This window comes from Candidatus Poriferisodalis sp. (assembly GCF_965208925.1).
GTDB lineage: Bacteria > Actinomycetota > Acidimicrobiia > Acidimicrobiales > Poriferisodalaceae > Poriferisodalis.
Genome location: NZ_OZ242364.1, coordinates 1,150,759 through 1,206,660, shown reverse-complemented (window position 1 = coordinate 1,206,660; position 55,902 = coordinate 1,150,759). Strand labels below are relative to the sequence as shown.

56 protein-coding genes and 3 tRNA genes (1 of these 59 only partly in view) are annotated in these 55,902 nt (G+C 67.0%); 23 read left to right on the top strand and 36 right to left on the bottom strand.

The window, feature by feature from the left end:
• Positions 1-47 precede the first annotated feature (47 nt).
• The 3 genes from ACOGI5_RS05275 to ACOGI5_RS05265 all read right to left on the bottom strand — a co-directional run bounded on the left by ACOGI5_RS05275 (position 48) and on the right by ACOGI5_RS05265 (position 2,743).
• Positions 48-1,427: an ATP-binding protein gene (locus ACOGI5_RS05275; protein ID WP_419863404.1), complete on the bottom strand. Its 1,380-nt coding sequence runs from the start codon at positions 1,425-1,427 to the stop codon at positions 48-50.
• Entirely contained in the window at positions 1,424-2,143 is a 720-nt protein-coding gene (locus ACOGI5_RS05270; protein WP_419863403.1) for a response regulator transcription factor, read from the bottom strand. The genes ACOGI5_RS05275 and ACOGI5_RS05270 overlap by 4 nt, the downstream gene beginning before the upstream one ends.
• Before the next feature lie 63 nt (positions 2,144-2,206).
• Positions 2,207-2,743, bottom strand: a complete 537-nt coding sequence (locus ACOGI5_RS05265) for an NUDIX hydrolase (protein WP_419863402.1) — start codon at positions 2,741-2,743, stop codon at positions 2,207-2,209.
• Between the two features lie 75 nt (positions 2,744-2,818).
• Here ACOGI5_RS05265 and ACOGI5_RS05260 point away from each other — a divergent pair, with 75 nt between their 5' ends.
• The 6 genes from ACOGI5_RS05260 to ACOGI5_RS05235 all read left to right on the top strand — a co-directional run bounded on the left by ACOGI5_RS05260 (position 2,819) and on the right by ACOGI5_RS05235 (position 5,911).
• The gene (locus ACOGI5_RS05260; RefSeq protein WP_419863401.1) at positions 2,819-3,901 is read left to right on the top strand and encodes an LLM class flavin-dependent oxidoreductase; all 1,083 of its coding nucleotides are present in this window, start codon (positions 2,819-2,821) and stop codon (positions 3,899-3,901) included.
• 75 nt (positions 3,902-3,976) lie between these two features.
• On the top strand, positions 3,977-4,213 hold the full coding sequence (rpmB, locus tag ACOGI5_RS05255; protein ID WP_323671456.1) for a 50S ribosomal protein L28: 237 nt from the start codon (positions 3,977-3,979) through the stop codon (positions 4,211-4,213).
• Positions 4,213-4,377, top strand: coding sequence for a 50S ribosomal protein L33 (gene rpmG / locus ACOGI5_RS05250; protein WP_419863400.1), 165 nt, complete (start codon positions 4,213-4,215; stop codon positions 4,375-4,377). Before rpmB ends, rpmG begins: the two co-directional genes overlap by 1 nt.
• A gap of 36 nt (positions 4,378-4,413) precedes the next feature.
• Complete coding sequence (locus tag ACOGI5_RS05245) at positions 4,414-5,682, top strand: winged helix-turn-helix domain-containing protein (RefSeq protein ID WP_419863399.1); 1,269 nt, start codon at positions 4,414-4,416, stop codon at positions 5,680-5,682.
• Positions 5,683-5,762: 80 nt separating this feature from the next.
• Positions 5,763-5,837 (top strand) — tRNA-Asp (locus ACOGI5_RS05240).
• A 1-nt stretch (position 5,838) separates the two neighbouring features.
• Positions 5,839-5,911 (top strand) — tRNA-Phe (locus ACOGI5_RS05235).
• A 112-nt stretch (positions 5,912-6,023) separates the two neighbouring features.
• Here the strand turns inward: ACOGI5_RS05235 and ACOGI5_RS05230 are convergent.
• From ACOGI5_RS05230 to purL, 4 genes are all read right to left on the bottom strand, one after another.
• The gene (locus tag ACOGI5_RS05230) at positions 6,024-7,439 is read right to left on the bottom strand and encodes an NAD-dependent malic enzyme (RefSeq protein ID WP_419863398.1); all 1,416 of its coding nucleotides are present in this window, start codon (positions 7,437-7,439) and stop codon (positions 6,024-6,026) included.
• Positions 7,440-7,516: 77 nt separating this feature from the next.
• Positions 7,517-8,614 carry a phosphoribosylformylglycinamidine cyclo-ligase gene (gene purM, locus ACOGI5_RS05225; protein WP_419863397.1) on the bottom strand — a complete coding sequence of 366 codons (1,098 nt, stop codon included), beginning with the start codon at positions 8,612-8,614 and terminating at the stop codon, positions 7,517-7,519.
• The gene (locus tag ACOGI5_RS05220) at positions 8,611-10,248 is read right to left on the bottom strand and encodes an amidophosphoribosyltransferase (protein ID WP_419863396.1); all 1,638 of its coding nucleotides are present in this window, start codon (positions 10,246-10,248) and stop codon (positions 8,611-8,613) included. Before ACOGI5_RS05220 ends, purM begins: the two co-directional genes overlap by 4 nt.
• Entirely contained in the window at positions 10,245-12,581 is a 2,337-nt protein-coding gene (gene purL, locus ACOGI5_RS05215; RefSeq protein ID WP_419863395.1) for a phosphoribosylformylglycinamidine synthase subunit PurL, read from the bottom strand. Before purL ends, ACOGI5_RS05220 begins: the two co-directional genes overlap by 4 nt.
• A gap of 59 nt (positions 12,582-12,640) precedes the next feature.
• Between purL and ACOGI5_RS05210 the strand changes: the two genes are divergently transcribed.
• On the top strand, positions 12,641-13,042 hold the full coding sequence (locus ACOGI5_RS05210; RefSeq protein WP_419863394.1) for a hypothetical protein: 402 nt from the start codon (positions 12,641-12,643) through the stop codon (positions 13,040-13,042).
• A gap of 60 nt (positions 13,043-13,102) precedes the next feature.
• On the opposite strand, the gene purQ is transcribed toward ACOGI5_RS05210, so the two are convergent.
• The 12 genes from purQ to dnaK all read right to left on the bottom strand — a co-directional run bounded on the left by purQ (position 13,103) and on the right by dnaK (position 26,264).
• The gene (gene purQ / locus ACOGI5_RS05205) at positions 13,103-13,825 is read right to left on the bottom strand and encodes a phosphoribosylformylglycinamidine synthase subunit PurQ (RefSeq protein WP_419863393.1); all 723 of its coding nucleotides are present in this window, start codon (positions 13,823-13,825) and stop codon (positions 13,103-13,105) included.
• Between the two features lie 7 nt (positions 13,826-13,832).
• Positions 13,833-14,105, bottom strand: a complete 273-nt coding sequence (purS, locus tag ACOGI5_RS05200; RefSeq protein WP_419863392.1) for a phosphoribosylformylglycinamidine synthase subunit PurS — start codon at positions 14,103-14,105, stop codon at positions 13,833-13,835.
• Positions 14,102-15,007, bottom strand: coding sequence for a phosphoribosylaminoimidazolesuccinocarboxamide synthase (locus ACOGI5_RS05195; protein WP_419863391.1), 906 nt, complete (start codon positions 15,005-15,007; stop codon positions 14,102-14,104). The genes purS and ACOGI5_RS05195 overlap by 4 nt, the downstream gene beginning before the upstream one ends.
• A gap of 57 nt (positions 15,008-15,064) precedes the next feature.
• Complete coding sequence (gene purB, locus ACOGI5_RS05190) at positions 15,065-16,495, bottom strand: adenylosuccinate lyase (RefSeq protein ID WP_419863390.1); 1,431 nt, start codon at positions 16,493-16,495, stop codon at positions 15,065-15,067.
• Between the two features lie 23 nt (positions 16,496-16,518).
• Complete coding sequence (gene purE / locus ACOGI5_RS05185) at positions 16,519-16,965, bottom strand: 5-(carboxyamino)imidazole ribonucleotide mutase (RefSeq protein ID WP_419863389.1); 447 nt, start codon at positions 16,963-16,965, stop codon at positions 16,519-16,521.
• Between the two features lie 103 nt (positions 16,966-17,068).
• Entirely contained in the window at positions 17,069-18,340 is a 1,272-nt protein-coding gene (gene purD, locus ACOGI5_RS05180) for a phosphoribosylamine--glycine ligase (RefSeq protein ID WP_419863388.1), read from the bottom strand.
• A 43-nt stretch (positions 18,341-18,383) separates the two neighbouring features.
• Positions 18,384-19,664 carry an adenylosuccinate synthase gene (locus ACOGI5_RS05175; RefSeq protein ID WP_419863387.1) on the bottom strand — a complete coding sequence of 427 codons (1,281 nt, stop codon included), beginning with the start codon at positions 19,662-19,664 and terminating at the stop codon, positions 18,384-18,386.
• Between the two features lie 113 nt (positions 19,665-19,777).
• Complete coding sequence (locus tag ACOGI5_RS05170) at positions 19,778-22,381, bottom strand: ATP-dependent Clp protease ATP-binding subunit (RefSeq protein ID WP_419865436.1); 2,604 nt, start codon at positions 22,379-22,381, stop codon at positions 19,778-19,780.
• A 107-nt stretch (positions 22,382-22,488) separates the two neighbouring features.
• Positions 22,489-22,890, bottom strand: a complete 402-nt coding sequence (locus tag ACOGI5_RS05165) for a heat shock protein transcriptional repressor HspR (protein WP_419863386.1) — start codon at positions 22,888-22,890, stop codon at positions 22,489-22,491.
• Positions 22,891-22,920: 30 nt separating this feature from the next.
• Positions 22,921-23,904, bottom strand: a complete 984-nt coding sequence (locus ACOGI5_RS05160) for a DnaJ C-terminal domain-containing protein (protein ID WP_419863385.1) — start codon at positions 23,902-23,904, stop codon at positions 22,921-22,923.
• Between the two features lie 9 nt (positions 23,905-23,913).
• Positions 23,914-24,450, bottom strand: a complete 537-nt coding sequence (locus ACOGI5_RS05155; protein ID WP_419863384.1) for a nucleotide exchange factor GrpE — start codon at positions 24,448-24,450, stop codon at positions 23,914-23,916.
• The gene (gene dnaK, locus ACOGI5_RS05150) at positions 24,447-26,264 is read right to left on the bottom strand and encodes a molecular chaperone DnaK (RefSeq protein ID WP_419865435.1); all 1,818 of its coding nucleotides are present in this window, start codon (positions 26,262-26,264) and stop codon (positions 24,447-24,449) included. The genes ACOGI5_RS05155 and dnaK overlap by 4 nt, the downstream gene beginning before the upstream one ends.
• Before the next feature lie 177 nt (positions 26,265-26,441).
• Here dnaK and gpmA point away from each other — a divergent pair, with 177 nt between their 5' ends.
• The gene (gene gpmA / locus ACOGI5_RS05145) at positions 26,442-27,161 is read left to right on the top strand and encodes a 2,3-diphosphoglycerate-dependent phosphoglycerate mutase (protein ID WP_419863383.1); all 720 of its coding nucleotides are present in this window, start codon (positions 26,442-26,444) and stop codon (positions 27,159-27,161) included.
• Positions 27,162-27,349: 188 nt separating this feature from the next.
• Here the strand turns inward: gpmA and ACOGI5_RS05140 are convergent, their stop codons facing one another.
• Positions 27,350-27,703: a P-II family nitrogen regulator gene (locus ACOGI5_RS05140; protein ID WP_419551321.1), complete on the bottom strand. Its 354-nt coding sequence runs from the start codon at positions 27,701-27,703 to the stop codon at positions 27,350-27,352.
• 185 nt (positions 27,704-27,888) lie between these two features.
• On the opposite strand from ACOGI5_RS05140, the gene ACOGI5_RS05135 reads away from it, so the two are divergent.
• On the top strand, positions 27,889-28,320 hold the full coding sequence (locus ACOGI5_RS05135; RefSeq protein WP_419863382.1) for a Crp/Fnr family transcriptional regulator: 432 nt from the start codon (positions 27,889-27,891) through the stop codon (positions 28,318-28,320).
• A 96-nt stretch (positions 28,321-28,416) separates the two neighbouring features.
• Entirely contained in the window at positions 28,417-30,594 is a 2,178-nt protein-coding gene (locus ACOGI5_RS05130) for a heterodisulfide reductase-related iron-sulfur binding cluster (RefSeq protein ID WP_419863381.1), read from the top strand.
• A gap of 36 nt (positions 30,595-30,630) precedes the next feature.
• Here the strand turns inward: ACOGI5_RS05130 and ACOGI5_RS05125 are convergent, their stop codons facing one another.
• Together ACOGI5_RS05125 and dcd are read right to left on the bottom strand one after the other, a co-directional pair.
• Positions 30,631-31,911: a branched-chain amino acid ABC transporter substrate-binding protein gene (locus tag ACOGI5_RS05125; RefSeq protein ID WP_419863380.1), complete on the bottom strand. Its 1,281-nt coding sequence runs from the start codon at positions 31,909-31,911 to the stop codon at positions 30,631-30,633.
• Positions 31,908-32,486: a dCTP deaminase gene (gene dcd / locus ACOGI5_RS05120; RefSeq protein WP_419863379.1), complete on the bottom strand. Its 579-nt coding sequence runs from the start codon at positions 32,484-32,486 to the stop codon at positions 31,908-31,910. Before dcd ends, ACOGI5_RS05125 begins: the two co-directional genes overlap by 4 nt.
• Before the next feature lie 40 nt (positions 32,487-32,526).
• Between dcd and ACOGI5_RS05115 the strand changes: the two genes are divergently transcribed.
• Positions 32,527-32,597: transfer RNA gene (locus tag ACOGI5_RS05115), tRNA-Gly, on the top strand.
• A gap of 4 nt (positions 32,598-32,601) precedes the next feature.
• Here ACOGI5_RS05115 and ACOGI5_RS05110 read toward each other — a convergent pair.
• The 7 genes from ACOGI5_RS05110 to ACOGI5_RS05080 form a co-directional block, all read right to left on the bottom strand.
• Positions 32,602-32,865 (bottom strand): hypothetical protein, encoded by a 264-nt coding sequence (locus ACOGI5_RS05110; RefSeq protein WP_419863378.1) that lies wholly within the window; start codon positions 32,863-32,865, stop codon positions 32,602-32,604.
• 3 nt (positions 32,866-32,868) lie between these two features.
• Positions 32,869-34,230 (bottom strand): replicative DNA helicase, encoded by a 1,362-nt coding sequence (dnaB, locus tag ACOGI5_RS05105; RefSeq protein WP_419863377.1) that lies wholly within the window; start codon positions 34,228-34,230, stop codon positions 32,869-32,871.
• A 204-nt stretch (positions 34,231-34,434) separates the two neighbouring features.
• Complete coding sequence (gene rplI / locus ACOGI5_RS05100) at positions 34,435-34,884, bottom strand: 50S ribosomal protein L9 (RefSeq protein WP_419863376.1); 450 nt, start codon at positions 34,882-34,884, stop codon at positions 34,435-34,437.
• Positions 34,881-35,327, bottom strand: coding sequence for a 30S ribosomal protein S18 (rpsR, locus tag ACOGI5_RS05095; protein ID WP_419863375.1), 447 nt, complete (start codon positions 35,325-35,327; stop codon positions 34,881-34,883). Before rpsR ends, rplI begins: the two co-directional genes overlap by 4 nt.
• Positions 35,327-35,791, bottom strand: a complete 465-nt coding sequence (gene ssb, locus ACOGI5_RS05090) for a single-stranded DNA-binding protein (protein ID WP_419863374.1) — start codon at positions 35,789-35,791, stop codon at positions 35,327-35,329. The genes rpsR and ssb overlap by 1 nt, the downstream gene beginning before the upstream one ends.
• A gap of 11 nt (positions 35,792-35,802) precedes the next feature.
• The gene (gene rpsF / locus ACOGI5_RS05085) at positions 35,803-36,138 is read right to left on the bottom strand and encodes a 30S ribosomal protein S6 (RefSeq protein WP_419863373.1); all 336 of its coding nucleotides are present in this window, start codon (positions 36,136-36,138) and stop codon (positions 35,803-35,805) included.
• A gap of 228 nt (positions 36,139-36,366) precedes the next feature.
• Positions 36,367-38,013, bottom strand: coding sequence for a transglycosylase domain-containing protein (locus tag ACOGI5_RS05080; protein WP_419863372.1), 1,647 nt, complete (start codon positions 38,011-38,013; stop codon positions 36,367-36,369).
• 94 nt (positions 38,014-38,107) lie between these two features.
• On the opposite strand from ACOGI5_RS05080, the gene ACOGI5_RS05075 reads away from it, so the two are divergent.
• From ACOGI5_RS05075 to ACOGI5_RS05030, 10 genes are all read left to right on the top strand, one after another.
• Entirely contained in the window at positions 38,108-39,442 is a 1,335-nt protein-coding gene (locus tag ACOGI5_RS05075; RefSeq protein ID WP_419863371.1) for a CCA tRNA nucleotidyltransferase, read from the top strand.
• A 40-nt stretch (positions 39,443-39,482) separates the two neighbouring features.
• Positions 39,483-39,878 carry a DUF5318 family protein gene (locus ACOGI5_RS05070; protein WP_419863370.1) on the top strand — a complete coding sequence of 132 codons (396 nt, stop codon included), beginning with the start codon at positions 39,483-39,485 and terminating at the stop codon, positions 39,876-39,878.
• Positions 39,879-39,952: 74 nt separating this feature from the next.
• The gene (locus tag ACOGI5_RS05065; protein WP_419865434.1) at positions 39,953-40,435 is read left to right on the top strand and encodes a CarD family transcriptional regulator; all 483 of its coding nucleotides are present in this window, start codon (positions 39,953-39,955) and stop codon (positions 40,433-40,435) included.
• 24 nt (positions 40,436-40,459) lie between these two features.
• Complete coding sequence (murJ, locus tag ACOGI5_RS05060) at positions 40,460-42,229, top strand: murein biosynthesis integral membrane protein MurJ (protein WP_419863369.1); 1,770 nt, start codon at positions 40,460-40,462, stop codon at positions 42,227-42,229.
• Entirely contained in the window at positions 42,226-43,077 is an 852-nt protein-coding gene (locus ACOGI5_RS05055) for a DegV family protein (protein WP_419863368.1), read from the top strand. The genes murJ and ACOGI5_RS05055 overlap by 4 nt, the downstream gene beginning before the upstream one ends.
• The gene (locus ACOGI5_RS05050) at positions 43,074-44,579 is read left to right on the top strand and encodes a hypothetical protein (RefSeq protein WP_419863367.1); all 1,506 of its coding nucleotides are present in this window, start codon (positions 43,074-43,076) and stop codon (positions 44,577-44,579) included. Before ACOGI5_RS05055 ends, ACOGI5_RS05050 begins: the two co-directional genes overlap by 4 nt.
• Positions 44,580-44,713: 134 nt before the next feature.
• Entirely contained in the window at positions 44,714-45,043 is a 330-nt protein-coding gene (locus ACOGI5_RS05045; protein ID WP_419863366.1) for a hypothetical protein, read from the top strand.
• Positions 44,998-46,026, top strand: coding sequence for a thioredoxin-disulfide reductase (trxB, locus tag ACOGI5_RS05040; protein ID WP_419863365.1), 1,029 nt, complete (start codon positions 44,998-45,000; stop codon positions 46,024-46,026). The genes ACOGI5_RS05045 and trxB overlap by 46 nt, the downstream gene beginning before the upstream one ends.
• Before the next feature lie 132 nt (positions 46,027-46,158).
• On the top strand, positions 46,159-46,482 hold the full coding sequence (gene trxA / locus ACOGI5_RS05035) for a thioredoxin (protein WP_323671499.1): 324 nt from the start codon (positions 46,159-46,161) through the stop codon (positions 46,480-46,482).
• Positions 46,479-47,444, top strand: coding sequence for a peptidoglycan-binding protein (locus ACOGI5_RS05030; protein WP_419865433.1), 966 nt, complete (start codon positions 46,479-46,481; stop codon positions 47,442-47,444). Before trxA ends, ACOGI5_RS05030 begins: the two co-directional genes overlap by 4 nt.
• 131 nt (positions 47,445-47,575) lie before the next feature.
• Here ACOGI5_RS05030 and ACOGI5_RS05025 read toward each other — a convergent pair whose 3' ends face one another.
• Both ACOGI5_RS05025 and ACOGI5_RS05020 read right to left on the bottom strand, forming a co-directional pair.
• Positions 47,576-48,478 carry a ParB/RepB/Spo0J family partition protein gene (locus ACOGI5_RS05025; RefSeq protein ID WP_419863364.1) on the bottom strand — a complete coding sequence of 301 codons (903 nt, stop codon included), beginning with the start codon at positions 48,476-48,478 and terminating at the stop codon, positions 47,576-47,578.
• A complete protein-coding gene (locus ACOGI5_RS05020; protein WP_419863363.1) occupies positions 48,475-49,371 on the bottom strand; it encodes a ParA family protein in 897 nt (298 codons plus the stop codon). Before ACOGI5_RS05020 ends, ACOGI5_RS05025 begins: the two co-directional genes overlap by 4 nt.
• A 92-nt stretch (positions 49,372-49,463) precedes the next feature.
• On the opposite strand from ACOGI5_RS05020, the gene ACOGI5_RS05015 reads away from it, so the two are divergent.
• Positions 49,464-50,084: a 16S rRNA (guanine(527)-N(7))-methyltransferase RsmG gene (locus ACOGI5_RS05015; protein ID WP_419863362.1), complete on the top strand. Its 621-nt coding sequence runs from the start codon at positions 49,464-49,466 to the stop codon at positions 50,082-50,084.
• Positions 50,085-50,097: 13 nt separating this feature from the next.
• On the opposite strand, the gene ACOGI5_RS05010 is transcribed toward ACOGI5_RS05015, so the two are convergent.
• A complete protein-coding gene (locus ACOGI5_RS05010; RefSeq protein ID WP_419863361.1) occupies positions 50,098-50,616 on the bottom strand; it encodes a protein jag in 519 nt (172 codons plus the stop codon).
• 174 nt (positions 50,617-50,790) lie between these two features.
• Entirely contained in the window at positions 50,791-51,843 is a 1,053-nt protein-coding gene (locus ACOGI5_RS05005; RefSeq protein WP_419863360.1) for a Rieske 2Fe-2S domain-containing protein, read from the bottom strand.
• Between the two features lie 165 nt (positions 51,844-52,008).
• Between ACOGI5_RS05005 and ACOGI5_RS05000 the strand changes: the two genes are divergently transcribed.
• On the top strand, positions 52,009-54,051 hold the full coding sequence (locus tag ACOGI5_RS05000; protein WP_419863359.1) for a cytochrome P450: 2,043 nt from the start codon (positions 52,009-52,011) through the stop codon (positions 54,049-54,051).
• Positions 54,052-54,062: 11 nt separating this feature from the next.
• Here ACOGI5_RS05000 and ACOGI5_RS04995 read toward each other — a convergent pair whose 3' ends face one another.
• The 3 genes in view from ACOGI5_RS04995 to yidD are tightly spaced (at most 54 nt apart) and all read right to left on the bottom strand, a layout consistent with a single transcriptional unit that may run on beyond the window.
• Positions 54,063-54,383: a Jag N-terminal domain-containing protein gene (locus ACOGI5_RS04995; RefSeq protein WP_419865432.1), complete on the bottom strand. Its 321-nt coding sequence runs from the start codon at positions 54,381-54,383 to the stop codon at positions 54,063-54,065.
• A 54-nt stretch (positions 54,384-54,437) separates the two neighbouring features.
• Complete coding sequence (locus ACOGI5_RS04990) at positions 54,438-55,649, bottom strand: YidC/Oxa1 family membrane protein insertase (protein ID WP_419863358.1); 1,212 nt, start codon at positions 55,647-55,649, stop codon at positions 54,438-54,440.
• A protein-coding gene (gene yidD / locus ACOGI5_RS04985; RefSeq protein ID WP_419863357.1) for a membrane protein insertion efficiency factor YidD crosses the window boundary here: on the bottom strand, positions 55,649-55,902 show its 3' portion. 31 nt of this gene lie beyond the right edge of the window; the window shows 254 of its 285 coding nt (coding positions 32-285); its start codon lies off the right edge, out of view — the gene reads right to left on this strand; the stop codon is at positions 55,649-55,651. Before yidD ends, ACOGI5_RS04990 begins: the two co-directional genes overlap by 1 nt.

The following is a 55,902-nucleotide window of genomic DNA, read 5'->3' as shown; positions in this document are numbered from 1 at the left end:
CAAACGACCCTGTACCGATCGAAGGGTGCCAGCCGGCGGCAGCGGATTCAGTTCGCGGCGACAGGGGGCGAATCGGCCTCGGAGGCCAGCGGAAGGCGGAGTTCGACGGTGGCGCCGGGGCCGTTGGTGTCGATGACAGACACGGAGCCGTCGTGGCTGCGAGCGACATAGTCGACGATGGACAGCCCGAGGCCGGAGCCGGGTTGAGAACGCGCTTCGGGAGCTCGGTAGAACCGCTCGAAGACTGTCTCGCGCAGGTCTGCGGGGATGCCGGGCCCGTTGTCGCGCACTCGGACGCGAGCCTCCCGGTCGGTCGCAGCAACGCTGACCTCGATGGGTTCGCCGGGCGGGGACCATTTCACCGCGTTGTCGACGAGATTGCCGATCGCTCGCTCGACCAGCGCCGTGTTCACGACCACCTCGCATGGCTCGAGAACGGTCACAAAATCCGTTTCGGTGCGGCGGCGGTGCCGATCCACTACCGATGCCGCCAACTCGGCCAGATCGACTGGCTCCGGCTCGCCCAGCGCCCGCCGGTCCGTGGCCAGCTCGACGAGCTCGGCCGCCAGCTCGGTGAGCTGGTCCAGCTCGAACTGCACATCGTCGAGCATCCGGCGCCGTTCGTCGGCATCGAGCACCGCAGGGGCGTCGTCAGTCTCGGCCCGGGCCAGCAGCTCGATGTTGGTGCGGATGCTGGTGAGCGGCGTGCGCAGCTCGTGGCCCGCGTCGGTGACCAATCGATGCTGCTGAGCTCGAGACACGGCAAGTGCTTCGAGCATCGCGTTGAAGCTGCGTGCCAACTCCCCCAGCTCGTCGTCGCGTTCCAGCTCGATCGGCTGGTCCAGATCTTGAGTCTGCGCGACATTCCGGGCCGCATCGGTGAGCCGCCGCACTGGCCGAATGGCCCGGCCTGCCACCAGGAAACCCAAGAGCCCAGCCCCAGCAACGCCGATGGCGGCCACAACGGCCAGCGCGTTGCGCAGCCCGGCCACATTGGCATCCACCTCATCAAGCGGGCTCGCGACCATCAGCGCTCCGCCAGAGGCAACCGGCACCGTCAGCACTCGCAGGCGCACACCCTCCGCCGACACATCGGTTCGATGCCGGTGAGACCGACCGTGAGCCACGGCAAGGTCGGCGGGCGCCACGGGCAGCACCTCGTCAGACGAATACACCACTGCGCCGTTCGGGGCCACGATCTGGGCGAGCACGTCGCGTGGCACGAATCGCCCGAAGAACTGGGCCCCTCGGCGCTCGGGCAAGCGTCCCCCGCTGGCGACCAGCACGGCGACGCGGTCGTCGAGCTTGCGGTCGAGTGCCGACCGGGCCTCTGCTCGGGCAATCCAGAGCGCCACCCCCGAGACTGCCAGCACCGCGACAGCAACCGAGGCCGCCACCAGCAGCCCGAGCCGGGTTCGGAAGCTCATACAGATCGGAGCACGTAGCCCACGCCGCGCACTGTCCGGATGGGACTGTGGCCGCCGGTGCCCGTGGTCGCCGCCGCCAGCTTGCGGCGCAAGTAGCCGACATAGACCTCCAGTGAGTTCGAGGCCAGCGACGCGTCGTAGCCCCACACCGTGTCGTAGATCTCGTCGCGGCCCAGGACGCGACCCGGATTGCGCAGGAACAGCTCCAGCAGCCGGTGCTCGGTGTGGGTCAGCGTGACGGGCTCTCCGGCGCAGGTCACCTCGTAGCTGGCGGTGTCGAGCACGATGCCGGCGCACGCGAGCCGCTCGCCTTCCGCTGGCGAGGAGCGCTCAGCGCCCCGGCGCAGCAACGCCCGTAATCGGGCCAGCAGCTCGTCGAGCGCGAACGGCTTCGGCAGGTAGTCGTCGGCACCGGCGTCGAGGCCTTCCACTCGATCCGCGGTGGTGCCCCGGGCCGTCAAGAGCAGAATCGGCAAGCGGCTCCCGGCGGCACGCAGGCGCCGGCACAGCTCGAATCCGCCCAGGTTGGGCATGGTGGCGTCCAGCACCATCACGTCTGCCTGCCCAGCGAGGGCCTCGCCGTCGAGACCATCGCTGCCCTCGAGCACGTCATAGCCCTCGAGCTGCAGGGCGCGTCGCAACGCCGTTCGAATGCGCGGGTCGTCGTCGACGACGGCTACCGCGGGGCTGCTTGCGCTCGGCCGATCAGCACCCATGGCCTCATTCTGGAATGCAGATCATGAGAAACCCATGAGAGGCCCAGCCGGTCGGCTTGGCTGTCAGCCGGCAGCGGAGCTGCGGCGGCGCAGGTGCGGGATGGTGAGCGCAGCACAGGCTTCACGCTCCGTTTCGTAGCTCAGCGCCCGCACAGCGTCGGCGATGTCCCACCAGGCCACCTCGTCGACCTCGCTCGGGTCGCCCGCGAGGCGCTTGGGCGCCTTCGTCGGAGCCATGGCATAGAAGAGCACCAGCTTGGGCACGCCGCTGGCGATCAGATAGCTGACCGGGTAGGGCGCGGACGTGATCGCGCATCGCACGCCAGTTTCTTCGCGGACCTCACGCAATGCCGCCTCCTCCCAGGACTCGCCCCGGTTGAGGTGGCCCTTCGGCAACGACCAGTCGTCGTACCGCGGCCGGTGCACCACCAGCACGGCGCCCTCGTGGCACACCACGCCGCCGGCGGCTCGATCCACGGGCGCCCTCGAGTAGCGGCCTCGCTCGACATGGCGTCGGCGAGCCTTCGTCGTGACCTGCGCAGCAGCTTCGACCGCCTTCTTGCGGGCCTTCTTCGACGGCTTCGCCCCATCGGATGCCACGGTTCGTGTCTAGCGTGTCCACGCTGGCCGGGGCGTACATGTCAGGGGTCGGCCGGGTCGACAACGGGGAACAGCATGGACTTGGGGATTTGCATCGCATCGCACATCGGCGATCTCGACTATGTCGAGCGTGCCGAGGAGCTCGGCTACACGCATGCCTGGTTTGCCGACAGCCACATGCTGTGGTCGGACTGCTACGCCACGCTGGCACTCGCTGCCGAGCGAACCAGCACCATCCAGCTCGGCACCGGCGTCTCGGTCTCAGGAACGCGGCCGGCACCGGTCACCGCCGCGTCGATCGCCACGATCAACGCGCTCGCGCCCGGGCGGACGTTTCTCGGCATCGGCACCGGCAACACGGCGATGCGGATCATGGGGCACAAGCCCCAGCGCATCGCCGAGTTCGACCAGTACCTCGCGGCGCTGCGCCCGCTGCTGCGCGGCGAAGAGGCCATGCATCACTTCGGCGGCAGCGCGCAGCCGATCCGCCACATCATGCCGGACGCCGGTTTCGTCAACTTCGACGACCCGATCCCGCTGTACGTGTCGGGCTTCGGGCCGCGCTCGCTGGGGCTGGCCGGTCAGTACGGCGACGGCGCTGTGCTCTCGGTGCCTCCGGACGGCTCAGCGACCGCCCGCGTGTGGGAGTACATCGAGGCCGGCGCTGCCGAAGCGGGCCGCACCATCGACCGCGGCGACTACCTGATGTGCTCGCTGACGACGATCGTGATCCTCGATGACGGCGAGACGCTGGCGAGCCAGCGCGAGCGGGTGCATCACGAGGCGGGTGCGTTCGCCATGGCATCGCTGCACTACTCCTACGACCAGTACCGGCAGTTCGGCCGGTCGCCCGGAGCCCGCTTGGAGGCGGTCTGGGACGAGTACTGCGCCATGCTCGACGACACCGACCCCGAGCGCATCCACCAGCGCATCCATGCCGGTCACAACTGCTGGGTGCTGCCCGAAGAGGCTCGGTTTCTCAACGATGAGCTCATCGATGCAACCTGCGTCGTGGGCACTGCCGACCAGGTCGTCGAGCGGTTGGCAGCCCTGGGCGAGCGAGGGCTTGACCAGATCATGATCCTGCCCAACTTCGACCCGCGCTACGAGGTGCTCGAGCGCGTTGGACGCGAGATCATCCCCCGGCTCAACGGCTGAGCCGATTGGGTCAGCACCGGCCAGGTCGCTAGCCTTGTCCGCCGCTGTCGAGCCCACCTATCGGAGCTGTCGGGTATGAGCAACATCTGCCAAGTCACCGGCCGGCGGCCGCACTCGGGCTTCAACGTGTCGCACTCGCACCGGCGCACGAAGCGCTGGTTCAAGCCCAACATCCAGCGGAAGCGGTTCTGGGTGCCCAACGAGGGGCGCTGGGTCACGCTGACCGTCAGCGCCAAGGGCATCAAGACCATCAACAAGCGCGGCATCGAATCGGTGGTGGCCGATCTGCGCCGTCGTGGGGAGAAAGTCTGATGCCCAAGAGCGACAAGCGTCCCGTCATCAAGCTGAAGTCCACCGAGGGCACCGGCTACACGTACACCACGCGCAAGAACAAGACGAACACCCGCGACCGGATCGAGCTGCGCAAGTACGACCCGGTGCTGCGCCGGCACGTCATCTTCAAAGAAGAACGCTGAGCCGCGCCGCCGTCGAGGGCACTGCCTGAGCGCGGCGTGACCACGGCGCAGCCTGCTCGCCTGAGCCTGCGGGCGGCGCGACGGCTCGCCATCGGCGCCCAGGGGATTGCCGCGCCGCTGCCGACCGGCCGGCTGGACATCCGGCATCTGCGTCGGGCCATGGACTGCATGGGCCTGCTGCAGATCGATGCCGTCAACGTGCTGGCGCGCTCGCACCTGCTGGTGCTGCGAGCCCGGATGGGCGGCACGCACGATGCTGTGCTGGGGTTGCTGGAGCGCGCGGCATACGCCCGCCGGTCAGACGAGCGGGAACTGACCGAGTACTGGGGCCATGAGGCGTCGTTCGTGCGTGTGGCCGACTGGCCGCTGTTCGGCTGGCGGATGCGCCGGGGAGCCGCCGGCGACATGTGGAGCGGCTACGCGCGCTTCGGGGAGGCCAACCAGCCCAAGATTGCTGCGGCGCTCGACTGGATGACCGCCAACGGTCCTGCATCCACGGCCGAAGTGGATGCTGCGATGGACTGGGGACCCGGCGTGCGCGGGCCCTGGGGCACACGCAGCAACGGGAAGCTGGCGCTGGCGTGGCTGTTCTGGGCAGGCCGGGTCGGCGTGGCCGACCGTGCCGGCTTCGTGCGTCGCTACGACGTCATCGAACGGGTGCTGCCCCCCGAGGTGGTCGAGGCCGTTGTGGACGAGCCCGACGCGCACCGGGCGCTGCTGGCCGATGCCGCCCGATGCCTCGGCGTGGCCACCGCCGACGATCTCATCGACTACCACCGCCTGCCGAAGCGCATCGCGCCCGCACGCATCGCTGAGCTCGTCGCTGACGGCCAGCTCCGAGAGGTGGCAGTGGAGGGCTGGGACCGGCCGGGGTATGTCCCCGCCGGCCAGCGTGCTGCCCGGCGACAGTCTCGATCGGTGCTGCTCAGCCCGTTCGACCCGCTGGTATGGCACCGCCCACGCGCAGAGCGTCTCTTCGGCTTCCACTACCGCATCGAGATCTACACGCCCAAGGCCAAGCGGCAGTACGGCTACTTCGTGCTGCCGTTCCTGCACGACGATGCGCTGGTGGCGCGCCTCGATGTGCGTGTCGACCGGGAGCGCAACGTGCTGGAAGTGCCGGCTTCGTGGACTGAGCCAGGGTCGTGGCCCAACGACGCCGCGGCAGAAACGAAGGCGCTCGAGGCGTTGGCAACCGAACTGCATGCGCTGTCGGCGTGGTGCGGCGGCGAGGGAGTGTCGGTGCTGTCTCGCGGCGATCTTGCCGGCCGCCTGCGCGCCGCGGTCACCGGCGCTGATTGCTGACCGAGGTGGCTATCGTTGCGGCGCTTGCATCGGCAGAGACCCCGGTCTCGACGTCGGCGCAAGCGCACAGCAATACAGCTGGTCCCGTGGTGAAGTCTGGAGTTCACGCTGGCCTGTCAAGCCAGAGGTCGCGGGTTCAAATCCCGTCGGGACCGCGGTCGGGTAGCTCAGTTGGCAGAGCGCGCGCCTGAAAAGCGTGAGGTCACCGGATCGACGCCGGTCCCGACCACTCTGGTGCGAGCGCAAGGCTTCGCCGCGCTCGCGACAATAGAAACGAGCGGAGGGGCTTCGCCCCCGCTCGCGACAATAGGGGTGCCGTGGTGGCGGGCCCTGTGGGGCGCTTAGCGGCGCGTGACTTGGTCGGCGTGGGCGGCTTGGGCCACTGCTGAGGCGACTGCGGGGACTACTGAGCGGTCGAAGGCTGTGGGGATGACCAGGTCGGGGCTGAGGTCGTCGCTGGAGACGCCTGCGGCGATGGCCTCGGCGGCTGCGATCTTCATGTTCTCGGTGATGTCGGTGGCGCCCGCATCGAACGCACCTCGGAAGATCCCGGGGAATGCCAGCACGTTGTTGATCTGGTTGGGGTAGTCGCTGCGGCCGGTCGCGACCACGGCAGCGATGTCGCCGATGGCGTCGGGCAGGATCTCGGGGTCGGGATTCGCCATGGCGAACACGATCGGTCGCTCTGCCATGGTCTCCACGTCGTCGCGGGTGATGAGGCCGGGCCCGCTGAGGCCGAGAAACACGTCGGCGCCGGCCATGGCGTCCGACACCGAGCCGGCCACGTGCTCGGCGTTGGTGTTGGCCGCCAGCCACTCCTTCGCGTGGTTCAGCTCGGAGCGACCCGGGTGAATGGTGCCCTTGCGGTCGCAGGCGATCACGTCGCCGATGCCGGCACCCAGCAGGATCTTGGCGGTCGCGACTCCGGCGGCGCCCGCCCCCAGGATGACGCAGCGCAGGTTCGCCAGCTCCTTGCCCACGATTCGTGCTGAGTTCTCGAGCGCAGCCAAGGCGACCACTGCGGTGCCGTGCTGGTCGTCATGGAAGACGGGAATGTCGAGCGCAGCGCGCAGCGCCTCCTCGACCTCGAACGCCCCTGGCGCCGCGATGTCCTCCAGGTTGATGCCGCCGAAGGTGGGTGCCAGCCGGATGACCGTCTCCACGATCTCGGCTGGCTCGTTGACATCGAGGCAGATCGGGAACGCGTCCACGCCGGCGAATTCCTTGAACAGCAGCGCCTTGCCCTCCATGACCGGCATGGCAGCCGCCGGGCCGATGTCACCGAGACCCAGCACCGCCGTGCCGTCGCTGACGATCGCGACCGTGTTGCCCTTGATCGTCAGGTCGTGGACACGCTCAGGGTCGTCCACGATCGCCCGGCAGACGCGGGCCACGCCGGGGGTATAGGCCATGGAGAGGTCATCGGCATTGCGCAGCGGGATGCGGGTGACCGTCTCAAGCTTCCCGCCGTCGTGCAATTCGAAGGTGCGATCCATCGAGGCGATGACCGTGATGCCTTCGAGCCCGTTGACTGCATCGCAGATCTGGACGATGTGCTGCTCGCTGGACGCGTCCACCACGATGTGCTGGCGCAGCGTGCCCTGGGTGATCGTGAAGCCGTCGAGGCTCTGGATGTTGCCGCCTACGTCGCCGATTGCGGTGCACAGCCGGCCGAGCGTGCCCGGCTGGTGGGCCAGCTCGACTTCGAGCGTGGCGGAATAGGCAGCGGTGGGTCGTGACCCCGCGGTGGCAGTCATCGGTGCTCCTGGCGCGCCCGGGACGCTGTCCGGACAATGGGCAGGCAGGGTATTGGGCTGGGCCCGTCGAATTGGACCTAGCTGCCCGCTTCGGCCAAGTGGGCGTTGCCCGCGCCCGGGCGGATCTCACCGATCACCCACGCCTGGTGGCCAGCGCCTTGCGCAATCCCCACCGCCGCGTCGACTTCCGACGGGGGCACGGCAACCACCATGCCGATGCCCAGGTTGAAGACGCGTTGCATCTCTTCGGGAGCGACCGGGCCGGTGTCGGCGATGCGATCGAAGATCCTGGGCACCGGCCAGGAACCGCGCCGCAGCAACGCATCGACGTCGGGGCCGAGCATGCGGGCCACATTCGCGACCAGTCCCCCACCGGTGATATGCGCAGCCCCCACAGCACCGCATTCGTCGAAGAGCGCGAGCACCGCAGGGGTGTAGATGACCGACGGTCGCAGCATCTCGTCGCCCAGCGAGTGATCGGCACCGGGCCAGGCCGGCGCGCCGAGGACGGCTGGATCGGGCGTCTCACCGAGCAGGACGCGGCGGGCGAGGCTGTAGCCGTTGCATCGAAGCCCGTCTGACGCCAGCCCGACAAGCGTCGCGGCGCCGCCGGTGATGGGACCTCGCACCCGCGCTCGTTCGGCCACGCCCACGACAAAGCCGGCGATGTCATAGTCGCCGGGTGCGAGCGCATCTGGGTGTTCGGCCAGCTCGCCTCCGACCAGTGCGCAGCCGGCGCTGCGGCAGCCGGCGGCCAGACCCGTCACGATCGCCTCGACGACGTCAGGGTCAAGGCTTCCTGCAGTGATCTGATCGTGGAAGAGCAGCGGCTGTGCGCCGAGCGTGACGATGTCGTCAACACACATGGCCACCACGTCGATCCCGATCGTGTCCCAGCGGCCGAGCGCTGCGGCAATGAGGGGCTTGGTGCCCGCACCGTCATTCGCGCTCACCAGCACAGGGTCGGTGAAGCCCTCCGGCAGGGCGGTCACCGCCCCGAATGCTCCGATGTCGCTCAGCACCTCGGGCCGGTAGGTGCTGCGAGCGTGGGGCGCCAGACGTCGCACCGCCTCGTCCCCCGCGTCGATGCTCACTCCCGCCGCTTCGTAGCTCAAGGGCCCGGAGTGGCCAGCGTCACCGACGCCAGCGGGCGGGTGCACGGATGCGGACGTCATCCAGCGATGGACTCCGCGACGGCAGCCGGCTGCACGCTGCCCGTCGCGATCAGCGAGCGGTTCGGCTCGTCGGCGAGGCTGCCGAATACTTCGGCGCGTGCCCCCGCGCCGATCTCCACCGGGTACTCGCCGGTCAGGCATGCATGACAGAACCCGCCGCCAGGCACGCCGGTGGCTTCGACGAGCTGATCGAGGCTCAGGTAGGCCAGCGAGTCGACTCCCAAGTACGCCTCGATCTCGGCAAGGTCACGATTCGCGGCCAGCAGCTCGTCGGAGGTGCCGGTGTCCATGCCGTAGAAGCACGGCCAGCGGTACGGAGGCGAGGAGATGCGCAGGTGCACCTCAGCAGCGCCGGCGCTGCGCAGCATCTCCACAATCGACCGGGTGGTCGTGCCCCGCACGATCGAATCGTCGACCACCACGAGCCGGCGGCCGTCGATGTTGGGACTGATGGGATTCAGCTTGGTCCGCACACCCAGCGACCGGACGTGCTGGTTCGGAGCGATGAACGTGCGGCCGATATAACGGTTCTTGACCAGTCCGTCGCCGTAGGCGATGCCGCTGGCGCGTGCATAGCCCTGCGCTGCGGGAATGCCCGATTCGGGAACGGGCATCACCAGGTCGGCATCGACTGGTGCGTTGGTCGCCAAGTGCGCGCCCATGCGCTGGCGGGCGGCATGCACGTTCTGGCCGGCCAAGGTGGTATCGGGGCGCGAGAAATACACGAACTCGAAGATGCACAAGTGCGGGGAGGCCTCGTCGGCGGTCGCCGGCCTGCCCGCGAAGGGCCGCAGCGAACGGCACCCGGCTGCGTCGATGACGACCATCTCGCCCGGCTGGATCTCGCGCTCGAAAGTCGCGCCGACGACCTCCAGCGCAGGGTTCTCCGACGCCAGCACCCAGCCGCCGCTGGAATGGCTGACACCGGGCTGATCGACCCCGGGACGACTGCTCCTGCTCTCGTCAGCGGCTTGCTCATCGGCCCCTTGCCCATCGACTTCTAGGCGGCCGAGGCACAGCGGCCAGATGCCATGCGGATCGCGAACCCCGATCAGGCGGTCGCGGTCGGCCACCACGAACGTGAAACCGCCGCGCAGGCTGGGCAGTACTTCTGCCAACGCCTCGGTGACGGCCTCGCGCGGGCGGGTGCGGGTGATCTGCGGTGTGGCGCTGATGCGCTGGGCGATCAGCTCAGCCACCAGGTCGCTGTCGCTGGTGACCACCCCGTCGAGCATCCCCGATGACGCTGCAAGCTCTGCCGTGTTGGTGAGGTTCCCGTTGTGACCGAGCGCGAATTCCGTGCCGTCGAGTCCCCGGTAGAACGGCTGCGCGGCACGCCACGAACTCGACCCTGTGGTGGAGTAACGGGTGTGGCCGATCGCGAGATCGCCTTCGAGTCCTGCAAGCACGCGGTCGTCGAAAGCGCTGGCAACCAAGCCCATGTCCTTCACGACTGTGATGTGAGTGCGGTCGGACACGGCGATGCCGGCCGATTCCTGCCCCCGGTGCTGCAGCGCGTACAGCCCGAGGTAGCTCAGGTGGGCCACGGGACCGCCGGGCAGGTACACGCCGAATACGCCGCAGGCTTCGCGCGGCTTGTTGAGGTCGACGCCCTCCTCCGCGTTGCCGTTCATGCCGCCCGCCCGTCGACAGGCTGCGCGAACGACTGGGGCAGGGCACCGCTCCACCGGGCCAGCGCGTCGTCGAGCGCCAGATCAATGTCGAGACCGGATTCTGCGAGACGCCCGATCTGCACTCTCGATCCGCCGAATGAGCCAAGCCGGCGGCTCGCGAGACCTGCCGCCGAGGCCGCGTGCGCGAGCCGCTCGACATCGTCAGCCTCAACTGCGACCAATACGCGGCCCGGCGGCTCAGCGAACAGCGCACGCTCCGCCGGTGCCGAGCCTCCCAGCGGCGGGACCCTCGCATGCACGCCCGCACTGACGTGACAGCACATCTCGGCGATGGCCACGGCGATGCCGCCGTCGGAGACATCGTGCGCGCTCCGGACGGCGCCCTCGCGCACGGCTGCAGCCACGAACCGGGCGGCTGCAACGCTGCCCGCCAGGTCGAGGTCGGGCAGCGCCCCGTCGCGGCAGCCGCGACGCTCCCACGCCCAGCGACTGCCGCCAAGTGCCACGGCACCCAGCGAGGAGACGTCGCTGTCTGCCTCGTCCCCGACGGCCAAGCCGGGCGGGGCCAGCAATACGAGCTCGGTGCCCGGCGGCAGCTCGTCAGCGGTCGGCCGGCGAGCGAGGTCGGGATGCACGCCGATCAGGCACACCACCGGTGTCGGGCTGATATTGGTGCCGTTCGTCTCGTTGTAGAGGCTCACGTTGCCGCCCACGACGGGCACGTCGAGTGCGTCACAGGCTTCAGCCATGCCGTCGATGGCCTCGGAAAGCTGCCACATGACCTCGGGATGGGTCGGATTGCCGAAGTTGAGGCAGTTGACGAGCGCGAGCGGATCGGCGCCCACACAGGCGAGGTTCAGCGCTGCCTCGATGACCACCATCGCGGTGCCCCGGCGGGGATCGGCATCGCACCAGCGGTGGTTGCCGTCCACCGATACTGCGAGGCCGCGACCGGTGGGAGTGCCGTTGCGGGGGTCTCGCAATCGCAGCAGCGTGGCGTCGCGGCCCGGGCCGACGACCGTATTCAGGAACAACTGGTGGTCGTACTGCCGGTAGACCCAACTCGGGTCGGCGAGCATCGCCAGCAGATCGGCAGCAGAGTCGCCTGGGCTGCTCACCGGCGGGCTGCCCGCGGCGGGATCACCCCCGGGGTCAACGCTGCGGCGAAGGCGCAGATCCGCCGGGGGGCGCATCGGCCGGTCGTACGACGGCGCATCGTCGTGCAGCGTGCTCGCAGGAACCTCGGCCAGGACGGCGCCGTCCACGCCATCGCGCACGCGCAACATGCCGTCGCCGGTCACGCGTCCGACCACCGTTGCGCTCACCTCCCAACGTGAACAGATCTCGAGCACCTGATCGACGTTGGCCGACGAGACGATCGCCAGCATGCGCTCCTGCGACTCCGACGTCATGATCTCGAACGGCTCCATGCCGTGCTGGCGCAGCGGCACGACGCTGACATCCACCTCCATGCCGGTGCCGCCACGCGAGGCCGTTTCGCTCGCAGCGCACGTCAAGCCGGCACCGCCGAGATCCTGGATGCCGCTGACGAGCCCTGCCTCCAGCAGTTCCAGGCATGCCTCGATGAGACGCTTCTCCTCGAAGGGATCACCGACCTGAACGCTCGGGCGCTTCGTCGAATCGTCGTCGGCCTCGTCGAATCCCGCTGACGCCAGCACGCTGACTCCGCCGATGCCGTCGCGGCCGGTGCTCGCGCCCATGAGCACGGCTGCGCTGCCCACCTCGGTCGCTCGGCCCAGCACCAGGCGTTCGGTCGGCATGATCCCGAGCGCGGCCACATTCACCAGCGGGTTGTCTCGGTAGGTCTCGCACGACACGAATTCGCCGGCAACGGTGGGAACGCCCACGCTGTTGCCATACCCCGAGATGCCGCTGACGATGCCCTCGGCAATCCAGTTGCTGCGCGGCTCGTCGAGCGGCCCGACTCGCAGAGGATCCGCGAGCGCTATGGGTCGCGCGCCCATGGTGAAGATGTCACGCAGGATGCCGCCGACCCCGGTCGCCGCACCTTGATACGGCTCGATAGCCGAGGGATGGTTGTGGCTCTCGATACGCACGGCGACGGCAATGCCGTCGCCGACATCGACGACACCGGCATTCTCGCCTGGCCCGACGAGCACGCACGGAGCCTCAGTCGGCAAGCGAGCAAGATGACGGCGCGACGATTTGTACGAGCAATGCTCGGACCACATCACCGCATACATCGCGAGTTCGAGATGGTTCGGCTCACGCGCCAAGAGCTCACAAATGCGGTGGTATTCGGCATCAGTCAAGCCAAGTACCGCATGAATGCTGGTCGAATCGGAAACCATTGCAGTCACATCAACCCAAGTTCATTGGCTGCCGCGAGACGTCGTGCTATACAGACGTCATGAGCGAACGAACAATGTCCGACGAACATAAGGCGGCTATTGCCGCGGGTCGCATCGAGGCCGCAGCGGTGCGGGATTATCTTGAGGCCCTCGAAACCCACCGGCCTCGTCCCGGCCGCAGGCAGAGTGCGGAGTCGCTGAACGCCAAGAAAGATGCAATCGATGCCCAGATTGCCGACGCAAAGCCGATCAAGCGCTTGCTCCTGATGCAAGAGCGCCGGGATGTCGAGGCGGCTATCGAAGCGCTGCAGGTCGAACCCGATATGGCCTCGGTCGAAGAAGGTTTTGTTGCCCATGCTTCCAACTACGGGCAGCGCAAGGGAATCCAGTACGCCACATGGCGAGAGTTCGGCGTTCCGGCCGACATGCTCGCCCGTGCGGGCATCACACGGGGCGGCTGACACTTCAGATCCCCCCGCTCTCGGTGAGCGAAACTCGAGCCATTGCTGACCGACGCCTCTTCATGCCGCGTGGTGACTGCCAGCTTGACGAGCGCTCGCTGCCGCATAGAGCAATGCTTCGAGCAACTTTCGGCCGTCAGTAGAACCCAATAGCTCAGACGTGGCCCGCTCCGGATGGGGCATCAAACCCACCACATTGCCCGATTCGTTGCATATGCCGGCGATGTCATCCACTGAACCATTCGGGTTGTCCACATAGCGCATCACGACCTGGCCGTTCGCACGCAAACGGTGCAATGTCGCGCCGTCGCATACATAGTTCCCTTCAAAGTGATTGATGGGAATGCTCAGTTCCTCCGAAGGTGACAGCCCGTATCCCAATACATGATTCACCGACGCCATGATCAACTGCTGCGACTGGCACAGGAACGAAAGCCCGGCATTGGGTCGCAGTGCTCCGGGCAGCAAACCAGCCTCGGTCAGTACTTGGAATCCATTGCAAATGCCGACCACGGGACCGCCAGCGCCCGCGAATGACGTCACTGCATCCATGATCGGTGAGAAACGGGCGATTGCGCCGGTACGCAGGTAATCGCCGTGCGCGAATCCACCGGGAATGACGACAGCATCAACACCGCCCAGCGAGGTTTCGTCACTGCGCAGGAGCGTTGCCCGCGCTCCCATCTCGGCCAGAGCGTCGAGCGTGTCGAGATCGCAGTTCGTGCCGGGGAATTGGACGACGCCGACTGAGACATTCATTGGCACATTCATGGCCGCACTCATGTGGCGCTCACAGGCTGTGCTCCTGCGCCGCAGCACGCAGCTCGATGCGGGCATCCTCGATCACCGGGTTCGCCAGCAGGCGATCGCACATCTGCTCGGTCACCGAACGGGCTTCGGACGCATCCGCTGCGGTGACCTCCAGGCGGATGGCTTTGCCGACCCTGACGCCGCTCACGCCCGCAAATCCGAGCGCTGCGAGGGCTCGCTCGATCGTGGTGCCGGCGGGATCGGCAATCTCGGCGCGTGGCGAGACTTCCACCAGCACATCCCAGCGATTCATGAAGCGGTGGCTCCCGCCGATACGCCAGAGTGCGCCAGCCAGTCGTCGAACGACTCGCCGGTCAGCGTCTCGTATGCCTCGATGTAGCGAGCACGGGTGGCGGCAACCACCTCATCGGTGAGCGGCGGCGGGGGCGGCTCCTTGTTCCAGCCAGTGGCCTCGGTGGCGTCGCGCACCGGCTGCTTGTCGAGCGACGGCGGCGATGCACCGGGCTGCCAGTGATCCTTGGGCCAGAAACGAGACGAGTCGGGTGTGAGCCACTCGTCGGCAACAACCAGGTCGCCGTCCACATAGCCCAGCTCGAATTTGGTGTCCGCGATGATGATCCCCCGCTCGGCCGCATGGGCAGCGGCCGTGCTGTATGCATCGACGCACACTCGGCGCGCGGCTGCGGCTGCGTCGGCACCGACCAGCTCAGCGGCCGCGGCAAACGAGATGTTCACGTCGTGCCCGTCGATTGCCTTGGTGGACGGCGTGAAGACTGGATCGGGGAGCTGCTGCGATTCGAGCAGGCCGGCTGGCAGCGGCTCGTCGTGCATGGTGCCGCGCTCGCGGTATTCCTTCCATGCCGAACCGGTGATGTACCCGCGCACGATGCACTCGATCGGCAGCATCTCCGCCTGGCGAACGAGGAGCGCTCGACCAGCCCATTCGGATCGTCGTGCTGCAGCCGGGAAGTCGGCAGGGTTGGCTGAGACCACATGGGTCGGCGCGATGTCGCCGAGCCACGTCGACCACCAGGCCGTCATGGCCGTCAGCACTCGGCCCTTGTCGGGCACCGGTTCGTTGAACACGACGTCGAAGGCCGAGATGCGGTCGCTGGCGACCATCAACAGGTGCCTGTCGTCGACGCGGTACATCTCGCGCACCTTCCCGCGGTGGACCAGCTCAAGCTCGCTCACGTTGCCTCTCTTGTCATCGTCTCGCCTGTCATCGTTCGGCGCCACGCGCCGCTCGGCTCACAGCACCTCGCCTGGCTCGTAGTCGACGGCTGCGCCGTACCGCTCAGCTACCTTGCCCGCGGCAGCCACGAACTCGTCGACCTGGTCCGCAGCGCGGCCGCTGAACGACGCCGGATCCGCGAGCGCTGCCGCGACGACGTCGTCGCTGAGCCGCAGCTCGGGATCGGCCGCGATGCGAGCCGCGAGATCGTTGCGGTCGACGGTGCCCTCGCGCAGCGCCAGCACTGCGGCGGTCGCATGGGCGCCGATGCGCTCGTGCGCCTCCTCGCGGCCGGCACCCGCTGCCACGGCGGCGGCGAGCAGGCGGGTGGTGGCCAGGAACGGCAAGTATGCGGCCAGTTCTGCTTCGACCCGAGCCGGGAAGACCTCGAAGCCGTCCAGGACGCTGAAGGCAGTCTCCAGCGCTCCGTCAAGTGCGAAGAAAGCATCGGGGAGCACGATGCGGCGCACCACTGAGCAGCTCACATCCCCCTCGTCCCATTGGTCGCCGGCGAGCTGCGACGCCATCGTGAGGTGTCCGCGCAGGATGGTCACGAGGCCGGTGATTCGCTCGCACGAGCGGGTGTTCATCTTGTGCGGCATGGCAGACGAACCGACTTGGCCGGCAGCGAAACCCTCGGTGACCAGTTCCTGACCGGCGCCGAGGCGCACGCTGAGTGCCAAGTTGCCGAGCGGTGCCGCGGCGCCGACCAGCACCGCGACGACGTCGAGGTCGAGTGAGCGGGGATAGATCTGCCCAGCCGAACCGAGCACCCGGGCGAAGCCCAGCTCGGCGGCGAGGCGCCGCTCCAGGCGATCCACCGCCGCCGGGTCGTCACCTAACAGCTCCAGCATGTCCTGCTGGGTGCCGACTGGTCCGCGGATCCCTCGCAGCGGGTAGCGCGCCACGAGCTCGGTGATGCGCTCGAGCGACACGAGCGCCTCGGTGCCGATCGTGGCCCAGCGCTTGCCCAGCGTGGTTGCCTGCGCGGGCACATTGTGCGTGCGCGCGGTCATCACGAGGTCGCGGTGCGAACTCGCCAACGCGGCGATGCGCACGATGAAGGCCGCCATGCGTTGGGCGACCAGTCCCAATGCTGCAGCAACCTGGCACTGCTCGACATTCTCGGTGACATCGCGCGAGGTCATCGCGCGATGGATCTGCTCGTAGCCGGCAAGTGCGCAGAATTCCTCGATACGGGCCTTCACGTCGTGGCGCGTGATCCGTTCCCGCTCGGTGATCGAGTCGAGGTCGACCGTCTCGACGGCATTTCGGTACGCCTCCAGCGCGCCGTCTGGCACGTCGACGCCCGCATCTCGCTGAGCCTCAAGCACCGCGATCCACAACCGCCGCTCGAGGACGACCTTGCGGCGAGGCGACCACAGCTCGGCCATCTCCGCAGAGGCGTAGCGCGACGCCAGAACGTTGGGCACGACCTCGGGGCTCACGCCAGTCTCACCGTGACCCCGCCTCACCGGGCGCCAGCGGCGCGGAACTCGTCCAGGCGGGCAGCGAGCCCCGCATCTGTCACCGCCAGCATCTCCACGACGAGCACAGCCGCATTTGCCGAGCCGTTCACGGCAACGGTGGCAACCGGGATGCCCTTCGGCATCTGCACCGTCGACAGCAACGCATCGAGACCATCGGCGAGGCCGCCGCTGAGCGGCACGCCGATCACCGGCAAGGTGGTGTGCGCAGCCACTACGCCGGCCAGGTGCGCTGCCATGCCTGCCCCGCAGATGACCGCGGCGAATCCGGCGCCGCGCGCTCCGGTCGCGAACGACGCCACGGCTGCAGGTGTGCGATGGGCGCTCATCACCTCGGTCACGTGTTCGACGCCGAACCTGTCGAGCATCTCGGCGGCGGGCGCCATCTTCGACGCATCATTCGGCGAGCCCATCAAGATCGCGACCTTCATAGATGTATTCCTCTGTCACGCATCGACTTACCGTCTGAGTCTCGCCTCCCGGAGTCGGTGACGGGGCGATTTCCGAAGCACCCGCGGGCGCCCAGCGCCGTTCTCATCGGCGGAGCGCGGCGGCGGCTGCGGCCTCGGCCGCCGCGATGTCGTTTCGGTAGGTCATGCCCGGCCAGCTGAGCTGCCGCACGGCGTCGTAGGCGCGGTCGCGTGCCACTGAGACATCGGGCCCGCGGCCGCACACATTCAGCACCCGGCCGCCCCCGGTCACCAGCGATTCGGACGGAGTCTCCCGCCCGTCGCCGGCCCCGACGCCTGCGCAGAACACGGTGACGCCGGGAACTTCTCGCGCACGCTCGAGGCCTGCGATGACGTCGCCGGTGCGCGGCGCTGCCGGGTATCCCTCGGCGGCGCACACGACGCAGACCATGGCATCGTCGGAGACGACGACCTCGTCGATCAGCTCGCCCGCTGCGGCACCCGCCAAGAGCTGCGCGAGATCGTTCTCGACACGCGGCAGCGTGACCTGGGCCTCGGGATCGCCGAAGCGGACGTTGAACTCCAGCAGGCGGGGGCCGTCGGGCGTCAGCATGAAACCCGCGTAGAGCACGCCGCGGTAGTCGACGCCTCGCCGGATCAACTCGGTCAGCGTCGGCTCGAACGCCAGCGCGGCCAGCTCGACGCAGGCAGCCCGGTCGACATCGGCCAGCGGCGACACGCAGCCCATGCCGCCGGTGTTCGGCCCCGTGTCGCCGTCGCCGATGCGCTTGTGATCGCGCACCGCCGTGGGCAGCAGCACAGCGCGGCGGCCGTCGCAGAGCGCGAACAGCGACACCTCGGGGCCGCGCATTCCCTCTTCGATCACGATGCGGCGGCCGGCGTCCCCGAACGCGGTGCCGTCCAGCTTGGCGTCGACGTCAGCATGAGCTTCGGCCAGCTCGTCGGTGACCAGCACGCCCTTGCCCGCAGCGAGCCCGCTGGTCTTGACGACATAGGGCGGCGGCAGCGTCTCCAGGTAGGCGTGCGCTGCACGGCGGCCTGCGGGGTCACCGTCAAATGCGGCGTAGGCCGCCGTGGGCACACCGGCGGCGCTGACGACTTCCTTCATCCACGCCTTGGAGCTCTCCAGCGCCGCACCGTCGGCGCCTGGTCCGAAGACAAGCCGGCCGCTGGCCCGCAGGCGATCCGCCAGGCCGTCAGCCAGCGGCCCCTCAGGGCCGATGACATATAGGTCTGCGTCGATCTCGTCTGGGGCAGCGGAGGTGCTGCCGTCGATGCCGGGATTGCCTGGTGTGACGACGACATCGGCGGTTCGTGCGAGAGCGCTCGCAAACGCATGCTCACGCCCGCCCTGGCCCACCACACAGACCTTCATGGACGCTCCTGTGTCACGCGGCGCTGGGCCCAAACTTCGCAGCTCACGCTGCGAAGCGGATGTACTGCTCACGGCCGGGACCGACGCAGACGTACCGGATCGGCAGACCGAGCTGGCGTTCGAGGAACACGATGTAGTCGACGGCCTGGCGGGGCAGCTGCCAGCGTTCGGTGACCTTGTCGAGCGGGGTCTTCCAGCCGGGCAGCTCGGCGTAGATCGGTTGCGCGCGGTCGCACAGCGAGCGCAGGTGCGGCAGGTAGTCGTAGCGGCGGCCGTCCACCTCGTAGGCCACGCACACCTTGATGGTGTCGAGTTCATCGAGCACGTCGAGCTTGGTCAGTGCGATCTCGGTGCAGGCATTGAGACGGGCAGCCTGGCGCCCCATCACAGCGTCGAACCAGCCGCAGCGGCGCCGGCGGCCGGTGTTCGTGCCGAACTCGGCGCCGCGCCTCACCAACTCGTCGCCGACCTCGTCGTTCAATTCGGTCACGAACGGCCCCGAGCCGACCCGGGTCGTGTACGCCTTCGCAATGCCGATGACTTGATCGATCGCGCCGGGGCCGATGCCTGAGCCGACCAATGCGAAGCCCGCCACCGGGTTGGACGAGGTGACGAAGGGGTACGTGCCATGATCGAGGTCGAGGAATGTGGCTTGGGCGCCCTCGAACAGCACGCGCTCGCCCGCATGCAGCGCTTCGTGGAGCCAGCCCACGGTGTCGGCCACCAGCGGCGCCAGCCGCGGCGCAACTTCGGTGATGAGCTGGTCGGCCAGCTCATCGGGATCGACGCCGGGATGTTCGTACACCCGTTGCAGGTAGGCGTTGCGGTCGGCCAGCACGCTCAGCAACCGGGAGCGCAGCGTCATCGGCTCGAGCAGATCCTCGACGCGCAATCCGACCCGCGCCGCCTTGTCGGCATACGCCGGTCCGATGCCGCGCTTGGTGGTGCCGAGCTTCGCATCGCCGCGCTGCGCTTCGGCGAGCTCGTCGGCGATCTGGTGGTACGGAAGCACGAGATGCGCTGCCGGGCTGAGCATCAGCCGGCCGCAGTCGACACCCCGGCTTTGCAGCATGTCGATCTCGTCGATCAGCACCCACGGGTTGATCACCACGCCATTGCCGATGATCGGCGTCACGTGCTCGTACAGCACCCCGCTGGGAATGAGCTGCAGGGCGAATGCCTCGCCGTCGACGACGATCCTGTGCCCCGCGTTGTGGCCGCCCTGGTAGCGGACGACGTGCTGGCATTCCTTTGCGACGACGTCGACGATGCGGCCCTTGCCCTCATCGCCCCATTGCATTCCTACGACGATCGAGCCGGGCATGATTCAGCTGATCGCCCGCCGGCAGGATGCCTTGGTCGTCACCAAATCAGTCTAGGGAGTGACCCCTCCGGGACCGCCGGATTTCCGGCCGATTCGGCCAGCTAGAACGCTGTTCAAGAGGCTCTTGAGAGCGGTCCGAGATCGTCGGATGCCTCGGGTGCGATGCGTGCTGGTGCCGACGTCGTGCTGAGGCGGAACGAACCGTCGACGCTGTCCACCGCCACGGTGTCGCCGTCGGCGAAGGTGCCGTCGAGCAGACCGGAGGCCAGCGGGTCGGTCAGCTCGCGCTGGATCAGCCGACGAAGCGGCCGAGCGCCGTACGCGGGGTCATATCCACGGTTGGCGAGCAGCTCGGCGGCGGCTGCGGTCACGTCCAGCGTGATCTCGCGATCGATCAGGCGGGTGCGCAAGATCTCCAGCTGCCGTTCGGCAATCGCTGCCACGTCGCTGCGGCTGAGGGCGTCGAACCGCAGGATCTCGTCGACTCGGTTGATGAATTCCGGTGCGAAGAACTCCGCTGGGTCCACCGCCAGGTTCGACGTCATGATGAGCACGACGTTGGAGAAGTCCACAGTGCGTCCCTGGCCGTCGGTCAGCCTGCCGTCGTCGAGCACCTGCAGCAGCACGCTGAACACGTCGGTGTGTGCCTTCTCGATCTCGTCGAGCAGGACGACCGAGTACGGCCGGCGCCGGACCGCCTCGGTCAGCTGACCGCCGTCGTCGTGGCCGATATACCCGGGAGGTGCGCCGATGAGCCGGCTGACCGAGTGCCGTTCCAGATATTCCGACATGTCGATGCGAACCATGGCTCGCTCGTCGTCGAACAGCGCTTCGGCCAACGCACGCGCCAGCTCGGTCTTGCCAACACCGGTCGGACCCAGGAACAGGAAGCTCCCGATGGGCCGATCCGGCTCGCTCAGCCCGGCGCGGCTGCGCCGGATGGCATTGGCGACAGCGGCAACGGCATGTTGCTGACCGACGACCCGTACCGCCAGTGTCTCCTCTAGGTGCACCAGCTTGTGCACCTCTCCTTCGAGCAGCCGGCTCGTGGCGATGCCCGTCCAGCGCGACACCACCTCGGCGATGTCATTCGCGTCCACCTCTTCTCGCAGGATCCGCTTGCCTGCTTGCAGCCGTGTCAGCTCGGCGGCTGCTTCATCGAGCCGCCGGTGCGCCTCGGGCAATTGACCGAAGCGGATCTCCGCAGCTCGCTCAAGATCCGTCTCCCGTTCGACTGCGGCGGCCAGCGTCTCAGCTTCGGACTTCAGCGCCCGGATCTGATCGATCGCCGCTTTCTCCGCCTGCCAGTGCGCCTTGAGCCCGGCAACACGCTCGCGCTCAGACGCCAACTCCTCCGCTATTGCGTCGCGTCGCTGGTGTTCGTGCCGCTGGCTTCCGGAGGAACTGCTGCTGGACCCATTCGGTGATCCATTCGACGCTCCTTCGCCGCTCAGCGCCAGCTCCTCAATCTCGAGCTGGCGGATGCGCCGTTCGCACACATCGATCTCGAGCGGCACCGAGTCGATCTCGATCCGCAGGCGGCTGGCAGCCTCGTCCATCAGGTCGATGGCCTTGTCCGGCAGGAAACGCTCCCGCAGGTATCTATCCGACAGGGTGACCGCGGCAACCAGCGCTGCGTCGGTGATGCGCACGCCGTGGTGGACCTCGTAGCGCTCCTTCAGGCCGCGCAGGATGGCCACCGCATCGGTGACCGATGGCTCGCCCACATAGACGGGCGCGAAACGCCGTTCCAGTGCCGCGTCGTCTTCGACGTGCCGGCGGTACTCGTCGAGCGTCGTCGCGCCCACCAGTCGAAGCTGGCCCCGAGCCAGCAGCGGCTTGAGCATGTTGGCTGCGTCGAGCGAGCTGTCGCCGCCCGCGCCGGCGCCGACCAGCGTGTGCACCTCGTCCAGGAAGGTGATGATCTCGCCGTCGGACTCGACGATCTCGCCCAGTACCGCTTCGAGCCGCTCCTCGAACTCGCCGCGGTACTTGGCTCCTGCCACCATTGCAGCCAGATCCAGCGCAACGACACGCTTGTCCCGCAGGCCGTCGGGAACATCGCCCTCGGCGATGCGGCGGGCCAGACCCTCGACGATCGCCGTCTTCCCCACGCCTGGCTCGCCGATCAGGACAGGATTGTTCTTGGTGCGTCTCGACAGCACCTGAATGATCCGGCGGATCTCGTCATCGCGGCCGATGACGGGATCGAGCTTGTCATCGCGAGCCTCAGCCGTGAGATCGCGACCGAATCGCTCGAGTGCGTCATAGGAATTCTCCGGAGTCGGCGACGTGACCCGTGTGCTGCCGCGCAGCTCGCCGACCAGAGCCGCCAGCGCGTCGCGGTCGGCGTCGAGGTCGTCAGCGAGCGCCAGCAACAGGTGCTCGGTGGACAGGTAGTCGTCGCCCATCTGGAAGCGCTCCGCGTCGGCCGCCTGCAGCGCGTCGGCCAGTTCACGAGCGAGCCCGGGCTGTGGCTGAGTTTGCGTGCTGAAGCTGCGCGGCAGCCGCCCGAGGGCCTCCAGCGCGCGCGTACGCACGGCAGCCGGCTCGATGCCGGCGCGTGTGAGCACGGGGAGCACCAAGCCCTCTGGCTGAGATACAAGCGCCGCCAGCAGGTGCGCCCGGGTGATCTCGGGATGACCCTGGCTCTGCGCGGCGGCTGCCGCCGATGCCAGCGCCTCCTGGCACTTGTGCGTCAGCGGACTGGACGGCAGCGGACGGCTGCGGGCATCTGCGTCGTTGTTCATGATGTCAAGTTTAGCAGAAAACTTGACAATAAATGACTTAGATTTATTGATTCGACACTAGGTAACCGGGCGGCTCAGCCTCTGGGCCGCCGGATGAGATCGGTCTGCGGCAGCGGCACCAGGTCACGCCGGTACTGCCGGTGCGTCTCGGCCACCAGGTTGGCTGCATCGGCTTGCACGTCGGCCAGCTTGCGCTCGAGCGCCGCCACGCGTTCCTCCAGCTCCATCACCCGCTTGACGCCTGCCAGGTTGAGGCCCTCGCTGGTGAGCTGGCTGATGCGGTTGAGCATGGCAATGTCGCGGTCGCTGTAGCGGCGGCTGCCGCCGGAGGTGCGTGCGGGGGCCAGCAAGCCCTTGCGCTCATAGATCCGCAGCGTTTGAGCATGCACACCAGCGAGCTCGGCCGCCACCGAGATGACATAGAGCGCCCGGTTGCGCTCGGACGCAGATGGCGTTCGCCTTGGTTGTTCGCTCATGACGGTGTTCCTCGGTTCGTCCCCTGATTGCTATCGCTGTGCTCCTGCGGTGTCGGCGAATGTCGCCGGTTCCGGATCGGCCTCACGCTGGCGGCGGCCTGACCGTCCCTCGAAGTCGGTGACGTCGCGCAACGCCTCGATCGCTGCCTGCTCCGCCGACGACAGCTTCGTCGGCACCACGATGTCGACGCTCACCAGCAGATCGCCGGTGCCGCGGCGGGTGGTGACGCCGCGGCCACGCACCCGGAAGGTCTTGCCCGCCGGGGTGCCCGGCGGGATGCGCAGCGTCACCGCATTCCCGTCGAAGTCCAGCACCTTGACATCGGCCCCGAAGACGGCCTCGGGAAAGGTGATCGGCACGCTGACGGTGAGGTTGCGGCCGTCACGGCCGAAATCGGCGTCCGGTGCCACGTCGACCAGCACGAACAGATCGCCATTGGGCCCTCCGCCCGAGCCCGCCGAGCCCTTGCCCGCAAGCCTGATCCGCCCGCCGTCGTCGACTCCGGCGGGAATGCGCACCTTGACATGCCGCATCCCGCCCGTCGATGCGTCGGGCACAGCCACCTCCGTGACCGCTCCGGAGACCGCATCGCGAAATGAGATGCCGAGGCGGGTTTCGAGATCATGGCCGCGCATCGGCATGGACCCGCCGCGGCCAGCCCGCCCCCGGCCGTCACCGAAGAGGTTGCCGAAGATGCCGCCCAGATCGCCCAGATCCTCGATGCGGATGCTGAAGCCGCCCGGCCCCGATGCGAATCCGCCCATCTGCGGGCCGAGGCCAGCGGGCCCAAGGCGGCGCGCCTCGTCATACGCCGCGCGCTTGTCGGAGTCGCCGATGACGTCGTACGCCGCAGAGATCTGCTTGAAACGTTCCTCATCGCCGGCGCTCGAATCCGGATGGTGCTTGCGCGCGAGCTTCCGGTACGCCTTGGTGATGTCCTTGTCCGACGCATCGGACGAGATCCCCAATGCCGCGTAGTAGTCGGTTTCGAACCACTCGCGTCGCGGGTCCATCGTGGCCCCCTACCCCGCGCTCACCTGGACCATGGCAGCACGCAGCACACGGCCGTCGAAACGGAATCCGCTGCGCAACTCCGCGGTCACGACCTGGCGGCCGTCATCGGGTGCTTCCTCGATCGTCACCGCCTCGTGCTGGGTGGGGTCGAACGGCTCCCCGACGGAGTCGATTCGTTCGAGCCCCGCCTTGCCCAGGGCGACCATGAGCGACTGGCCCACGGCGGACACTTCGCTGTGCCCCTGAGCAGTGGCGGCGTCGCACCCGTCGAGCACCGGCAGCAGCGACTCGACCAAGCGGCTGACGCCGGCAGAGACCTGCTGGCGCCGCTCGGCTTCGACTCGCTTCCGGTAGTTCTGGAACTCCGCCCGTTGGCGCTGGAGCTGGTCCAGATAGTCGTCGCGCTCGGCCGTCACGGCATCGAGCTGTGACACCAGCTCCGCGCGCTCCGCCAGATCGTCCAGAGCCGGGTCGTCCGGGGCTGGCGGACTCTCGCCGACTGCTTCCACAGCCGCCGCATCGAGCTCGGTCTCGGTTTCGCTCACTTCTCCTCGTCCACGATCTCTGCGTCGACGACATCGTCGTCAGAACCGGCGCCCTCGGCATCAGTCGAGGTGTTCGCGGCCGCAGACTCGTACAGCTTCTGGCTGAACGCGCTGCTGGCGGCGGCGAGCGTCTCGGTGGCCGATCGGATGGCGTCGAGATCGTCACTCTCGAGCGCCTCGCTCGCGGCAGCCACCGCGGACTCCACGGGCTCCCGGTCGTCAGCGGAAACGCTGTCGCCTTGCTCGTCGAGCAGCTTGCGAGTCTGGTACACGAGCGTGTCCGCGTTGTTGCGGATCTCGGCCTCTTCCCGCCGGCGAGCGTCCTCCGCGGCATGTGCCTCGGCATCGGACACCATCCGCTCGATCTCTTCGGGAGACATCGCCGACTGCCCGGTGATGGTGATCGACTGCTCCTTGCCGGTCGCGCTGTCCTTCGCGGACACGTGGACGATGCCGTTCGCATCGATGTCGAACGCCACCTCGATTTGCGGGACGCCCCGCGGCGCCGGCGGCAGGCCGACGAGCTGGAACTTGCCCAGCGTCTTGTTGCCGGCCGCCATCTCCCGCTCGCCCTGCAGCACGTGGATCTCCACGGACGGCTGACCGTCCTCAGCAGTGGTGAACATCTCCGACCGGCGCGTCGGGATCGTGGTGTTGCGATCGATGAGGCGCGTCATCACGCCGCCCTTGGTCTCGATGCCCAAGCTGAGCGGTGTGACGTCCAGCAGCAACACGTCGGTGACGTCGCCCTTGAGCACGCCGGCCTGGATGGCGGCACCTACCGAGACCACCTCGTCGGGATTCACACCCTTGTGAGGCTCACGGCCCGTGAGCTCGGTCACCAGCTTCTGCACGGCGGGCATGCGCGTGGAACCGCCCACCAGGATCACGTGATCGATGTCGGCCTTTGCCAATCCCGCGTCGTTGATGGCCTGCTCGAAGGGGGCCCGGCAGCGCTTCAGCAAGTCGAACGTCAGCTCCTCGAACTTGGACCGGCTCAGCTCGTAGTCGAGGTGGAGGGGGCCGCTGTCGGTTGCCGTGATGAACGGCAGGTTGATCTGGGTGGTCTGCTTGGACGACAGGTCCTTCTTGGCCTGCTCGGCCGCCTCCCGCAACCGCTGGCAGGCCATCGCATCGGTGCTCAGGTCGACCCCGTGGTCGCCCTTGAATGACGCCGCCAGCCACGCGACCACAGCTGCGTCCCAGTCGTCGCCGCCGAGGTGGGTGTCGCCGGCGGTGGACTTCACCTCGAAAACGCCGTCGCCGATCTCGAGCACTGACACGTCGAAGGTGCCGCCGCCGAGGTCGAACACCAGGATCGTCTGGTCTTCGGTTTCCTTGTCGAGGCCGTACGCCAGCGCAGCGGCAGTGGGCTCGTTGATGATGCGCAGCACCTCGAGGCCGGCGATCTTGCCGGCCTCCGTCGTGGCGGTTCGCTGCGCGTCGTCGAAGTACGCGGGCACGGTGATGACCGCTTCCGTCACCGTGTCACCGAGGTACTGCTCGGCGTCGAGCTTCAGCTTCTGCAGCACTCGAGCCGAGATCTCCTGCGGCGTGTAGTTCTTGTCGTCGATGGACTTGCCCCAGGTAGTGCCCATGTGCCGCTTGACCGAGGCAATGGTCCGGTCGGGATTGGTGACCGCCTGCCGCTTGGCGACCTCGCCGGTCAACACCTCGCCGTTGCGGGCGAAGGCCACTACCGACGGGGTTGTGCGGTCGCCTTCAGCGTTGGCAATGACGGCGGGCTCGCCGCCCTCCATCGCAGCCACCACCGAGTTCGTGGTTCCGAGGTCAATTCCGACAGCCTTGGGCATCATGGTGCCTTTCATCGTGAGGCATCCCGACCGAGACTGGCCAGGAACGTGGATTGGTAGTACAGACAAGCATATAAATTGAGTGTCTTACTAGCAACTTCTCTAAGTGATGCTACCGGCAACGGTGCCAAAATGGTGTCGTAGCGGCGGGGCGCCCGCGGGCTACCTTGCACGCCTATGGCATCGGCCCGCGAGACGCACACGCTCGTGCTCCTGCGTCACGGCCAGAGCGCTTGGAATCTCGAGAACCGCTTCACCGGCTGGTGGGATGTCGGGCTGACTGATGAAGGGCACGCCGAAGCTCATGCCGCCGGCGAGGCACTCCTGGCGGCCGCCATCGAACCCGACGTCGTGCACACGTCGCTCCTCCGGCGCGCCATACAGACTGCCAACGCGGCGCTCGACGTGATGGGCCGCGGATGGCTGCCGGTGCGACGCCACTGGCGTCTGAACGAGCGGCACTACGGAGCGCTCACGGGTCTGAACAAGGCCGAGATGGCTGAACGGCACGGCGCCGACCAGGTTCACCTCTGGCGCCGCAGCTACGACGTGCCTCCGCCGCCGATGCCCGACGACCATGAATTCGGCGTCGGCGGCGATCCGCGTTACGCCGAGCTGGGAGAAGGCGTGCCGCGCACCGAGTGTCTGGCCGACGTCGTGACCAGGCTGCTGCCCTACTGGCATGACGGCATAGCGCCCGATCTTCAGTCGGGACGCACCGTCCTGGTGGCAGCCCACGGGAACAGCCTGCGGGCGCTGGTGAAGCACCTCGACGGCATCGGCGACTCCGAGATCGCCGATCTCAACATCCCCACCGGCGTGCCCCTGGTGTACGAGCTCGACGCCGACCTCGAGGTCGCGACCGCTCAATCAGTAGAGGACCGCTACCTCCGCTGAGCAGCGCCCAGCGAACACCAGACGAATAGCGGCGAGGGCGGCAGTGAACTCTGCGACGTTGCGACCGGTTCCCTGCTGGATGCAACGCAATACGTCGATGACGTCGACGAGAAATGCGGTGAGGTTCGCATCTCTCGCCTGCCGGATCGCGGGAGCAGAGGGCACTGCCGCCCTCGCCGCGGGCAGCATTACAGGGCGTCGATGCCGCGCTCGCCGGTGCGGATGCGCACAACGCTGTTGACGGAGGTGACCCACACCTTGCCGTCGCCGATGCGCTCGGTGCGGGTGGATTCGACAATGGCATCCACCACCCGCTCAGCCAACTCGGTCGCGACCAGCACCTCGATGCGGACTTTCGGAATGAAGTCCACGTGGTACTCGGTGCCCCGGTAGGTCTCGGTATGGCCGCCCTGACGGCCGAACCCCCGGACCTCCGACGCGGTCAGCCCGGTGATGTCAAGGTCCCGCAGCGCCTCCAGCACCATCTCGAGCCGGTGTGGCTTGATGACCGCTGTCACCATTGCAACCGACGCCTCAACCATTGCGCCCTCCCGACTCAGCCTCCTTAGCGTCGCACGCCGTAGGGTCGATTGCACGCAACCTGCCCGATGAATGGGCGGCGGGCGCTAGTCTCTGGCGCGTCTTGGGGGCCGGGCGCATGCTACGGTCCGGCGCTTGTGGGCCAGCCAGCCCCGGCGCAAAAGGCCACGGCGGCAAGGAGCGGGATATGTCGGTAGCGAATCGTGCGGAGAGTCTTCGTGAAGTTGATCTGTTCTCCGACTGCAGCAAGAAGGAACTCCAACACATCGCACGCAAGGCTGAGCAGGTCGATTTCACGGCCGGCGACAACATCGTGGAGGAGGGCAGCGGCGGCTCGATGGCCGGCTATGCCTTCGTGATCGTGCACGGCACGGCGGTCGTTCGGCGCAACGGGCGCAAGGTCGCCGAGATCGGCCCGGGTGAGTCCATCGGCGAGATGGCGCTCTTCGACGACGGCCCGCGCACCGCGTCGGTGGTGGCTGCCACCGACATGGAGACGATCATGCTGTCGAGGCGGGAGCTGAAAGGCATCATCGACAGCACCCCGTCGGTGGCTCACAAGCTGCTGTCGGAGCTGGCCGGTCGCCTGCGCAAGGCAAATCGCAAGCTCTACGGCTGAATCACACGTCGCCACCTGACGGCATGGTGAGCCCGCGGGCGCCGCTGGCGTTCGAGGCTCCCGGCCGTCGCAAGCACGTCAGCTAACTTCGCCAGCGTGAGCAAGCCGCCTCTGCGACCGCACCAGCTCGTACTGGGCATCGGCGTCGCATTCGCGCTGATTACCGCTGCGTCTGGCATTGCGGCAGCCGCCTTCGGATTCCACGAAGACACTGACGCCGCGCATCGCGAGGTGTTCGGCAATGTGCCGGGCGGAGTCAAGTTCGCGTTCTACGCCTTGACGTGCGTGCTGATCGTCTACGGGGCATGGAACTTCGCGCAGCGCACGCGCAACTGGCAGCGCGGCGCACCCGACCGGCGCTCCACCACGGCCTCCAACGCCCGGCGGCGGCTGGGTGACTACCGCGGCGGCGTGCTCATGCAGACGCTGCTGCGCGACCCGGCCGCAGGCGTGATGCATGCGCTGCTCTACTACGGCTTCCTGGTGCTGCTGGCGGTCACCACCACGCTCGAGATCAACCACCAGCTGCCGACGGCTGCGAAGTTCCTCGTCGGCCCCACCTACCAGGGCTTCAGCTTCGTCGGCGATCTGGCGGGAGCGATCTTCCTGATCGGAGCGGTGTGGGCGATCGTGCGCCGGTACGCCGCGCGCCCGTACCGCATCCGGATCAAGTCGCGGCCCGAGCACATGGTGATCCTGATCGTGCTCGCCGCGCTCGGCGCCACCGGGTTCGTGGCCGAGGCCATGCGCATTGTCATCGACGGCCGGCCCGCATACGAGCAGTGGTCGTTCATCGGCTACCCGCTGTCGGCTGCGTTCGACGGTCTTGCCAATATCCGCGGCTGGCACCAGGCGTGGTGGATCGCCCACGTGGGTTGCTTCATGGCGTTCCTGGTGATGCTGCCCATCACCATGCTGCGGCACATGTTCACCTCGCCGCTCAACATGTATCTGCGCGACCGCGAGCGGCCCAAGGGCGCTATGCGCATGGTGCCCGACCTGATGGAGGCCGAGGACATCGAGACCATCGGCGTGTCGATGGTGAACGAGTTCACCTGGAAGCAGCTGCTCGACACCGACGCCTGCACGATGTGCGGCCGCTGCACCGCGGTGTGCCCCGCCCACGCCACGGGCAAGCCGCTCGATCCCCGCGAGATCGTGCTGAAGACCGGCGAGATCATGGCGGCAACCGGGGAGCACGGCGGGGTGACGCCGCCGATCGGCACCGATGCCGAGATCACTGTGGCGGCGGACTCGGTCTTCGAGCGGATCACCCATGAAGAGCTCTGGGCATGCACGACCTGCAAGGCGTGCGACGAGAACTGCCCGGTGAACATCGAGATCCTGGACAAGATCCTCGACATGCGCCGCTACCTGACGCTGATGGAGAGCGAGTTTCCCGCCGAGCTGGGCGGCGCCTTCCGCGGCATGGAGAACAACGCCAACCCGTGGAACCTCAACAACGGCGAGCGGGCCGACTGGGCTGACGGTCTCGATGTCGAGGTGGTCGACACGGATGATCCCTTCGACCACGAGTATCTGTACTGGGTGGGCTGCGCCGGATCGTTCGACGACAAGAACCGCCGGGTCTCGGTGGCCACGGCGAAGCTGCTGCGGCGTGCCGGGGTCGACTTCGCCATCCTGGGGCCGGGCGAGAACTGCACCGGCGACAGCGCGCGGCGCTCGGGCAACGAGTACCTGTTCCAGATGCTCGCTGCGGAGAACATCGCGGCGCTCAACGGCATGGGCGTTCGCAAGATCATCACCCAGTGCCCGCATTGCTTCAACACGCTGCGCAATGAGTACCCGCAGTACGGCGGGAATTGGGAAGTCATCCACCACGCCCAGTTCCTCGAGCAGCTCGTGGCCGACGGACGGCTGGATCTGTCAGAAGCGCGGCTGGACGAGCGGGTCGTCTACCACGACTCGTGCTACTTGGGCCGCCACAACGACGTCTACCTGGCACCGCGCAATGTCATTGGCAGTCTCGGCGGCGTGGAGATCGTGGAGGCCCCCCGGAACGGCACGAAGGGCATGTGCTGCGGGGCCGGCGGCGCACGCATGTGGATGGAGGAGACCATCGGCACCAAGGTCAACGACGAGCGCTCGCGGGAGCTGCTCGACACCGGCGCTGACCGCATCGCCACGGCGTGCCCGTTCTGCTTCATCATGATCGACGACGGCGTGAAGGGTCACGGCGTGGAGGACGACGAAGTCAAGGTCGCCGACATCTCCATCCACCTCATCGACGCCCTCGAAGCTGCCGACGACTGACCGACGGCATCTGAGCCGGTCCAGACTGCAGATCGCTCAGCGGCTGTATTCGAAGACCACGTTGCCGGCCGCGGAGGCGGGATCGGCTGGATCGAGATGCTGGTAGACCGCGATGCGAGCAGCGCCGCAGTCGCCGAATGCATCGCAGGCGAGCATTCCGGTGAGGGCGTCGTAGCCGTCGGTCGCCGAGAGGTGATCTCGCAGCGCCGCACGCTCGATGACGAGGACCCCGTCGTCAAGGTGTGACGCACGCTCGATGGCGTCGAGCAACAGCGTTGTGGCATCGTACGCCTGAGGCCAGTACGAGCCGGCGGACACCTCGCCGATATCGGCGGCAAGGCGGCTCCGCACGTCGGCCACACCCTGGCCGGTGGACTCGTTGACGTCGTCACCGTGACGGGCATCGCGGCCCGCGAGATAGAGGCCAGCCGAACGTTGCTCGCTCAAGTACTCGTTGCCGAAGAAATCCGAGGTGATCACCGTCGCTGAAATCGTGCCGAGAGCATCAGTAGGGCGATGCTGCAGGACTTCGCTGGCCTCATCCGGGAACAGCGTGATGAGCACCGCCTCGGGTTCGCTCTCGACCACGGAGTCCCACGTCGCGGCGTGGCTGGCAGCCTGGCGATGAATGCTCGCCGACGCCGTGACGGTGCCGCCGCGCTCGCTGAATGCATCGGCGAACGCTGTCGCGAGCCCTTCGGTGTACGGGTCGCCGTCGTGGATTGCTGCCGCCCGGCGAAGGCCCAATTCGAGGAACAAGAAATCTGCCACGGCTCTGCCGACGTGCAGATCGTTGTGAGCCGTGCGGTAGTAGCCGACCTGGCGATGCTCGCCTGCGTTGCCGGCCAAGTCGGAGGTCAGCCCTGGCGCAGTGTTCGACGGCGAGATCATCACCAGCCCCGCCTCGGTCAATAGCGGCGCGGCCGCGATGGCGGCAACTGAGCACTGTGTCCCGATCACGCCGATCACCGACTCGGTTCGCAGCACGGTGCGGGCTGCCCGCCGACCGCCCGCATCCGAGCATTCGCCGTCGAGCCCGGCGCCCACCTCCACGTCAAACTGCCCGTGCAGTGGGCCGTAGTCATCCACTGCCATGCGGACCGCGAGATACACGGGCGATTCGGTGTCCGGCGAACCGCCGAGCGCGCTGATCGAGCGAATCTGCACGGCCTCATCACCCGCCACTCGCACCTCGCCCAGCGGGCCGGCCGATCTGTCCTCATCGGCCGCTGCATCGGTGCCGTTCGAGCACGCGCCCGCCAGCACGACGGCCGCAACCAGACCGAGCGGTCGAGCGATGGCCGCAGCGCGCTTCACAGCATGCGCCGGGAGCGGAAGTTCTCGTGGTAGCGGCTTGGCGTGGGGCCTCGCTGGCCCCGGTACTTGGAGCCCAGCAGCTCGGCGCCGTAGGGGTGCTCAGCCGGCGTGGTCATCTCCATGAAGCTGATCTGGCAGATCTTCATGCTCGGGTACAGCGTGATCGGCAGGTTGGCCACGTTGGACAGCTCGAGGGTCAAGTAACCATCCCAGCCGGGATCCACGAATCCCGCCGTCGTGTGGATGAGCAGGCCGAGACGCCCGAGCGACGACTTGCCCTCGATGCGCCCGACAAGATCGTCGGGAACTGCCACGCGTTCGAGCGTGGAGCCCAGCGCGAACTCGCCCGGGTGCAGGATGAACGCGTCGCCCGCAGCGACCTCGACCTCCTCGGTCAGGTCGGTCTGGTCCTCGATGACGTCGATGACTCGGCGGGTGTGGTTGCGGAAGACCCGGAAGGTGGCATCCAACCGCAGATCCACCGACGAGGGCTGCACGGCTGCATCGCCCAGGGGTTCGATGACGATGCGGCCCTTCTCGAGTGCTTCACGGATGCTTCGGTCCGACAGGATCACCTCGGCTCCCTTCCATCTGAATAGGCTCCGGCCTCATTCCGCGGGTGTAGTTCAATGGCAGAACTTCAGCTTCCCAAGCTGATAACGGGGGTTCGATTCCCCTCACCCGCTCCCCTCACCCCGCCAGCAGCGTCGCCAGCGCCCAGATCGCCGCGACGAGTCCCACGAGTGCGAGCGGCACCGCACGCCGCGCCGGCGCTCGCACCGGTGCTCCCCCGTCGCCCGCACGCCGTGGACGCACCATGGCAGCGAGGTTGCCCACCAGCAGCGCGCCGCCCACTGCCAGCACGAGGTACGGGATGAGATCGTCGCCGAGGAACATCGCGCCGCCGTCAGCGGCCAGTAGCCCAGCGGAGCCTGCAACGAGGACCTCGACCATCGTTTACTCGTGCGCCATGTCGGCGAAGAGCGTGTACTGCGGCATGAACGCCAAGCGCGCGGTGCCGGTGGGCCCATTGCGGTGCTTCGCGACGATGATCTCGGCCATGCCTCGATCGGCAGTGTCCTCGTTGTAGATCTCGTCGCGATAGATGAACATCACGATGTCTGCGTCCTGCTCGATCGAGCCCGATTCACGCAGGTCCGACAGCATGGGCCGCTTGTCGCTGCGCGACTCCAGGTTCCGACTCAACTGGGAGAGCGCCACGATCGGCGTCTCCAGCTCGCGGGCCAGGATCTTGAGGCCTCGTGAGATCTCCGCGATTTCCACCTGGCGGTTCTCTGCGTTCGCGCGACCGCTCATGAGCTGCAGGTAGTCGACCACGATCAGTCCCAGGCCGCCCAGCCGGCTGCGCAACCGCCGGGCCTTGGCGCGAATCTCGGTGACGGTCACGTTCGGGTTGTCGTCGATCCACATCGGCGCGTCGCCCAAGCGACCCACGCTGCGTGTGATGTGGTTCCACTCGTCCGCGCGCAGCTGGCCCGTTCGCACCCGCGTGGCGTCGACCCGCGCATCGGAGGCCAGCAGCCGGCCCGTCAGCTCGGCATGGTTCATCTCCAGCGAGAAGAGCAGCACCGGCTGCTGCAAGTCCAAGGCCACGCTGGACGCCATCGTCAGCGCCAGCGACGTCTTGCCCATCGCGGGCCGAGCCCCCACGACGACCAGCGACGACGGCTGGATTCCCGCCAGGATTCGGTCGAGCGACGAGAAGCCGGTCGCCAAGCCGGAGAATGCATCGCCCCGCTCGTACAGCTCCTCCAGCCGGTCCAGGCTCTCGTCCAGCAAGTCGTGCAAGGACTGGGTGGAGTCGACGATGCGGCGCTCGGCCACGCTGAACACCAACGACTCCGCCTGGTCGATGGCTGCCGCCGTGTCATCGGGACGGCTGTGCGCCAGCTCCGAGATCTCCGACGAGACAGCGATCAAGCGGCGCAGCAACGCGGTGTCTTCCACGATGCGCGCATAGCGGTCGACGTGGGCCAGCGTGGGCGTGGCGGCTTCGAGCGTCAGCAGGCGCTCGGCGCCGCCTGCCGCAGCGAGATTGCCGCTGCGCTCAAGCTGATCGGCGACGGTGAGGCAGTCGACAGGTTCGGAGGAGACGTAGAGCGACTCGATCGCCTCGAACACGAGGCCGTTCGCGGGCACATAGAAGTGATCAACGGCGAGACGCTCGACAGCGGCGCCGATGGCGTCGTTCGAGAGCAGCATCGCCCCGAGCACCGATTCCTCGGCGTCGATGTTCTGCGGCGGGATCCGACCGCCGACTCGGCGCGCGACGTCGGTCGGCAGCTCCGCGAGACTCATCGCCCGCGATCCTGCCGCGCGGAGCCTCTGGAACGCTTGGGAACATCACTGGGATTTCCAGTGGAAATCGGGCTGGCCACGTGTGTACAAGCCGCCGTTTTTCCACAAGCACCACGGTGGGGTACGGCCATGGCGCCATCGCACCAGAGGGGTGTGACACGAATACCGGTGACGCCACCGTGGCGACACCGGCACGGCGTCCGGCTAGCTCAGCGCGACAACCTCGACGTTGAAGGTGAACGACACCTCGGGGTGCAGCTGTGCTGAGACCTCGTGCGTACCGATGGTCCGGATCGGCGCCTCGATCGTCAGCTTGCGCCGATCGACCTCTGCGCCCGTCCGGGCCGTCATCGCCGCAGCGATCTCCGCGGTCGTGACCGATCCGTACAGGTGCGAGCCCGAGCCCGCCCGAGCCGCAATCGTCACACCGCCCGCGACCAGCTCCGTGGCAACGCGCTCGGCGGTTTCGCGCTCGCGCAGATCACGGGCAGCGCGCGCCCGGGACATGGCCGACGCCTGGCTGACGGTGCCCTCTGTCGCTCGCAGGGCCAGTCCGCGCGGGATCAGGTGATTCCGGGCGAACCCGTCTGCGACGTCGATCACCGATCCGGCGGTGCCGACACCGTCCACATCGCTGCGCAGCACGACCTTCATGCCTGCTCCCCTGCGGGGACCGCTGGCGCTTGGGCCATGACCTCGTCAAGCTGCTCGTCGATCCCGTCGTCGTGATGTTCCTGCTCGTCGCCCGGCGGCCCGCCGGCTCGATCAGCGGGCGGGCGGCGGTCGTCGCCGGGTCGCGGGCCGCGTCGCTTGTCGCCACGCCGTTGTGTCATCGGCCGGCGCGCGTACTCGATCAAGGCCATCTCGCGGGCCGTCTTGATTGCTCGGGCCACCTCGCGCTGCTGCTGGCGGTTGTTCCCCGAGACGCGCTGAGCCCGGATCTTGGCTCGCTCGGAGACAAACGACCTGAGCAGCTCGACGTCCTTGTAGTCGACGTAGGACACCCCAGCCGTAGTGAGCGGGCTGACCTTGCGCCGGCGCGGACGGCTCCGCAGATCTTTCGCGCGGGCCCGCCCGGTTCGCTTGCGTGGTGGCATTAGAACGGTTCCTCCTCAGGTGACTGCTGTGGTGCGCTGTCGCCGGTCTCCCAGCCGCCCCCGCCGCGGCGCTCGCGGGATCCGCCCCCGTCGCCGGCCGGGCCTCTCGGGATCCGGGTGATCTCGGCAGTCGCCCAGCGCAGCGATGGCGCAATCTCGTCGGCGACGATCTCCACAACGCTGCGCTGGTCGCCGTCCGGTGTCTCCCAGCTGCGCTGCTCGAGCCGCCCAGTGACGACCACGCGGTTGCCTTTGGCCAGCGACTCGCTGACGTTCTCGGCCAGTTCGGCCCAGCACACGACGTTGAAGAAGCTGACTTGCTCCTCCCAGTCGTTCGTCTGGCGGTTCATCCACCGCCGGTTGACGGCAACGCCGAGCACTGCCCGAGCGCGGCCGGTCTGGGTGAATCGAAGTTCAGGATCGCGGGTGAGATTGCCCACCACGGTGATGGTGTTGTCAGCCATGACGCCTCCGCTTATTGGCTGTTGGTCGACTCCTCGCCGAGCAATCCGCGCCGCTGCGCTTCATCGTCGGGGAGCCGGATGAGCTTGTGGCGGACGACGTCGTCCGCGATCCGCAGGTACCGCTCAACGGGGTCCATCGCTCCGGGCTCAGCCCGCAGCTCGATCACCGAGTAGTAGCCGCGTGTCTTGTGGTTGATCTCGTACGCAAAGTCGCGCAAACCCCAGAAGTCGAACGAGGCCACCTCGCCGATCTCTGAAATGCGGCCCTGGACTTCATCCATGGCCTTGCGGGCTTCAGCGTTCTCCAGGTCACCATCGCAGATGACCATCAGCTCGTATGCGCGCAATTGGGGGCGACCTCCTGTGGACCCGCCGGGGCGGGGCCCCTTGCGGGGCAGGGATGTGTTCTTGCACCCACCCCGCGAACCCGGCCCCAATGAGCAGACTCGCTGCAGGCGTCGCAGACACCTGTGGCTGTACGGACACGCGAATGCCCGTGGCGCGCTCGCAACGCTAGGCGCGGCGCTCGCCGATCACACCCTGAATTACTCACGCTTCGCCTGCCGGCTCAGCCTCTAGGGAGGGTGCTGCAAGGGATCCAGCACCGCCGCGAACAGCTCGCCCGCCGCCGGTGCAAGGTCGATCTCGGCCGTTGGGGGCCTCGCGGTGATTCGCACCGCGGCGGTGTAGTGCGTGGTCCACCCGGCGAACCAGGCGTCACCGGTCCCAGCCGAGACTCCGGCACGGCCGAGCGCCCGCACACCCGAAGGCAGCGTGAGCGAGTCCATGCCGGCACGCAGTTCGGTGATCGACGTCGCTGCGGGGACCGGGGTGCGCTGCATCGGCCATCGATCCGTATCGCGGTCGGGCAGCGACCGGCTCGGCGGGGTGTCGCCTGCTTCGAGCACGATCCGCAAGGTGCGCCGCTCCCCGCCGGTGGCGATGACGCCGAACGCCTCTGCGACCTGCGCCACGTCGCCAGTGAGCGCGACGGTGCCGGTGGAGGTCTCGTCGTCGACGTCATCGGCGATCCATGCCCCCACGACGTCTGCTGCTAGACCGAGCAGGTCGCCGAGCGGCCGCGGCCGCAACGCGGCTTCGACATCGACGGCGCCTGCCGCCGAGGCGCTGGCGGCGTTCACGAGCACGCGCAGTTCACCGCTGCGGTCCAGCACAGCGACATCGGCGCCGGCCGCAGGGCCGGCCGCGCTGTCGAACTGGGCGCGAACGGCCTGCACCGCGGCACGCTGCGCGGGCACGTCGACGCTGGTGGTGACATGCAGCCCGCCGGTCACCACTCGATGAATGCCGTACCGCTCGACGAGCTCGACATACGCCTGCCCTATCGCAGCCGTCAGGCCAGCCTCAGCGATGAGCATCCGGACGAACCCGCCCGCCGCAGCGTCGAGGGCGCCGCCGTCGGGGGTGCCCCCGCCGGCAGTGCCGACGCCGAGAGCGTCCGCTGGACGAACGCCGGCAGGCACCGGCTGGGACCGGCCCGTCGCCAATTCGTCGGACGTGAGCATGCCGTGCTCGTACATGGTCACCAGCACCCGGTCGCGATTTTCCCGAGATGACCGGTACCGGTCGACGGCCGGCCCCGACACTGCATCGACGCCCGAGGGAGCGTCGACGAGCGACGCTATGTAGGCCGCCTGGGTGACAGTGAGATCCGACGCGGGGATGCCGTACCAAGCGTTGGCCGCGGCATGAACGCCGTAGGCGCCACGACCCAGATACACGATGTTGGCGAAGCGCTCGAGAATCTCCGGTCGGCTGAGCTGGCGACCCAGCCGCAGCTCTGCCAGCAGCAGGCGCGCCTCGCTCGCTGCGCCGTCGTGGGGATCGTGGACAGTTTCGAGATACCGGCGCATGATCCCGTGGCGCGCCGGATCCGGCTCCCCCCAGAGTCGCCCCAGCGCCGCGGTGTATGCCCCGGCATCAACGCCGTCTCGCTCCAGGAAGCTCGGGTCCAGCACCGCGACCAGCGCATCGACGAGCGCAGGTGCCATGTCCTCGAGGCCCAGCGATGCGTGAGGGACGCTGGGGCCGATCTCGGCAATCGGAGTCCCGTAGCGGTCATAGAGCACGCTCGGCGCCACCGATGCGTGCTGCGGCGGCGGGGGGAGACTGTCCAGCAGGCGGCTTGTGGTGCCCACCGCAATCGCCACCGCCAGCACGAGCCACAGGAGCCATCGAGCCCAGCGCTGGCGAGCGGGCACCCGGCCCAAGCTACTTCAATTCGGGTACCGCGAACTCGCTGGCCGCTTGGGTGCGGGACTCAGCGGCTGCCGACCGATTTGTACGCTCGACTCAGTGACATCGAACCCTGCGGGATCGACCCCGGCTCGGGGGCCACAGCCGGGCACACAGGTGCTGAGCGATGATGACCGGCGAGCGCTCCTGGAACGAATCGAACCGCTGGCAGCAGCGTTCGCCGGCGCGGGGCATCGGTTCTTCCTCGTCGGTGGACTCGTTCGCGATGCGCTGCTCGGCCACGGCCTCTCCGGCGACATTGACATCACGACTGATGCCAAGCCGGACCAGATAGCAGTGCTTGCGGCCGCCTGGGCAGACACCGTCTGGGATCAGGGGAAGCGTTTCGGCACCATCGGCGCACGCCGGGGCAGCACGACCGTGGAGATCACCACCCATCGGGCCGAGTCCTACGACCGCGGCTCGCGTAAGCCGCACGTGCGCTTTTCCGACGATGTCGCTGTGGATCTGAGCCGGCGCGACTTCACCGTCAACGCCATGGCGATCGAACTCCCCGGCTGGGCGCTGCTCGACCCGTTCGACGGCTTGACGGACCTCGCGGACGGTGTGCTGCGCACGCCATCGTCACCGGAGGGCTTGTTCGCCGACGACCCGCTGCGCATGCTGCGGGCGGCCCGGTTCAGCGCGCAGCTCTCGCTCGTCGCTACGCCGGAACTCGTCGCGGCGGTGCGCAGCTCGCGCGCGCGGTTGGCCATCGTGTCGCGCGAGCGCATCGAGGCCGAGCTCACGAAGCTGCTCGAACTGCCCCAGCCCTCGGCCGGCGTGCGCTTCCTGGAGCACACGGGCCTGCTGGGAGATCTCCTGCCGCCATGGCGACGTGCCGATGCCGCAGTGCCGGCTGCCGCGCTGGACGACGTTGCTCATCTCAGCGATCTGGTCGCCCTGCGCTGGGCCATCCTGCTCGGACCCGTGTGCGACGAAGCCGCCGCAGCCCGATGCCTGTCTGCACTGCGCTGCGACAACGCGACCCGCAGGAAAGCTGCAGCGATCCTCGGCGCGGCCCGAGCACTCGAGGCCGCCGCCGCGGCGGCAACCGTCGCAACCGACCACGCGGCTGGCCGCCGGCTCGCACGGCAGCTGGTCGCCGATCACGAGCCGGAGCTCGACGCAGCAGCAGCCAGCGCGGCTGCGTGGGGCCGGGCCGTCCACGAGCCCTTCGCCTCATGGCTGGCCGAGGTTCGAGCAGGCGAAGGTGCCAGCCTCCGACGTCTGCCGATCGACGGTCGTCGCGTCATGGAGCTGCTCGGTACCTCAGGTCCCGCAGTCGGCGAAGCGCTGGAATGGCTGCGCACTCAGCAGATCGAGCACGGCCCACTGGATGCCGAAAGGGCCTGCCAACTGCTCACCGCCTGGAACCAGGGCCGCGAGCACTAGGGGCCGGGGGCATTTGAGCCCGCGCACTAGCGTGAGCCGCGTGGCGCTCCAGCCTCGCATCGCACCCGAACCCGCCCCGGCTGTACCCGGATCGGTCGACTACCGGCTCAGGCGGCGACGCCTGCTCGCGGATGTGGAAGCGGGCGTGGTGTCACGTGCCGAAGCGTGCGATGCCCACCCCGATCTGCTGCGCGCCGCTCGCAACGCCGCCCCGCCACTCGGCCGCCGCTGCCCGCTGTGCCCCGACGGCGACCTGCGCATCGTCGGCTACGTCTTCGGCCCACGCATGGGCAGCGGAGGCAAATGCGTGCTTTCGGACGCCGAGCTCCAGCGTGTCGCCCAGCGCAACGGCAGCTTCATGGCCTACGAGCTCGAGGTGTGCCCGGAGTGCGGCTGGAATCACCTCATCCGGAAGTACCCGCTCGGCGCCGGCTGATCAGGCGCCCGCCGCCGCGGCTGCAGCGGCCGGTGGCAGCAGTGAGAGTTTCTGGCATCCTTCCGCAGGTGACGATGAAGTTTCAGCTTGGCGACCGCGTGATCTACCCCCACCACGGTGCAGCGGAGATCATGGCCCGCGAGGAGCGAGACGAATTCGGCGAGGTCCGCGAGTACCTGGTGCTGAAGACGGCGCACGGTGAGCTGACCGTCAAGGTGCCCACCGACATGGTCGACGAAGTCGGCATGCGACCGCCGATCGACACCGATGACGTCGAGGATCTCTTCGAGCTGCTTGCCAAAAAAGACGTCCGCGAGCCGGCCAACTGGAGCCGGCGCTTCAAGAATCATCAGGAGAAGCTGAAGTCCGGCGACATCTACCAAGTCGCCGAAGTGGTCCGGAACCTCGCACTGCGCGAGAACGCCAAGGGTCTGTCGGCCGGCGAGAAGTCGATGCTGGAGAAATCGCGGCAGATTCTCGTGTCGGAACTGTCCATCAGCATGGATGTCACCGAGGACGAGGCCCGTCAACAAGTGGAATTGCGGCTCGCCGGCTGAGCGGGCAGCGATCGGGCGCGACACATGCGCCGACAGCAGGGCGCCGCGGCGGCAGCAGCCGGCATCGGCGTCTCACGCCTGTCAGGTCTCGCTCGCACAGCGCTCGTCACCAATGTTCTCGGGATCGGCACCATCGGCGACGCCTTCGCCGCCGCGATGCGCATCCCGAACTTCCTCCAGAACCTGCTCGGCGAAGGAGCGCTGTCGGGAGCATTCGTCCCCGCCTACAGCTCGCTGACCGAGCGCGACGAGCGCGCAGCCGGACGATTGGCCGGCGCTATTGCCACATTCCTGGTGGCAGTCACCGCGACCGCTGCGCTGATCAGCATTTTTGCCACACGTCCCTTGGTGCGGCTCATCGCCTGGGGCTTTGTGGACGAGCGGTTCGAGCTCACGGTCACGCTCGTGCGCATCACAGTGTGCGGCGCGGCGCTGGCAGTGCTGAGCGCCTGGTGCCTCGGAGTGCTCAACAGCCACCGGCGTTTCTTCCTCTCCTATGTGGCGCCAGTGGTGTGGAACGCGACACAGATCGCCGTACTGGTCGGCGTGCTCGCATGGGGGGTGGCGGGAGCTGACCGCGCTACGGCATTGGCCTGGGGCGTGACTGCGGGCGCAGCGGCCCAAGTGCTCGTGCAGTTGCGAGGCGTCTGGCGAGCCGACCCGCGGATCTCCCTGAACTTCGGTTGGCGGGAGCCGCAAGCCGCCGGGGTCATCAAGCGGTTCGGGCCCGCGGTGGCCGGTCGCGGGGTACTGCAGATCTCCGCTTTCTTGGATCTCGCGCTCGCCTCACTGCTCAGCGTGGGAGCCGCAGCAGCGATGGCCGCTGCGCAGACGCTCTACCTGCTGCCGCTGAGCCTGATCGGCACCAGCATCGCCGCCGCCGAGCTGACCGAACTGAGTCGGATCCGGGAGCCAGCCACGATTGCCGAGCGCACGTCTGAACGACTGTGCGCGACTGCCTTCGGCATTTCCGGCGTGGTGGCGATCTACTTCGCGACCGGCGGCCCGCTCACCGATTCGGTGTTCAATCTCGCCGGGCTGCGCACGGCGATCGCAGACGACGACATCACCCTGATCGCCCTGGTGCTCGGTGCCTACTCGCTCGGACTGGTACCTCTCGCGGCGTCGAGGCTGTGCCAGAACGTCCTGTTCGCCGCGCGCGACACGCGCACGGCGGCCACCGTCGCAGCGATCCGGCTGGCTGTCTCGCTGGCGGTCGGCGCGGCACTGATGCTGCCGCTGGACCGGGTGCTCGTGATCGAGGGCGCCCTCACCGGATTCGGCGACATCGATCTGTTCTCGCTGGAGTCCACATGGTCGCTGCTGGATGCGGGGATCCGTTCAGATCCGGCGCTGCCGGCCCGCCTGGGCGCGGTTGGTCTGGCGCTCGGTGCGGCGGTGGGCGCCTGGGTCGAGCTGGGCTTGCTGCGTCGAGCGGTGCTGCGACGCCGTCCCGCCAGGGCCGGCATGCCGACCCAGGCCGATTGGCCAGAGGGGCGACTGTTCGGGGGCGCGATTGCACGTCACCTGGTGCCGGCAGTCGTGACGTTCGTGGTCGGCCTGGGGGTCACGCTCGTGCTGGCACCAGTGCCGTCCGTGCTGCGAGTCGCGATTGCCGGCTTGACCATGGCGGGAGTTCACCTCGGATGCGGGCTGGCGCTCCGGCTGCCAGCGGCCCGAGCACTAACTTCGCAACTGTCCCGCATAACACCCGAGCGCGCGCAACGTGCGCGCGGCGCCGATGCCGACGCTGACCAGTCTTTGAACGACCATGAAGGAGACCTGCCGCAATGACAGCGCAAGGCCCAGTGCACATCATCACCGACAGTTCCTGCGACCTCAGCGAAGAGGTCGCTGCAGGCCTTGGCATCACGGTGGTTCCGTTGGAGATCAGGTTCGGCATGCAGTCGTTCACCGATCGCGAAGAGCTCAGCACGGCCGACTTCTGGAAGCGCTGCCGTGCCAGCGAGGAGCTCCCGTCCACCGCCGCTCCCTCCCCCGGCACCTTTGCGCAGGCATACCAGCGCGCCGCAGACGCCGGCGCGGCCGAGGTCGTCGTGATCACGCTGAGCGGGGATCTCTCTGCAACGATCGAAGCCGCTCAACAGGCGGCATCGGAGCTCCCGAGCGGGCTCACCTGCCATGTGGTGGACAGTCGAACGGTCAGTGCCGGGCTCGGGCTGCTGGTCATCGCTGCCGCCGAACTCGCCGCCACAGGTGCCGATGGGTCGCAGATTGCCGATGCCGTACGGGAGACAGCGCAGCGAGTCCGCGTTCACGCCGCTCTCGACACATTGGAGAATCTGCGCAAGGGCGGCCGCATCGGCGCTGCGCAATCGCTGTTGGGCTCGGTGCTGTCGATCAAGCCCTTGATCACGGTCACCGACGGCCGTGTCGAGCCGGCGGGCAAGCAGCGAACGCGCACTCGCGCACTCGCGCACCTGGTCGACCTGGTGGACGCAGAAGGCCCGAACATCTCCCAGATCGCGGTGATGCACGCCGACTGTGACGACGTCGACGACTTCGTGGCACGGATCGCACCGCTCACCGACACGGAGCCCAGGGTGATGCTGATCGGTCCCGTCGTCGGAGCACACGCAGGCGTCGGCACCATCGGCGTGGTCTTCGTTACGAAGGAGTGACCGACACCGGCTCGAACGAACGGTACGAGCGGCACGAACTGCTGCAGCCGGGCGCGGTCGAGACGTGGTCCGGCTTGGATCGCACGCTCAATCGACCGGTCACGATCCGCCGCGCAACTGCCGACAGTGAGATAGGTCACCGCCTGCGCCTGCAGGCCAAGGCATTGGCTCGGGTGGAGCACCACGGTCTGCTGCACATCCTCGACACCTATGACGATGCGGACCATTTTGCGATCGTCACCGAGCAGCTGCCCACGAGAATGCTCACTGACGAGCTCGCGGCACCCAACGGAGACACCAGGCGCTTCGCCGCGACCGAGGCGATCCGCATCGTCATCGCGGTGACCGAGGCGCTGGCTGTCCTGCACAGCGCGGGCTTCGCCCACGGCGGCGTCGACGCCGAGTACATCGGGTGGCGCGCTGAGGTGGGCTGGGTCATTCTCAACGGCCCGCCCACCGACGATGCCGTCACCATTCCCGCCACACGGCGCGCTGATCTGGCATCGATCGCTGTGCTCGCGCACCGGCTCATCGTCGGGGCGGCGCCACAGCGGCGACCCGACGGCACCTGGGAACTCGACCCAGCTGTGCCTGATGTCGTAGCCCCGGTTCTGGCAAGGGCCATCAGTGCATCGGATCCGTGGCCCGATGTTCCGTCGATGCTGCTCGCACTGCGGTCAGTCGTCGACGAGCTGCCGGCAACCGACGGTGCCGGCACTGATCGCAGGTCGGTATGGCAGGCAGAACGGCACTGGCTTGCACCGGTCGGCATTCTGGTGGCAGCAGCCGCCACGCTCGTCGGCGTCGCGTTGGTCACCGGGCAGCCGTCCGAACCGGCCACGGAATCGCCGCCGCCCCCGGTGACTACGGTCCCAGCCGCTGGTACCCAGCCCGTCGTCACGGTGGTGCCGTCGGCAACGGCGACCGCAACCGCGGTGACTGCCGCGCCGCAGACGGTGCCGACAGCCCCGCCGGCACCGACGACAACCCAAGTTCGTCGCGTACCGATCCTGCTGGAGTCGATCACCGATTTCGACCCGGCCGGCGACGACCGGATCGAGCATCCTGAACGCCTCATCTTCATCAATGACGGCGATCCGAGTACCGGCTGGAGTACCGCTCGCTACAACACCCGGGACTTCGGCGGGCTCAAGGACGGTGTCGGGCTGATCGTCGTGCTGTACGGCGACGAGCCGCACTCGGTCGAGCGCTTGGTGATCGATTCCCCCACTGTCGGGTGGTCCTTCGAACTGTATGCATCAAGCGAGCGCAATCGCACGCTGATCGATTGGGGAAACCCAGTTGCGACAGCGCAGGACATCACCGGTTCCACAACGCTGGAGGTGCCCGCTGCCGAGGCCGCTGCTCTGCTCGTATGGATCACCGATCTCGGCGACGAGCTGCCCAACGGCGGGCATCGGGTCACGGTTTCCCGCATCGAGGTCGCCACCACGATCAGCGGGGCCGAAGCACCGCCCAGCACCGACGCCGTCACGCCCTAGAGGTGAAGCCAAGATGCTTCCAAGAGGCCGAGCCGTGGCCCGAGCGGCCCGTGAGCGCAGCGAACAAGAGCGGGAAGCGACAGGTGCGACAACGGGAAGGCGGACCCATCGGCGCTCGCTCTAGGCTTCCGCCGATGATCTCGAAGCGCTCGAAGGGCTCCGGCGAGACGCCCGACGACAGCATCGACGCAGCCGTCGCTCGGTTCGCCGATGCCGTCGACGCCGTGCGGGCCCGGACGAGCGGACCGCTGATCACGGCCGCGCGAGCACTGGTGTACGGCCTGGTGATCATCACCGCAGCGGTCGGAGTCGTGGCGCTGCTGGCAATTGCGGCGATCAGGGCACTCGACATCGCAGTGCCGGGCGACGTGTGGTCCGCGCACCTGATCGCCGGCGGCGTATTCGGCGGTGCCGGAGCATGGGCCTGGTCCAGGCGGCGACCGCGCACGGCGAGGGAAACGTGAGCAGCAGCGCTGGCTCTCGCGACGCCGGGCCCCCAGACGCCGCTCCACGCGACGTCATTATCGTCGGGAGCGGTCCGGCCGGCCTTACTGCTGCCATCTACACCGCGCGGGCAAACTTGCGGCCGCTCGTGATCGAGGGCGAGCCATCTTCCACCAGTGACCAGCCGGGCGGACAGCTCATGCTGACCACCGATGTCGAGAACTATCCCGGATTCCCCGATGGCGTTCTCGGACCTGACCTGATGGCCAGCTTCCGGGCTCAGGCAGAACGCTTCGGTGCAGAATTTCTCACCGCTAAAGCCACTAAGGTCGATTTTGGCGAACAACCGTTCTCAATATGGGTTGGCGATACGTGTTATCGCGGACGCACGGTGATCGTGTCCACCGGAGCGCAGAGCCTGCTGCTCGAGCTGCCCAACGAGGAGCGTCTCATCGGTCACGGCGTGTCCACTTGCGCCACCTGTGACGGCTTCTTCTTCCGGGGTCAGGAGATCGCGGTGGTGGGCGGCGGCGACAGCGCACTCGAAGAGGCCACCTTCCTGACACGATTCGCAGCAAAGGTGTACGTCGTGCATCGACGCCACGAGTTGCGCGCTTCGAAGATCATGCAGGATCGGGCCTTCGCCAACGAGCGGATCGAGTTCTTGTGGAACCGGCAGGTGGTGGAGATCCTGGGTGACGAGCGCCTCGAGGGCGTCATGCTCGAGGACACTCAGACCAGGCAGCGTTCACCGCTCGACATCTCAGGCCTGTTCATCGCGATCGGGCATCGACCGAACACCGAACTGTTCGCGAATTGGCTCGACCGCAAGCCCAACGGCTATCTCGTGACCGAGGCCGGCAGCGCGCGCACGAACATCGAAGGCGTCTTCGCGTGCGGCGATGTACAAGACGATTACTACCGCCAAGCAGTCACAGCGGCCGGCTCGGGCTGCCAAGCCGCCATCGACGCCGAGCGATGGCTCGAAGCCCAAGGTCACTGAGACCCGAGGCGAAGCCGTGGCCCGAGCGGCCCGTGAGCGCAGCGAACAAGAGCGGGAAGCAACCGGCGTCCACCGCCGTCAGACGAGACCGCAGCGATAACCTCGCGGCAAACACGAGATGAGGAGCCAGCGATGGCCGAAGGTATTTCCACCTTGGACGACAGCACATTCGACGAGACCGTCGGAAGTGCTGACAGCCCCGTGCTGGTGGATTTCTGGGCCGAGTGGTGCGGGCCGTGCAAGATGATTGCCCCCATTCTCGAGGAGATCGCCTCGGAGCACGACAACATCCGCATCGCCAAGGTCAACGTCGACGAGAGTCCCGACTTGGCCATGCGCTACCAGGTGATGAGCATTCCGACGCTCATCATGTTCCGGGACGGCGAACCGGCCAAGCGGCTCGTCGGCGCCAAGCCGAAGAGCGCCCTGCTGGCCGAGATCGGCGAGTTCCTCTGATCCGACCATTCGGCGTCGGCGCGGCAGGTCCGCACGTTCGAGACCTCCAGCATCGGCTGACCGCGACTGGTCACTGGCACGGCCCGGTCACCGGCATCTTCGACTCGGTGACGGCTGAGTCTGTCAAGGCATTCCAAGCACAGCGGTCTATCGATGTCGACGGCATCTGCGGCCCTGAAACCTGGGGACTGCTGATCGAGGCGGGCCAGCGGCTGGGAGACCGTTTTCTGTACCTGCGCACTCCGCACCTGCGGGGCGATGACGTTGCCGAGGTACAACGAATGCTCAGCACGCTGGGTTTTTCTGTCGGACGTATCGATGGGATCTGGGGCCCACTGACCGCTGCAGCACTCGCCGATTTCCAGACGAATATGAGCTTGGGCGGTGACGGCGTCTGCGGTGGCCGAACACTGCAGACGCTGCAGCAGCTGGTGAGGCCACTCGGCGACGCATCGGTCGTCGCCCACATCACTGAACGGCAGCGCTTGGAGTCCGCCGGCGGCCAGCTGATCGGACGGCGCATCGCCGTGGGCGAAGCCGGCGGCCTCGAACCCGTCACGGCGTCAGTGCGACGCGAGATCGGGCGCAACGGAGCCGAAGTGCTGACCGTTCACCATCCTGATTGGTCAACACAAGCCGCACAGGTCAACCGATTCGGTGCCGCCGTCTACATCGGCTTCGAGGTCAAGCCGGCCGCGCCCTCAGTCAGCTATTTCCAGGGTCGCCACTTCGTGAGCCGCGCCGGTCAGAAACTTGCCACCGACATCGCGGATGGATTGGAACCAATATTCGGCCCCATTGCAACGAACGGCATGGGGCTCCCGATGCTGCGCGAGAGTGCCATGCCTGCCGTGCTGTGCAGGTTCGAGCGCATCGACGCACTGCTTGAACGAAACCGGGAAGTGGCCGACATCGTCGCTCAATCGACCCGCGATCTGCTCGCTGATCAGCCCGCCGCCTGACTCGACAGACAACGGCGCAATCTTCTCCCCATGTTGTCCACAGCTAGTGGACAACAAGTTCAGATTGAGGCTGCGAATCGTGGCACCAGTGCCGCTGTCATCCAAAGCTTGAGTTTGCTCGCAAACAACACTCAACCTTCAAGGGCTGCCCGAAGGTTGTCGGTCAACGCCTCATAGAGCCGGCCGAGATCTTCCATATCAGCGAATCTGATGACAATCTGGCCCCCCTGGCGGCCGAGTTGTACCTCGACGGCAGTCGAGAGAGCGGCGGCAAGGGCGGATTCGACCTCCAGCACCGCTGCCGGACGATCGTCAGCGGCTGGAGCCAGCGCAGCCGGCCCGTCGATCGGTTGATCCGGCTTCGACTCGCGTTCAGATGGCGCGCCGAGGGATCGAACCTCCTCCTCCACCGTGCGTACTGACCAGCCTTCATCCACGGCGCGCTCCGCGAGCAGTTCGAGCTCGACGGGGTCATCGCAACCGAGCAGCGCTCGAGCGTGTCCGGCAGTGAGTTCTCCGTCCAGCAGGTAGCGCTGCACACTCACCGGCAACGACAAGAGCCTGAGCGAGTTGGTGACCGCCGCCCGGCTGCGACCCATGCGACGTCCGAGCTCATCGTGGGTGACACCAAAATCATCAATGAGCTGCCGGTACGCGGCCGCCTCTTCCAGAGGATTGAGATCCGCTCGGTGAACGTTCTCGATCAGAGCGTGGGTCAGACTGGATTCGTCGTCCGCGGCGCGCACGACGACCGGAATGGTGTCCAGGCCGATGCTGCGCGCCGCTCGCCAGCGCCGCTCGCCCGCGATGATCTCGAAGCGGCCGATGATGCCCGTCTCACGCACGACGATCGGCTGCAAGACCCCGATCTGGCGAATCGAATCTGCCAAGGTGTCCAGTGCTGCAGTGTCGAAGTGCTGCCGGGGTTGGAGCGGATTGACTTCGACTGCCGAGACGGGCACCTCGCGATAGGCCGATTGACCGGTGGGGATCAGCGCGCCCAGCCCTCGCCCGAGTCCTCGTTGGGCATTCATGTAGGAGCTCCTTCACGACTGATCGGCGAGACGCCAGCCGGAGATGCCTGCGGCTGCTCCCAGTCCTCATTCGAAACGGGCTGATGAGCCACTCGGGCGCCGGCTGCCTCCATCTGCCCGCCGCGCTCATGAATCTCCCGGGCGAGCTCTCGGTAGGCCACGGCGCCGCGGCTGTTAGGCGCGTACACCGTCACCGGTTGCCCGACGCTCGGCGCCTCGGACAACCGCACCGTCCGCGGGATCACCACCCGGCACACCCGATCACCGAAGTGCCGTCGCACATCGGAGACCACTTCCGCCGCGAGCCGAGTCCTGGCGTCGTACATCACCATGACGATGGCACTGATGACGAGGGCGGGATTCAGGCCCTGACGCACCATCTCCACGTTGTGCAGCAGCTGGCCCAATCCCTCGAGCGCGTAGTACTCGCACTGGACGGGCACCAGGATCTCGACCGCCGCGCTCAACGCGTTGACGGTCAGGAGTCCGAGCGACGGCGGACAGTCAACGAAGATGTAGTCGTAATCGTCAAGGATCGGGGCGAGAGCGTGCCGGAGTTTCAGCTCGCGACTGAATGCCGACACGAGTTCTATCTCCGCGCCAGACATCTCTAACCGTGCTGGTGCCACGTCAAAGTGCGCTATGCCGGTCGGCTGGATGCAGTCGACGATCTCTGCCGAGCCAAGCAGCACCTGGTACATCGAAGTGTCCACAGCGCGCGGATCGATGCCGGCTCCAGTAGCGGCGTTGCCCTGCGGATCCATGTCGACGAGCAGCGTCTTCTGGCCCCCCTCGGCGAGTGCCGCACACAGATTGACGGCCGTCGTCGTCTTGCCGACGCCGCCCTTCTGGTTCGTCACCGCAATGATCCGACCCATGTACTTTCCGTTCATCGACGCCCGAGGATCAGCGTAGGCCAGCCGTGAACCCACTGCGGGGGCGGCAGTGTTCCACGTGAAACATGTGAGATACGGTTCCCCGCATCATGGCCGTGGCAGAAGAACGCCTCGTTGCCGTGCTCAGACACGGCCAACAACAAGGATTTCTCGGCCCGGGTGACCTCCTGGCCCATGTGGTGCACGCACGAGCCCACCACGCGGCCGCTCAACCGAAGCCCGGTCAACGCTGGTGCGATCTCGGGAGCGGTGGGGGAGTGCCCGGACTCGTGATGGCCCTGGAGCTGCCCAACATCGAGTTGGTGCTGCTGGATCGATCACAGCGGCGGGCCGACTTTCTCAAGACTGCTGTTCAGGACCTCCAGCTCGCTGGGCGAGTCTCGATCGCCCTCGGCGATGCCGCCGAACTCGCTCACCTGCCCCAGCATCGCTCTGTCTATGACGGCGTCGTCAGCCGGGCGTTCGGTCCCCCAGCAGCGGTCGCAGAGTGCAGTGCCGGCCTGTTGCGCGCGGGCGGCAGGCTCGTGGTCAGCGAGCCGCCGAACGGCGGTGAGACGCGCTGGCCGAGTGATGCTCTCGCTCAGCTCGGGATGCGGTTCGTGCGGAGAACCGCAGACATACCGACGTTTGCGGAACTGGAGTGCCTGGCGGCGGCCGATCCGGCATACCCCCGGACCTGGAAACAGATCCGGAAGCGACCGCTCTTCTGATCAGCCGGAGAGACTACGCCTCGTCGCTCTGGCTGGGAGCGTCGGTCGAGCCGGACGGCACCAGCACAACGCGCCGGCGAGGCTCATCGCCCACCGAGATCGTGTCGACGCCGACGATCTCGTTGACGGTGTCATGCACAACCTTGCGATCGGCCGCGTTCATCGGCTCGAGCCCACGTTCCGTTCCGCGTTCCACGACGGCATCGGCGAGCTCACGGACGTACGCCTCGAGTGCTTCGCGACGCCGCTGCCGGTAGCCGCCCACATCCACTCTCACTCGCGCACGACGCACACCCGGCAGCCTGCGCTGCAGCATGGTTTTTGCGACCTCCTGGAGCGCAACCACGTGACGGCCGCGCGGTCCGATCAACAGTCCCAGCGCTTCGTTCTCACCCTCGAGATTGATCTCGAAGCTGTCGTCGTCTGCTGTGACCGGCACCGCTGTGGCCTCGATACCGAACGCTTGTACCAGACCGTCCAAGAACTCCTGCACCAGGACTTGCTGTTCGGCTGTCGTTGTCTCACCTGTCATCTTCATCACCTCTGATCGGGCACGCATGCGTAGGGGCCCGCCGCACATCGGGCGGTATGAGTCCACGGGCGCTGCTATTGGATTGCTCGCGCGATGTGGGCCGTGCTCAGCCTAGGGGTCTGCCGACGCGGAACCCCTGAGATTCGCGACGCACCTTGCTGCCGACCGAGGAGTTCAGAGTCGGGACGGCTCGCACTCGCGCTCGCCGGGATAGAACTGTGCACAGTACGCCCGGTACTTCATGATCTCGCCATCGGTGCTCACCAGCCGGGGGCGTGGTACGTAGTGCTTGCGACTCCAGATCACCACATCCTGCTTGACCTCGCCGATCTGCAGATCCGCTATGAACTTGTTGATGATCGGCGCCCGCATCCGCGTGGGCAAGAAGCTGAGTCCGGCGATCGAACGCTTGGGTTTGTGCAGCGGGCGCATCCTCGACACGATGGACATATCGATCAGCGTGCCGTCAACAGGCGTCGCCAACACCCAGAGACGGGCATCGAGGCCGATGGAGTGCTCCTGGAACTGCACGAACGAGTAGCCAAGCCCGACCACCTGTGCGATGGCTGACACGTCCATGGTCAACCGGGCGAGCTTGGCAATCTTCCGGGTCGTCGAGAAACTGAACCGGCTCTCGAGTCGGGGCCCGTCGACCAGCACCGGCGCGTCGTTGGTGACGTTGTGGTACCCGTGGATGCAGCTCAAGTGAGCAATGTCCACCGAATTCTCGCTGGTCTCCTGGGGATGGCCAGCGAAACGAATCGTCCGAATCTGCAGATCGGTCCAATCGTCGTCGGTTTCAGGAACATCGGGCAATTGCCACTGCGAGGATCGTCCTCCGAGGCCCCGCCAGCCGAAGATCAGGCCTTCGATCTCACAGGCTTCGAAGAGGTCCAGCTTGGCGGAACGGGCGGGCGCGCCAGATGGCGTGGCCACGCACTGCCCGCTGGCCTCAAACTCAAACCCGTGAAAGGGGCAGATGAGTCTCCCGCCGACGACTTTCGCACCGGCATCAGGTCCCAGATCGGAGCCCAAGTGGGGACATACCGATGTCGCGATGCAGATCTGACCGGCCGGATCAGACCAGACGATGATCTCGGTGCCCATCCACGTCCGCTGAATCAATCCCGCCTTCTGCACGGCGTCGCGCGTCGCGATGAAGAACCAGCCTTCCGGAAATGGTGGGAGCGAACTAACGTTTGCTTCCTGCTGGGGTCTGGCGGTCATCGAGACACGCTCTCTATCCGAAGCGATGCCGGCAGGCTAGACCGGATGATCGACGCCTTCGAGAAGCGCCGGTGCTGCACCCCGTACCAATAACTATCCGTACACTTGAGATGATCTTCCCGAACGCTGGGCTGACCACGGTGCCCGCGTGACCAGGAGCGTCACTTGACTATCTCATCGACAGCATCGACGAAGGTCACCGCTACGCAGCCGCTCGACCTGACCGAGGAGCTCATCCTGGTGCTGCTCAGCGAAGAGAGCGGGTACTTCCACCAGGTTCCCGGTTGGCACCTGAATTGCGCCATGGCCGGCGCCGCGCTGGCCGAGCTCTCGCTGCAGGCGCGAATCGACACCGACATGGAATCGCTGATCCTGCTGGACTCCACGCCGACCGGCAAGCCGATCCTGGACCTCGCACTCCAGCAGATCGCGAGCGAGCCCAATCAGCACGGTGCCCAGTACTGGGTGGAGCGCCTCGCGCCTCGCGCCGAGATGATGATCGACTTGGCCTTGGAACAACTGGTCAGACTTGGGATCCTCGAGCATCACGAAGGCGACTTCTGGAGCTTGACCGCAGCGGCCCGGCACAGCGATTTCTTCGCCAGCGATGACGACGACACGGCTGCCCAGTTCATCAAGACGCGCATAGGCAGATCGATCTTGCTGGGCGAGATTCCCAGCCCGAGAGATGTCATCATCATCGGCCTCGCCCACACCTGCGATGTTCTGCGCTTCATCTTTGAGCTCGACGACGAAGCGGAGGAGCGAGTCCAGCTCATCTGCCAGATGGATCTGATCGGCAGGGCCATCGCAGATGCCGTTGCGCACAACCTGGTGGCATCGCTGCTCAGAAGCTCCGCCCTGACGAAGTCGATACCCAAGCTGCCGCTGAACAAGCTGCTGCTCAATCGCCACTTCCTTCGCGGGAACATCCCTGCCGTCTATGCGCAATTGACTGAAGAGTTCGGTCCTGTCTTCAGGCTCAAACCCCTGTTTTCCAAGCGAGAAATCACCTTCTTGGCAGGCCCTCGCGTCAATCGTTGGGTTCACCGTCAGGGCCGCATGCATCTCAGGTCGAGCGACTATCTGCGAGGTCTCGAAACTGCGTATCACGCTTCTGGGCTGCTGCCTGCGCTGGACGGTGCAGATCACTTCCGCATGCGTAAATCGCTGCGCGCGGGTTACGGCCGAGCAAGATTCGAGCAGCAGCTCGAGACGGTGTATCAGCATGCGCGAACGTATATGAGCAATTGGACAGTCGGCGACACCTTGGGCGCTGTGTCCATGTGCCGTGGCTTCGCTGGCGCTCAGGTCACGCCCTTCCTCGCCAGCATTGAAGCCGATGACGTCATCGACGATCTGATCGCATATAAATCCCGCGTGCTCATGACCCAAGTCGTCAATGTCTTGCCGAACTTCATGCTCTATACGCCGCGTATGAAACGAAAGAAGCGGGTCGTCGACGTTCTATATGATCGCGTCCTGGAGTCGCATACGGCGGCGCAGAGGGTTGGCTGTCCACGCGATCTTGCCGATGACGTTCTCAGCTTGCACAGCAGCGATCCAATTTTCGTGCCTGAGTCAAATCTCAGCTTTACCTTCTCGGCACCGGTACTGGCGGGTATGTATGCAGGAGATGAGCTCAGCTTTATCTTGCATGCGATGGTGTCTCAACCGGATCTGTATGAACGCATTCAGGCGGAAGCGGATGCCTTGTTTGGCAACGGAGATCCGTTGGCAGAAGACTTGAACTCCCCCGCTATTGACGTCACTCGACGTTTCATCATGGAGTGCTTGCGGCTGTGGCCAACGGTGCCGATGTCGATCCGCACGGTGATGAACGCATGCGTCGTCGAAGACTACGAATTGCCGGTCGGCTCCAAGGTGTTCATCGCCACGACTGCACCGCACTACATGAACGATGTCTTTCCGGATCCGTTCACTTTCGACATTGATCGCTATCTGCCCTCACGCGGTGAACACCGAACACCGGGCTACGCGCCTTTCGGCCTCGGCACGCATAGCTGTCTTGGTTCGCACATGGTGGAGCTCCAGATGCTGTTGAGCCTGTTGATGCTCGCGCACTACTTCACGTTTGAGATATCCCCATCGAACTACAAGCTGAAGATCAGCCCATTTCCTTCGATGTCGCCCAACAAGCGGTTGAAGCTCAAGATCGCAAAGCAGCGGCACCCGTTGACCGGCTGAACAGCTCTAGATCATCGGCGGCCGGAACGGGAACGGCGGCGCGAGGACTTCCCGCCTCCGCGCTGACCTTGTCCGGAATCCTGCCGTCGGTGTGCGTTGCGATTGCCGCCGGTTGAGCGGCGGCGGGATCTGCGGCGGTCGCGGCGCTGGTCGCCCACTCGCGGCGGCGGTCCAGTCGGCCGTACTCGCATGCGAACGCGAGCAGGTCGGCGTCGAAACCCCCAGTGCGAGCGGCCCGGCTCAGCCAGGATCTCGATATCCGCATCCTCAACAGCGACCGAGAGCGCATCGAGGCCGCGATCACGCGCCTCCGCAACGGTGTGGCCGGTCATCACGATCCACTCCACGACGCAGCGCCTAACTCTCCGCAGCAGTTGTCGGTGCGTTCATCGCTTGCGGCGATTGCGGGTCCTGCCGTCTCCTGAGGTACGGCGACTCTGGATGGGCTTCGATTCCGGCTCTGGTTCGGCACGCCCGCGCCGCCGGCCGCGCTCGCGGGTCTGATGCCGGTCTTGATCCTGATTTGAGGAGCCAGCGCTTCGACGTGCTCGCTTGCGCGCATCGACAACTCGTTCTTCCGATGAGCGAGTCCGGCGAATCGTGGGAGATGCAGAAGGTTCCGGCTGCGCAGGCGTTGGTGCGCCGTCGCCCGACGAGTTCTGTGAGCTCTCGCGTCGCTCTGCGCGGCGACGCTCACGCTCCGCTCGGCGCTCCGCCTCGGCATCAAGGGCCTTGCGCGAGCGCTGATTCGGCACTTGACGCGGCGGCTCTGGCTCCGGGACTGTCTCGGCCTCGATGACGTCGTCATCTGAATCGGCACCCACGAGCGGCGCGGGCGGCTTCATCCTGGCGTGTATGAACGCCTGCTGCAGCATCCGGTAAATGCTGGACACGATGAAGTAGGGCACCAGCGCTGCCGGCACGAAGAAGCTGAAGACCGGCAGCATGAACGGCAGGTACTTCATCATGATTTCCATCTGGCGGTTCGGCATGGCCGCGTTGCCACGTCGCGCCGCCATCTGGCGCTGCTGGAGCCAAGCCAGCAGGAACGTCACCGCGATGAGTCCCAGGTACGGCAACCCTTCGACGAAGTCTGCCTGGACCACATCTTTTGCCGTCTCCGACAAGTCCATTCCCAAGGACCGCATCTCGCCGCCAGCAGCGACGATGTCCTCGTACATCTGCGAATCAGGACTCAGATTGCGGGGAAAACGCTCGCCCTCCGGCAGTGCGAGGTTGTCATCGGGTATGCGCAGGTTCCAGATGACGCGGTACAGCACGATGAAGATCGGGATCTGCACCAGGTTCGGCAAGCAGCCGCCCAAGGGGCTCACCCCATGGGACTGGTACAGCTTCATCATTTCTTCGTTGAGCTTCTGGCGATCGCCGGCGAACCTCTTGCGCAGCTGAGCCATTTCCGGCTGCAGCGCCTGCATCTTCGTCATCGAGCGGGCACCCCGCAGGGTGAGCGGGGTGAACAGCAGCATGATCGCCAGCGTGAGCATCGCGATGGCAAACGTGTAGTCGTTGACCAGCGAATAGAACCACGCCATGACGCCGGCAATGCCGTCGAATATCGGGTCAGCCCAGTCGAACATCAGTGCTCCAAGAGTCCCGTCGTCGCGACCGCACGGTGATCTCGACGAGGTTGATCGTCCGCCTCCGGCACCGGGTCGTAGCCCCAGCCGCCCCAGGGGTGGCAACGGCAGATGCGCCGGAATGCCAGCCAGCCGCCGCGTGCCGCACCCCATGTGCGCAGGGCGTCGAGCGCGTACTGCGAGCACGTCGGATCGAAGCGGCACGACGGCAGTCGTGAGCGGGGGAGTGTTCGATACAGCTTGACCGCGGCGA

What these genes read in the sequence shown, in the direction of transcription:
- ACOGI5_RS05055 (WP_419863368.1), top strand. Translation starts at nt 42,226, where the DNA reads ATGACAGCGCAAGGCCCAGTGCACATCATCACCGACAGTTCCTGCGAC.
- ACOGI5_RS05135 (WP_419863382.1), top strand. Translation starts at nt 27,889, where the DNA reads ATGTCGGTAGCGAATCGTGCGGAGAGTCTTCGTGAAGTTGATCTGTTC.
- ACOGI5_RS04990 (WP_419863358.1), bottom strand. Translation starts at nt 55,649, where the DNA reads ATGTTCGACTGGGCTGACCCGATATTCGACGGCATTGCCGGCGTCATG.
- ACOGI5_RS05045 (WP_419863366.1), top strand. Translation starts at nt 44,714, where the DNA reads ATGATCTCGAAGCGCTCGAAGGGCTCCGGCGAGACGCCCGACGACAGC.
- ACOGI5_RS05210 (WP_419863394.1), top strand. Translation starts at nt 12,641, where the DNA reads ATGAGCGAACGAACAATGTCCGACGAACATAAGGCGGCTATTGCCGCG.
- ACOGI5_RS05220 (WP_419863396.1), bottom strand. Translation starts at nt 10,248, where the DNA reads ATGAACGGCAACGCGGAGGAGGGCGTCGACCTCAACAAGCCGCGCGAA.
- trxB (WP_419863365.1), top strand. Translation starts at nt 44,998, where the DNA reads ATGGGCCTGGTCCAGGCGGCGACCGCGCACGGCGAGGGAAACGTGAGC.
- ACOGI5_RS05140 (WP_419551321.1), bottom strand. Translation starts at nt 27,703, where the DNA reads ATGGTTGAGGCGTCGGTTGCAATGGTGACAGCGGTCATCAAGCCACAC.
- rplI (WP_419863376.1), bottom strand. Translation starts at nt 34,884, where the DNA reads ATGAAGGTCGTGCTGCGCAGCGATGTGGACGGTGTCGGCACCGCCGGA.
- ACOGI5_RS05020 (WP_419863363.1), bottom strand. Translation starts at nt 49,371, where the DNA reads ATGAACGGAAAGTACATGGGTCGGATCATTGCGGTGACGAACCAGAAG.
- purL (WP_419863395.1), bottom strand. Translation starts at nt 12,581, where the DNA reads ATGGTTTCCGATTCGACCAGCATTCATGCGGTACTTGGCTTGACTGAT.
- rpmB (WP_323671456.1), top strand. Translation starts at nt 3,977, where the DNA reads ATGAGCAACATCTGCCAAGTCACCGGCCGGCGGCCGCACTCGGGCTTC.
- murJ (WP_419863369.1), top strand. Translation starts at nt 40,460, where the DNA reads ATGCGCCGACAGCAGGGCGCCGCGGCGGCAGCAGCCGGCATCGGCGTC.
- ACOGI5_RS05260 (WP_419863401.1), top strand. Translation starts at nt 2,819, where the DNA reads ATGGACTTGGGGATTTGCATCGCATCGCACATCGGCGATCTCGACTAT.
- rpsR (WP_419863375.1), bottom strand. Translation starts at nt 35,327, where the DNA reads ATGCCACCACGCAAGCGAACCGGGCGGGCCCGCGCGAAAGATCTGCGG.
- ACOGI5_RS04995 (WP_419865432.1), bottom strand. Translation starts at nt 54,383, where the DNA reads ATGACCGGCCACACCGTTGCGGAGGCGCGTGATCGCGGCCTCGATGCG.
- trxA (WP_323671499.1), top strand. Translation starts at nt 46,159, where the DNA reads ATGGCCGAAGGTATTTCCACCTTGGACGACAGCACATTCGACGAGACC.
- rpmG (WP_419863400.1), top strand. Translation starts at nt 4,213, where the DNA reads ATGCCCAAGAGCGACAAGCGTCCCGTCATCAAGCTGAAGTCCACCGAG.
- ACOGI5_RS05005 (WP_419863360.1), bottom strand. Translation starts at nt 51,843, where the DNA reads ATGACCGCCAGACCCCAGCAGGAAGCAAACGTTAGTTCGCTCCCACCA.
- ACOGI5_RS05065 (WP_419865434.1), top strand. Translation starts at nt 39,953, where the DNA reads ATGAAGTTTCAGCTTGGCGACCGCGTGATCTACCCCCACCACGGTGCA.
- ACOGI5_RS05165 (WP_419863386.1), bottom strand. Translation starts at nt 22,890, where the DNA reads ATGAGCGAACAACCAAGGCGAACGCCATCTGCGTCCGAGCGCAACCGG.
- purD (WP_419863388.1), bottom strand. Translation starts at nt 18,340, where the DNA reads ATGAAGGTCTGTGTGGTGGGCCAGGGCGGGCGTGAGCATGCGTTTGCG.
- ACOGI5_RS05015 (WP_419863362.1), top strand. Translation starts at nt 49,464, where the DNA reads ATGGCCGTGGCAGAAGAACGCCTCGTTGCCGTGCTCAGACACGGCCAA.
- ACOGI5_RS05025 (WP_419863364.1), bottom strand. Translation starts at nt 48,478, where the DNA reads ATGAATGCCCAACGAGGACTCGGGCGAGGGCTGGGCGCGCTGATCCCC.
- ACOGI5_RS05275 (WP_419863404.1), bottom strand. Translation starts at nt 1,427, where the DNA reads ATGAGCTTCCGAACCCGGCTCGGGCTGCTGGTGGCGGCCTCGGTTGCT.
- dnaK (WP_419865435.1), bottom strand. Translation starts at nt 26,264, where the DNA reads ATGCCCAAGGCTGTCGGAATTGACCTCGGAACCACGAACTCGGTGGTG.
- purQ (WP_419863393.1), bottom strand. Translation starts at nt 13,825, where the DNA reads ATGAGTGCGGCCATGAATGTGCCAATGAATGTCTCAGTCGGCGTCGTC.
- purM (WP_419863397.1), bottom strand. Translation starts at nt 8,614, where the DNA reads ATGACGTCCGCATCCGTGCACCCGCCCGCTGGCGTCGGTGACGCTGGC.
- ACOGI5_RS05110 (WP_419863378.1), bottom strand. Translation starts at nt 32,865, where the DNA reads ATGGTCGAGGTCCTCGTTGCAGGCTCCGCTGGGCTACTGGCCGCTGAC.
- ACOGI5_RS05230 (WP_419863398.1), bottom strand. Translation starts at nt 7,439, where the DNA reads ATGACTGCCACCGCGGGGTCACGACCCACCGCTGCCTATTCCGCCACG.
- ACOGI5_RS05010 (WP_419863361.1), bottom strand. Translation starts at nt 50,616, where the DNA reads ATGACAGGTGAGACAACGACAGCCGAACAGCAAGTCCTGGTGCAGGAG.
- gpmA (WP_419863383.1), top strand. Translation starts at nt 26,442, where the DNA reads ATGGCATCGGCCCGCGAGACGCACACGCTCGTGCTCCTGCGTCACGGC.
- purE (WP_419863389.1), bottom strand. Translation starts at nt 16,965, where the DNA reads ATGAAGGTCGCGATCTTGATGGGCTCGCCGAATGATGCGTCGAAGATG.
- ssb (WP_419863374.1), bottom strand. Translation starts at nt 35,791, where the DNA reads ATGGCTGACAACACCATCACCGTGGTGGGCAATCTCACCCGCGATCCT.
- purS (WP_419863392.1), bottom strand. Translation starts at nt 14,105, where the DNA reads ATGAATCGCTGGGATGTGCTGGTGGAAGTCTCGCCACGCGCCGAGATT.
- ACOGI5_RS05175 (WP_419863387.1), bottom strand. Translation starts at nt 19,664, where the DNA reads ATGCCCGGCTCGATCGTCGTAGGAATGCAATGGGGCGATGAGGGCAAG.
- ACOGI5_RS05160 (WP_419863385.1), bottom strand. Translation starts at nt 23,904, where the DNA reads ATGGACCCGCGACGCGAGTGGTTCGAAACCGACTACTACGCGGCATTG.
- dnaB (WP_419863377.1), bottom strand. Translation starts at nt 34,230, where the DNA reads ATGAGTCTCGCGGAGCTGCCGACCGACGTCGCGCGCCGAGTCGGCGGT.
- ACOGI5_RS05270 (WP_419863403.1), bottom strand. Translation starts at nt 2,143, where the DNA reads ATGGGTGCTGATCGGCCGAGCGCAAGCAGCCCCGCGGTAGCCGTCGTC.